Origin of the sequence: Bacillus sp. T3 (assembly GCF_033449965.1) — a bacterium.
Taxonomy (GTDB): domain Bacteria; phylum Bacillota; class Bacilli; order Bacillales; family Cytobacillaceae; genus Bacillus_BU.
On the sequence record NZ_CP137761.1, the window covers coordinates 1,499,458 to 1,557,128 of the forward strand.

Here is a 57,671-nt window from a genome sequence, read left to right on the forward strand (position 1 = left end):
AAATATGCTACAATAGGGAACGGATAATGGGAAAGGGGAGTAAGGACATGCAAATGACCATCACAGAAGCAGCAGAAAAGAAGCTAACTGAAAGAACAGCAGGGAAAACTGGCTACTTGAAGCTGGTTTATGATATAGAGGGATGCGGCTGCGCCGTAAGCGGTGTGCCGACTTTATGGTGGGTAGATGTTGTGGGGGCAGATGACATCGAACTCAAAACGCCGAATCGCTCCATTTATATGGAAAAACAAAAGCAAGTCTTTTTTGATGAAACGATGAGCCTTGATTTTCATGTGAACAGTAACTGTTTTCAGCTGAAAAGTCCAGGACAATACTTAAATGCACGTATGAGTTTAGTCGATAAAACAAAATAAATGTTAAAAAGGGCTACCGCCGAACGAGATTTGTTCAGGGGTAGCCCTTTTTGGATAGAATTTTTTAACCAAACAGCATATTTTTTAAAAAAATCTTCATTTTTGAATGAAAATAGAGTGTTTTTTTTAAGAAAAGCACTCATTTCTTAAAAAATGAGAGGAGGAGTCAGGAATATATGCACACTATATTACTGATATGCACGACTAATTGTGAATATGACCTATTTTTAAAAAGATATGCATCAAGTTTCAAAATATATGCACGACTTTTGCGATATATGCATCAAGTTTTAAAATTTATGCTCAAGCTGAACGTGATATGAACGTTTATAGTGCGATATGCACGAGTTGCAACGGATATGCACGAGTTTGCCCCCAGAAATGCACGAGTTCGTCTAAGTTTAAAGTCATAACAATAGGCTCGATGATCACAAATCACCCTCCTCACCCAAACACGCACTCCGTCAAAAATTCATCGATTGCCTTCTCATACTCCTCGCGATTCTCATTAAGAGACTGAGCATGATCCCCTTTTACCGCCAAAAACAGCTTCTTCGCGCCAATTTTCCGTTCATACAGAGCCTCTGTCATGGCTGGTAAAATGTACTTATCGTCCTGACTATGAATAAACAAAATTGGATTGCGAATTTTTTCAATGACCGATATCGGTGATACCTGCTTCACCGAGTATTTATCGCGCAGCCGCAAAAAGAAGTCACCAAGTGGCAGCACAACACGCGGCGGTAGCTTGACATCCTTTTTTATTTGATACTCAAGCAGCTCTTTAAAATCGGAAAATGGGCAATCAACGATATAAAAATCAGCCCCATCCTCGAGCATTCCGGCATAAAGTAGGGTCGTTGCGGCGCCCATCGACTCACCGTGAATGCCGAGTAACAGCTCTGAACCTTTTTCGGCTTTTAGCCAATCAACCACGGCTTTTAAATCAGATTTTTCATAATGGCCGTAGCTCGTCGTTTTGCCGCCCGATTCCCCGTGTCGACGGTGGTCGTAAATGACCGCATTGAAGCCACGTTCAAGAAACAAATTCATGTATTTCACAGAGTTCACTTTATTTTCGGTCACACCATGACAAATGATTACATAGCGGTTCGTATGATGCGGTTCCACCAAAATCGTTTTCAAGGAATAGCCAAATGGTGAAGGAATGGACACCTCACGTTTAGGTAAGTTTTCAAACGAAACTGGGTCATAGCGACCTGCACGCGTTTCCCGTTCGAGCACCAATTTTTCATCCTTCTTTTTCTTATACATAAGCATATTTGAAAAATAAACACCTACAGAAGATGCAACAAATAGAAACGATCCTAAAATCCCAAAAACCTTTTTCTTTTTCATGCCAAACCCTCCGAGCACAACCGTTTCCTCCATTTTAACATGTATATGCATGCACAAACAAAACGGGTGCCCGCTTAAAAAGGACACCCATTCACCACCTCATTATTGTTTTGCATTTTGCCGTTTCGTTGGATGGATGGCTTTTTCCACTTCCTCTGAGGCAATCACCGCACTTGTAGTATCGCTTGTCGGCTTCCCTTTTTGGCTGAAGCCCTTGTCTCGTTTTTGACTCATTAAAACATCCCCTTTCTGTTAATAAGATGGATGAAAGAAAGTCGCATTATGCATGAAGAAAGCGAGAACAGATGGTATAATAATGGAGAAATTTGCAGTGGAGGGTCTGGTGGCGATGAAAAAACAACATTCAAAAGCAAAACAAAAACCGAAAAAAGATGAAGCTGCTGTAACACTAGGAGATATGCTGAATATCGATTTAGTCAATCAGTTGAAAAATAAACAAAAGGAACTGAAGGAAGCACAAGAGCGCGAGCAAGAAGCTGAAGAGCAGCGCCAAAAAGAAGAACGAAAACGAAGAGAAAAAAACAAATCATTCGAAGAGCTCCTCAATGAAAGCTCAATGAGTTGGAAAGAATTTAAATAGACAGAAAATGCTAACGGATCCGCGGACATCAGTTCCTTTATTTTCACTAAAGTGTTATTTTGATAGGCTAAACGGACAACAGATTCGCTATTTGATAATAAATTAGCATGATTCAGTGGTTTTTATATAAATAGGGTATCCTGTGTCCACTTAAATCTAGAATAAGAAGTATTTTATCAAAATAAGGTCTTCTATGTCCGCTCACGTTTTGCAAAAGGAATCGGAGCCCGATACAGAAACGATTGATTCCTTAAAAAGGAAAACACCCCCAAGCTACCAATTAAAGTGCTTGGGGGTATCTCTTTATATAAACGCGAGAGAGACTTCCTTCGCGGCTAATACTTATTAGCGATGCTCTGCGTATCGATTTGCCTTCGTCAGCTCCCGAATTAGCATAACCTCTTCCTCACTTAATGGAGAACTACTAGCAGCCGCGGCATTTTCACGAACCTGCTCAACTGAGCTCGCCCCCGCAACAATGGAGGTTACGGCAGGATTTGCTAAATTAAATTGCATTGCGATTTCCGTAAAGGATCGATCAGATAGACGAGCAAGGTTTTCGCGTAACAGCGGCAATCGCTCAGAAAGCTCAGCAAACGAATAATCAAGATAGCCCTTTTCCTGCACACGAGCCGAGGCCTTCTTTAATAGCTGATTACTTAATAGCCCATTTGCCAAAGGACCACGAGTCACGACGCTGATTCCATTTTCCAACAGAAGCGGCATCGCTTCCTCTTCTGGTCGCCGATCCAGCATGCTATATTGCATCATCACTGAAACAATGTTTGATTTTGCGACGTATTCGCGAATCACATTCGGACGAATTGAGGAAATTCCATAGTATTTAATGTATCCTTCAGCTCTTAATTCTTCAAACGCTTCAATCGACTCGTCAATGCGATCGTCGAGGGTCCCTCCATGTAGCTGATACAAATCAATATAGTCTGTACCAAGTCGCTTCAGGCTCTGCTTTACGGCTTCTTTTATATAAGCCTTCGACGGATCCCAGCTCCAGCCATCCTGTGTATCGCGCCAGCGGTTGCCGACCTTAGTGGCAATAACCACCTTTTCACGAACAGATTTAAGGGCTTGTCCAACGATTTTTTCATTTGTGCCAAAATCATAAAGATCGGCGGTATCAAAATAATTGATGCCTGATTCAAGGGCCGCTTCAATGATCCCAAAGGCTGCTTTTTCCTCTTTACCAAGTGACATACAGCCTAAACCGAGTTGACTAACGTACAAATCGGAACGGCCTAATTGACGTTTCTCCATGTGCTCCACTCCATTCCTTACAGCGTACTCGTTCCTATTTTAGCGAATGGTAGAAGCTTTGCACAACTTTAAGAGAGTTATTGGGCATTCTATTATTTAAGTGTGAATCAATCCATCTCGCTCAGCTTCCTATTTGGCGACGTCTTCAACCCAATCATGAAGCAATTCATATTTACGGCGGTATTCTTTGATCTTTCTCTTAATTTCCCATGCTTTGCCAACGAGGACGAATCCTTTATCATGAACATAGATTTTCATTCGTTACTCCCCCAAAATTAAAGTATGGTAAAATGTATGAGTCTACCATATCGGAATAGAACAGGAGTGACGAAAAAAAATGAGTCGCCTTGAAGAAAAAACAATTAAAACAGAACACATCTTTACTGGAAGAATCATCAGTCTCCAGGTTGATGATGTTAAGCTGCCAGATGGAAAAACCGCAAAGCGCGAACTAATCAAGCACCCTGGAGCAGTTGCCGTGATTGCGGTAACAAACGAGAATAAAATCATAATGGTCGAGCAATTTCGCAAAGCGCTTGAGCGCAATTTAGTAGAGATACCAGCTGGGAAGCTAGAAAAAGGAGAAGAGCCTTTAACTTGTGCGGCAAGAGAATTAGAAGAAGAAACAGGTTATGTGTGCGAATCACTAGAGTTGGTCAATTCCTTCTATACATCCCCAGGTTTTGCCGATGAAATTGTCCACGTATACGAGGCACGCGGCCTGACGAAAGTAGAAAATCCGGCTGATCAAGACGAAGATGAATTCATCAATCTACTTGAGTTAACACTAGAGGAAGCACAGCAATATATTGAGCAACAAAAAATTTACGATGCGAAAACGATTTTTGCGGTGCAATATCTACAATTGAAAGAGGCGTTAACTCGCAAATGAACCACTACTATGTAGACCTACATATTCATATCGGCAGAACCTTTACCGGGAAAGCCGTGAAAATTACCGGGGCTAAGTCGTTAACCTTTTCGAATATTATAGAGCATGCTCGTAATGAAAAGGGCTTGAACATGATTGGCATTATTGATTGCCACTCCCCTGAGGTTATGATAGAAATGGAAAAATTAATGGAAGCAGGCGAACTGACAGAGCATACAGAGGGCGGATTAAGCTACGGGGGTCTAACCGTAATCCCAGGCTCAGAGCTGGAGGTTTACGATAAGAATTGCCAAGGTCCAATTCACTTGCTATGTTATTTTCCCACACTGCAAGCTATGAAGGATTTTTCAAGCTGGCTTTCAAGTCATTTGAAAAATATTAACCTTAGCTCGCAAAGAATTTATGTTAGTGGGAGAGAGTTGCAAAATAAAGTCAAGGAGCTTTCTGGCCTATTTATCCCAGCTCATGTATTTACCCCTTATAAAAGCTTGTATGGAAAAGGAGTCATTGAGTCTTTAACAGAGGTATTGGATCCTGACAAAATCGACGGAATCGAATTAGGACTAAGCTCTGATACGTCAATGGCTGATGCACTTGGGGAATTGCACAGATATTCATTTGTAACAAACTCCGACGCGCATTCTTTACCGAAAATTGCGAGAGAATACCAGGTAATCGCGATGCAAGAGCCAAGCTTTGCGGAACTGAAAAAGGCGTTGCACGTGGAAGAGGATCGTAGAATCATCGCCAATTACGGCTTAGATCCGCTCCTTGGCAAGTATCATCAAACGGTTTGCGCCACTTGCCAAGCCCAGTATGATTCAAATGAGGTTCAATGCCCACATTGCCACGATACAAAGATAGTAAAGGGCGTTGCCGACCGTATTTTGGAATTAAAAACAGCGGAGGGTTCGCCAGAGCATCGTCCACCGTATGTTCATCAAGTTCCATTAGAATTCATTCCAGGACTTGGGCCGAAGCTGTTGCGAAAATTATTGGATCATTTCGGCACGGAAATGGCGATTTTACATGAAGTACCCGCAGCGTCACTAAATCAAGTCATTCCAGAAAAAATAGCTGCCTTGATTATCAAGGCCCGACAAGGTGAACTAAATCTGTTAGCTGGTGGCGGCGGAAAATACGGCAAAATAACGGAATAAAATGAACAAAACAGTCTGTCCCTTTAAGGCAGACTATTTTTGTTTCTACTCGCACTCCTGAAAATTAATAGATTCCATGTCATAGAAATGATAGACGGGCATAGAATGTACTAATTAATTTTAGGAGGAAGTCAAAATGAAGAAGAGATTATACCAGAACATCGCGGCCAATCATTTTCGTGAATATTCCTCAGTCTATATTTTCGTGATTGTGCTATTTTTAATGGGAGTTATTTTTGGGGCAGTGGTAGTTAATAGCTTAAGTTTTTCACAAAAAGAGGATTTGTTCTATTATTTATCTCAATTTTTTGGCGGACTAACGAATGGAAAACAAGCGGAGGCTAATGATTTATTCTTGCAAAGCTTGTTGCATAATAGTAAATATATCGGCCTGATGTGGGTGTTAGGAATATCGATTGTTGGCTTGCCGGTGATTCTCATTTTATTATTTATCAAAGGAATGGTTGTCGGCTTTACGGTTGGTTTCTTAGTCAATCAAATGGGATGGGATGGATTTTTATTATCTTTTGTATCAGTCCTACCTCAAAACTTTATTATCATTCCTATTTTTATTATCATGGCCGTGATGACAATAACTTTTTCATTGCAGATGATTCGCAGGCAATTTATGAAGAAGATCAGCAGTCCGTTTATGCCAATGTTAACACGTTATTTTTTAACACTGGTTGGTGCCATTGTGCTTCTTACTGGGGCAGCAGCAATCGAGGCCTATTTATCCCAGGTCTTAATGAAAGCGATTATCGGCTCATTAAGTTATAAGTGATAATTATTACTATTTAAGAATAAATATTTTCTCTTATTTAGAATAATTGTTTTTGAAACTCGCTGTCCTTCTGTTATAATGAGATGGAAAGTGCGAGGGAGGGACTAACAGTATGGAAAGTAGAATTGAACGAATTAAAAAACAGCTGCATTCATCCAGCTATAAATTAACACCCCAGCGCGAAGCAACCGTTAGAGTTTTGTTAGAGCATGAAGAGGATCATTTAAGTGCGGAAGATGTTTACCTCCTCGTCAAAGAAAAATCGCCAGAGATCGGACTTGCTACTGTATATCGTACATTAGAATTACTGACTGAATTAAAAATTGTTGATAAAATAAATTTTGGTGATGGGGTATCTCGTTATGATTTACGTCAAGAGGGCGCCGCACATTTTCACCATCACTTAGTTTGTATAGAATGCGGAGCAGTAGATGAGATTCAAGAGGATTTGCTTGATGATGTTGAAGCGGAAGTGGAACGGAAATGGAATTTTAAAATCAAAGATCACCGTTTAACCTTTCATGGAATTTGCTATCGTTGCCAAGAAAAAGAAGCAAAGCAATTGGTCGAATAAAATATCATTTAAAAAGGTTGACTTCTTTAAGTTCCACAACTATCTCATAAAAAATGAGTGGTCACGCTGGATGATAAAATGAGTCATCCTTTTTTTATTTTTAGCTGTGTTAAAGAGCATTGTTGATATTTTAGCAATCTGTTGATTGGAGCGGAAGGTGCTCGACTCCTGCGGGAGCAGCGGGACAGGTGAGACCCCACAGGCGTAAAACGCCGAGGAGGCTCACCGCCCGCCCCGCGGAAAGCGAGCACCTGCAGCGGAAATCAACAGACAATTTAACAAAGCCATATTAAAAAACACTTTCCTAAAGTCAAAACAGCTAGGCTAGACAGGTATATTTCTTTCCCTATTTGGCATACCTTGTACTAGAAAGCATTGGCTGGAGGATGTAAAATGAAAGCATGGTTTAAGCTAGTTTTTCGATCAATCAAGGTGTTTATTTTATTCGTGGGCTGCACGATACTATTTTATTATGGCATGATGTGGGTTAATGAAGAATATCAAAATTATCATCGCTATGATGAGCCACAAGGCACTGCACTAAAGGTGTCAGCACCTGTAGAAGGTCAGAGTATGCCATGGCTAGATCGCCTAATATTGTTTTATTTAAATGGGGAGTAATGTCATTATGGAAGATCGACTTCGGGATTTTATCCACTTTTTAATTGTTGAAAAGGGATTGGCAAAAAATACAATTGTTTCATATGAACGGGATCTTCACAGCTATCTTAATTATCTTAAAACTGTTGAAGTTATAGCAGATTTAAATGAAGTCCAGCGTTTTCAAATTATTCGCTTTTTAGCTAAATTAAAGGATGATGGAAAATCGTCAAAAACGCTAGCGCGTCACATTGCATCGATTCGGGCGTTTCACCAATTTTTGTTAAGAGAGAAAGCGGTGGAGAATGATCCAACGGTTCATCTGGAAACTCCACAGCAAGAGCGCTCCTTGCCAAAGGTATTAAACATCCAGGAAGTAGAGAAATTATTGGATTCGCCACAGGCAAACGATCATTATGGAAAACGAGATAAAGCCATGATTGAGCTATTGTATGCAACTGGCATACGGGTGAGCGAATTAATTGGCTTGAATATAGGTGATGTTCATTTAACGATGGGTTTTGTGCGGTGTATGGGTAAAGGAAGTAAGGAAAGGATTATTCCGCTCGGAAGAACAGCAACCGCTGCACTGCAGGATTATTTAGATCATGGTCGACACATATTTTTAAAAAAACAAAAGGACGATGCATTGTTTTTAAATCATCTGGGCAAACGTCTAACACGACAAGGTTTTTGGAAAATCTTAAAACGGCTAAGTGCAGAAGCAGGCATCACAAAGGAATTAACACCACACACACTCAGACATTCTTTTGCGACTCATTTATTAGAGAATGGGGCAGACCTTCGTGCCGTTCAAGAAATGCTGGGGCACGCCGATATCTCGACTACTCAAATTTATACACATGTGACGAAAACAAGGTTAAAAGATGTGTATAGCCAATTTCACCCGCGAGCTTAGTAGATTACATATAAGAATAATAGTCAAAAAAAAAGCTGCAAAAATCGCAGCTTTTTCTTTGCCTTAAAAGGCATTATTATGACAATATAGTGATAAGGGTTAGTTGTCAGACTTCTGACGAATAAAGATGAGTATGATTTTATAAGAAGGGAATTCTAATTATTAATTATGCAGTTTAATCGAAAGAGGAGGAAACTGATGATGCATACATATAAGCGCGTGTTTCTCATCGTAATGGATTCAGTCGGGATTGGTGAAGCACCTGATGCCGAACGGTTTGGAGATAAGGGATCCAATACGCTCGGGCATATTGCCGAAAAAATGAACGGCCTCCATATGCCAAATATGGCGAAGCTTGGGCTCAGTCATATCGAAGAAATCAAAGGAATCGAAAAAGTAGAGAAGCCTGTAGCATTCTTTACGAAAATGCAAGAAGCATCCAACGGGAAAGATACGATGACAGGGCATTGGGAAATTATGGGTCTTAATATTGAAACGCCATTTAAAGTATTTCCTGATGGTTTCCCAGATGAATTGCTAAATGAACTAGAAGCAAGAACAGGCAAAAAAATTATTGGAAATAAACCAGCGAGCGGAACCGAAATTCTTGTTGAGCTCGGTGAAGAGCATATGAAAACGGGAGCATTAATTGTTTATACCTCTGCAGATTCCGTCTTGCAAATTGCTGCTCATGAAGAGATTATTCCGATCGAAGAGCAATATAAAATTTGTAAAATTGCACGAGAACTAACGTTAGACGAAAAATATATGGTGGGTCGGGTGATTGCTCGCCCATTTATTGGCGAGCCCGGCAACTTCCAACGGACCTCTAACCGTCATGATTACGCGTTAAAGCCATTCGGTCGCACCGTGATGAATGAATTGGCGGATTCTGGCTTTGATGTCGTTGCAATCGGCAAAATCTCTGATATTTACGATGGTGAGGGCGTAACAAAGTCTCTGAGAACAGTCTCAAATATGGATGGCATGGATAAATTAATTGAGTCATTTGATATGGATTTTACCGGCTTAAGCTTTGTGAATTTAGTCGATTTTGACGCATTATATGGTCATCGCCGTGACCCAATCGGTTATGGGAAAGCCCTTGAAGAATATGATGCACGCCTACCTGAGGTGTTCGAAAAAATGAAGGATGACGATTTAGTGATCATCACGGCCGATCATGGAAACGATCCTGTTCATCATGGTACAGACCATACAAGAGAATTTGTTCCATTACTTGTCTACTCGAAAAAAAATGAGCAAGGAAAAGAATTGCCACTTCGTCAGTCGTTTGCCGATATTGGGGCAACCATTGCGGAAAACTTCGAGGTAAAGGCACCGAACTTCGGAAAAAGCTTCTTAAATGAATTAACTTAGAATAGGGTGAAGAGGATGGATTTTACAAAAATTGAAACAGCGACTCGATTTTTGCAGGAAAAATACAAAAAGAAGCCGAAAGTTGGGCTGATTTTAGGCTCTGGATTAGGGATACTAGCAGATGAAATAGAGCAGCCTGTAAAAATCCCTTATGATACGATTCCGGATTTCCCTGTATCGACGGTAGAAGGACATGCTGGACAACTTGTTTTCGGTCAATTAAATGGAGTAGAAGTTGTCGCAATGCAGGGGCGTTTTCATTATTATGAAGGCTATAGCTTTGAAAAAGTAACATTTCCAGTCCGTGTGATGAAGCAATTAGGTGTAGAAAGCTTAATCGTAACCAATGCTGCTGGAGGGATTAATGAGGATTTTGAACCAGGGGATTTAATGCTTATTACGGATCATATAAATAATATGGGTTCAAATCCGCTTATTGGCAAAAACGATGCCAATCTAGGTCCACGTTTTCCAGATATGTCAGAAGCATATAGCCGTGTCCTGCGCGAAAATGCGAAACAAATTGCTCTAGAGCTAGGGATTCCGGTAAAAGAGGGTGTTTACGTCGGAAATACGGGGCCATCGTATGAAACTCCGGCAGAGGTGAAAATGCTCCGTATATTTGGTGGGGATGCGGTTGGAATGTCGACTGTTCCGGAAGTCATCGTCGCACGGCATGCTGAATTACAAGTATTAGGGATTTCTTGTATATCAAATATGGCGGCAGGAATTTTGGATCAGCCTCTATCTCATGATGAAGTAATCGAAACAACCGAAAAAGTCAAAAGTAACTTTCTAAAATATGTGAAGGCAATCGTAGCAACACTGAAGTAGGATGGTTTGATAGAGCTAATATTTAGAAAAGTGGGGATCGCCAAATGAGAATGGTTGATTTAATCGAGAAAAAGCGAGATGGTTTTGAGCTTTCAAATGAGGAAATTCATTTTATCATAAACGGCTACACCGCTGGTACGATTCCTGATTATCAGATGAGTGCTTTAACAATGGCAATTTACTTTCAGGGAATGACAGACAAAGAGCGGGCTAACCTAACGATGGCGATGGTGGAATCAGGGGACCAAATTGATTTGTCAGGCATACAAGGAATCAAGGTTGATAAACATTCCACAGGTGGCGTTGGGGATACCACCACCTTGGTTCTCGGCCCTCTTGTCGCTGCAGTTGGTGTTCCTGTTGCGAAAATGTCAGGACGTGGCTTAGGTCATACAGGAGGAACGATTGACAAGCTTGAGGCGGTCTCCGGGTTCCATGTGGAAATTAAAAATGAAGAATTTATCAATCTCGTTAATAAAAATAAATTAGCCGTCATTGGCCAAAGCGGGAATTTAACCCCAGCAGATAAAAAGCTGTATGCATTGCGCGATGTGACAGCAACCGTTAACAGTATTCCGCTCATCGCAAGCTCGATTATGAGTAAAAAAATCGCAGCTGGCGCCGATGCAATCGTCCTAGATGTAAAAACCGGTGCCGGTGCATTTATGAAATCTCTTGACGATTCTAGAGAGCTTGCAAAAACAATGGTCGGAATCGGGAACGATGTCGGACGAAAAACGATGGCGATTATTTCGGATATGAGCCAGCCGCTTGGATATGCGATTGGCAACGCGCTCGAGGTAAAAGAGGCAATCGATACACTGCGAGGCGAAGGACCTGAGGATTTAACAGAGCTTTGCTTGACCTTGGGCAGCTATATGGTTTATCTTGCTGAAAAAGCTGAATCATTAGACCAGGCACGAGAGCTTTTGAAAACCGCGATTGAAGATGGTTCTGCACTCGCGAAATTCAAGCAGTTTTTAGAATCACAGGGCGGGGATGGCTCGGTTGTAGATGATCCTGCTAAGCTTCCCCAAGCCGCTTATACGATTGAATTGCCAGCAAAAGAGGCTGGTTATATAGCTGAAATTGTGGCTGATGCAGTCGGAACAGCGGCCATGCTCCTCGGTGCTGGTCGGGCAACCAAAGAATCAGAAATTGATCTTGCTGTCGGTCTTGTGCTCCGTAAGAAAATTGGAGATAAAGTTGATGAAGGTGAATCAATCGTTACCATCTTCAGCAATTTTGAGAACGTTAATGCCGTAAAGGAAAAGCTCTACCAAAGTATCAAGCTATCACAGAGCCCAGTAAAGGCGCCAACGCTTATTTATGAACAAATAACAGAATGAACCAAAACCCACCAAGGCTGAAAAAAGTCTTGGTGGGTTTTTTTATGCAAACTAGCACAATTGTTATCAAGAAAATATTTCCTTCTATAGTAATTATTTGTATAAAAAGAGTTTTAATGGAAAAAATGAAACCTATCAAGAATGGGAGGTTTATGGTTATGAAACGTAACTTATCAATGGTAATAGCAATATTACTTAGTTTAACAGTGGTAATTCCGTCAGTTTCTGCACAAGAGCAACCGCAGCCAAAATCGGCAGAGCTGGTTGAAAATGCTAGGTCTGCCATTTTAATTGAACGTGATACAGGTTCAATTTTATACGAGAAAAATGGAAATGAAAAATTACCACCTGCAAGCATGACGAAAATCATGACCATGCTGTTGATTATGGAAGCTTTGGATCAAGGGAAGCTCGATTGGAAAGAAAAAATTAGAACAAGTGAATATGCAGCATCAATGGGAGGATCACAAATCTTCCTTGAACCAGGTGAAGAAATGACCACTGAAGAAATGTTAAAGGGAATTGCGATTGGTTCAGGTAATGATGCGAGTGTGGCAATGGCCGAGCGAATTGCCGGTTCTGAGACAGCGTTTGTTGATATGATGAACGAAAAAGCAAAAGAATTAGGGTTGAAAAATACACATTTTAATAATACTACAGGTCTTCCAACGGATGACCATTATAGTACAGCCCATGATATGGCAATGATGGCGAAGGAACTTTTAAAATATCAAGATATTACGAAGTTCACAGGAACGTATGAGGCATATTTAAGAGAAAATAGTGACAAGAAATTTTGGCTTGTTAATACAAATAAATTAGTCCGCTTTTATCCTGGAGTGGATGGACTTAAAACAGGTTTCACAGGTGAAGCAAAATACTGCTTAACAGCTACAGCCCAAAAGGATGGCATGCGAGTCATTGCTGTTGTATTTGGAGCGCCAACATCGAAGGAACGAAATGCACAAGTAACGAAAATGCTTGATTTTGCCTTTGCGCAATATAAAACCCATCCTATCTATAAACGTAATACAGCGATTGCTTTAGCTAAAGTTAGCAAGGGAAACAAGAAATCAGTTGGTGTTGTGACAAGTGAACCGATTTCAATCCTAACGAAAAAAGGCGAAAATGTTGCAGATGTTGAGAAAAAAATAGTCCTAAACAAACATATCAAAGCGCCGGTTAATAAGGGAGATCAGGTTGGAACCCTACAGCTAATAAGCAAAGGTAAAGTAATGTTGGAAAGTCCATTAGTAGCGAATGAGTCAATAAAAACAGCAACGTGGTGGGAATTGTATAAGCGGTCATTTGGTATGTTTTCCAAAATTAGCGATTAACTGTCGAACGGTCATTTATGACTACTACTTTTAGCGAAATCTCACTAGTTTTGTCCCTTAAGAAGGAAAAGGTTCTATCCACAGCGAAATGACTCACTATACCAATTAAGGAGGCATTGGATCGTGAGTCTAAACATTAATATGGTTGTAAAGCATGATGTACTATGCATTCGGTTAGATGGAGAATTAGACCACCACTCAGCAGAAGAACTGCGTGAACTTGCATCCAAAGCAATCGAGGAAAAAGACATTCGCCACATTGTGTTGAACCTTGAACAGCTGACATTTATGGATAGTTCTGGACTAGGGGTTATTTTAGGTAGGTACAAACAAATTAAACAGCTCCATGGTGAGATGGTCGTATGTGCGATTTCGCCAAGCATCAAGAGACTATTTGATATGTCAGGTTTATTTAAGATCATTCGGTTAGAGCAGACTGAAGAATTTGCTTTACAAAGATTGGGGGTTGCCTGACATATGAAAAATAAAATGGAGCTACAATTTAGTGCATTAAGTCAAAATGAATCCTTTGCCAGAGTTACAGTGGCAGCCTTTATTGCCCAGCTAGATCCGACAATGGACGAATTAACTGAAATCAAAACAGTGGTATCCGAAGCAGTAACGAATGCGATTATTCATGGCTACAATAATGACCCAGAGGGAATCGTTTATATTTCCGTTACACTTGAGGATGGTTTTGTTGAGATGAATATTAAAGATGAGGGAATCGGAATTGCTGATGTCGAGGAAGCGCGACAACCTCTATTTACAACAAAGCCTGAATTGGAAAGGTCCGGTATGGGTTTTACCATCATGGAAAACTTCATGGATGAGGTAGAGGTTTCCTCGCACACAGGCACTGGAACACAAGTTACGCTTAAGAAGCATTTATCCCAGAACAAAATGCTATGCAATTAAGGAGTCTTGCCTATGGATGTGGAGGTAAAAAATAATAGTAAGCAAATTTACCTAAAGGACCATGAAGTGAAAGAACTTATTAAACGCAGTCAAACCGGTGATCAAACCGCACGAGATTTGATCGTGGAAAAGAATCTGAGGCTTGTATGGTCTGTTGTCCAGCGCTTTCTTAATCGCGGCTATGAACCAGATGATCTTTTTCAGATTGGCTGTATTGGACTGTTAAAGTCTGTTGATAAATTTGATTTAACGTATGATGTCAAATTCTCTACTTATGCTGTTCCGATGATTATCGGGGAGATCCAGAGGTTTATTCGTGATGATGGAACAGTTAAGGTCAGTCGATCATTAAAGGAATTGGGTAATAAAATTCGTAAGGCAAAAGATGAGCTTTCAAAAACATTAGGAAGAATTCCAACGGTCAGTGAGCTTTCGGATTACTTGGAAATTTCTCCGGAGGATGTCATCTTAGCTCAAGAAGCAAGTCGAACACCGACATCAATTCATGAAACGGTATTTGAAAATGATGGGGATCCCATTACGCTATTGGATCAAATCGATGATGGAAATGAAGAAAAGTGGTTCGATAAAATTGCCTTAAAAGAAGCGATCCTAGAGCTGGATGACCGAGAAAGATTGATTGTTTACTTACGATATTATAAGGATCAAACACAATCTGAGGTGGCATCACGGCTTGGAATTTCCCAGGTTCAAGTGTCACGCCTAGAAAAAAAGATCCTCCAGCAAATGAAAGACCGTATGGATATTTAATCCATGCGGTTTTTTTTGTTTATAACCCCATAATTTGGACTTCATGAAAAAAATTCATGAAACTCATACTACCAATAAGAAATTATTGTATTTGGGAAGTGAATGGGATGGAAAAAACAATCTACATTCGCATGCGAAATCGAAGTCAGGTTCGTAAGGAAGAGGTTATTCAATTAAAGGATCTTGCATTAATCATTGCTGAGGAGCGTGTTTACAACCATCTGCAAACGCTGGAGATTTACCAGGTGAAAAATGAAGATCGAAATATTGTCATTATTGATGCAATGACGATCATTCGAAACGTAACGAATGTTTTTCCAGAATTCGAGGTTCAAATGATTGGACCATCACAAACCATTGTGGAGGTTGTTTATAAAAGAAGGAAATCCTCAGTCCCTGCATTTTTGTCCATTTGGTTTTTATTATTTTTTGGAGCAGCACTCACGATTATGAATTTTCATGAGGATGTCAGTATGCAGATTGTCCAGCAAAAGCTGTATACGATGGTTACCTGGAAAAAGGAAGTCAAGCCACTTCTTTTTCAAATTCCCTATTCGTTTGGATTAGGACTTGGAATGGTCCTCTTTTTCAATCATTTTTTTCGAAAAAGAATCAACGAAGAGCCAAGTCCTTTAGAAGTAGAGATGTTCAATTACCAGCAGGATATCGATCAATATGTCATTATGCATGAGAACAAAGAAAGCATGAAGAGTATCGATGATTATTAAAATTATTTTTATGGCTTTTCTAAGTCTGGCTGGTGGCTTAGCTGTTGGAGCAGGTTTTGTCGCATTTCTAACTGTATTAGGAATTATTCCAAGACTGACCCAATTGTCAAAAACAATGAAAATGATTCATTGGTATGAATGGGCGATTGTTTTAGGTGCAGTTGTTGGTACTTTAGCTAGCCTTAGGGAACCTATGATGGGTCTCTCTCCTCTTTTTACGATCCCACTTGGATTAACCGAAGGAGTATTTGTAGGCATGCTCGCAGCAGGATTAACAGAGGTCCTCAATGTGTTTCCCATTTTAGCGAAACGGATAGGAATCGAGGATCGGATTCAAATTTTAATGATGGCCATCGTTTTAGGAAAAATATTCGGATCATTATTTCATTGGATTTATTTTGTGAATTAAAGAAGGGGAAGAAAAGATGAGCGAAAAACGACGGGTAATTATCATTACTGATGGTGATGACTACGCTAGAAAATCAGTCGAAGGAGTTGCAGCAGAGGTTGGTGGTCGCTGTATTACGATGTCCCATGGTAACCCGTCTGTTTTAAGTGGTTTAGAGTTAGTGAAGTTAATAAAAAAAGCACCATACGATCCCGTTTTTGTAATGTTTGATGATAGCGGCTATGTCGGAGAAGGAGCAGGTGAATTAGCATTAAAATATGTTGCTACTCACGAGGATATTGAAGTATTAGGCGTTATTGCTGTTGCTGCAAAGACGAGACAGGCAGAATGGACAAAAGTAGATGTATGTATTGATCGAGAAGGTGTTCTAACCCCCTATGGTGTAGATAAAAATGGAATACCAGAGCTTGATATTGGCCGATTAAATGGTGACACCGTGTATTGTCTTGACCAGTTGGATGTTCCAATTATTGTCGGGATTGGAGACGTTGGAAAAATGGCGCAACATGACCATTTCGAAAGAGGGTCTCCTATTACCAAAAAAGCGGTAGACATTATTTTAGAAAGGAGTGGATACTATGGCAACCGAAATATTGAAAAAGGATGAAGCAAAGAAACATGAAGATACAAAGCAGAAGACGCCAATTCCGGAGTCACTTGAGAAGATTGAGAAATACTTTAAAGACAAAATTGGATTAGGTGATAGCTTTGATTTAGGAGTTAGAAAGCTTAAGGTGATTAAAAAAGATGTCCATCTCTATTATGTCAATGGGTTATGTGATACTCAATATATCATCGAGATAATGGAACAAATCATTCGGATTAATGAACATGAAAAGTTATCAACGAATATGTTCCAAATTGTTGAAAATCATCTAGTTCATCAATCTGTAAAGCCGATTGAAACGTTAGATGAGATGGTTGACCAAGTCTTATCTGGGTTAATGGTTGTTGTGATAGAAGGAGCAAATCAGGCCTTAACGGTGGATGTGCGAAGTTATCCTGGTCGCCAGCCACAGGAGCCAGATACCGAAAAGGTTGTTCGCGGTTCCAGGGATGGCTTTGTTGAAAATATTGTTGTTAATACAGCATTAACGAGAAGAAGAATACGAGATGAACGGTTGCGCTTTGAAATTATAAAAGTGGGAGAACGATCAAAAACAGATATTGCTGTAGCATATATAAAGGATGTAGCCGATACGGATCTTGTTTCAATCATAAAAAAAGAAATCCAGGCCATTAAAATAGATGGTCTTACCATGGCGGATAAAGCGGTTGAAGAATTTTTACTTAAGCAAGGATATAATCCATATCCACTTGTACGGTATACAGAAAGAGCAGATGTCGCTGCAACCCATTTATTAGAAGGACATGTTCTTATATATGTTGATACTTCTCCAAGTGTCATGATTACTCCGACTACGTATTTTCATCATATGCAGCATGCAGAAGAATTCAGGCAATCGCCGGCAGTCGGAACATTTGTTAGGTGGGTGCGATTTCTCGGTGTCATTCTCTCGTTGTTTCTTTTGCCATTATGGTTTCTTTTTGTGCTAGAACCTCATCTGTTGCCGGATAAATTGGCGTTTATTGGACCAAATGAGCATACAAATATTCCGATTGTCGTTCAGCTATTTCTTGCCGATGTGGGGCTTGAATTTTTAAGGCTAGCCGCAATCCATACACCCACTCCACTTTCAACAGCGATGGGGTTAATTGCTGCTGTATTAATCGGTCAAATAGCGATCGATGTAGGTTTGTTTGTTCCGGAAGTTATCCTTTATGCATCTCTTGCAACAATTGGAACGTTTACGACTCCAAGTTATGAATTAAGCATTGCGAATAAAATTGGAAGACTAATGTTATTAGTAGCAGTTGCCATTTTTCATGCCCCAGGCTTTGTAATTGGAGCCACACTTTATTTTCTTTTCTTATCTAGAATTCGTTCCTTGAACACACCATATCTATGGCCGTTTCTGCCATTTAATCCAAAGGCAGCATGGCAAATCATCATTCGTACAAGCGTGCCAGGAGACAAAATTCGTCCAAGCATTGTCCATCCGAAGAACCGCCATAAGCAGCCAGCTAACTCTTAGAAAATGATTTGCAGATGACAGATAATTATGATAAAGTTGGTTTAATTAAAATAACCACAGAAATAGACAGTATCTCTTGTAGAAACTGTCTATTTACTTATAGAGTTAACTTGCAAAACGGAGGGAAAAGGATGTATTTTCATGGAACCACGAAAATAAATGATAAAGGTCATTTGGCAATTGGCGGAGTAGACACCATTGATTTAGCCGAAAGATTCGGAACACCATTATATGTGTATGATGTGGCTTTAATCCGGGATCGTGCCCGCGGTTTTATCAAAACCTTTGAATTGCTTAATGTACCAGCACAAGTTGCCTATGCAAGTAAAGCTTTTTCAACTGTTGCCATGGTTCAATTAGCAAAAGAAGAAGGTCTATCTCTTGACGTTGTCTCAGGTGGAGAATTATATACAGCACTTCGCGCAGAATTTCCTCCAGAGAAAATCCATTTTCACGGAAATAATAAAAGTGATGATGAAATAAAAATGGCACTGGATGCTAATATTGGATGCTTTGTCGTAGATAATTTTTATGAATTAGAACGTTTAGCAGAAATTTGCAGCGACAAAAAAGTGAAAGCAAATATTCTATTAAGGGTAACACCTGGGATTGAAGCGCACACGCACGATTATATTTTAACTGGCCAAGAGGATTCAAAATTTGGCTTTGATTTACAAAATGGCCAGGCAGAAGAAGCGCTAATAAAAGGCTTACAATCCGATTCGCTTGAAGTACTGGGCATTCATTGTCATATTGGTTCGCAAATTTTTGAAACAACAGGCTTTATTTTAGCAGCACAGAAAATCTTTGAAAAATTACATGCATGGAATCAAACTCATCAGTACATTCCAAAAGTATTAAACCTAGGCGGAGGCTTTGGAATCCGTTATACGAATGAGGACGAGCCAATTCAACCGCACCAATACGTTGAACAAATTATTGCAGAAGTCAAGGAACAAGCTGAAAAGTTTAACATGACAATGCCAGAAATTTGGATTGAACCAGGGAGATCATTAGTTGGGGATGCAGGAACAACACTTTATAAAGTGGGTTCTCGTAAGGAAGTTCCAAATGTACGAAATTACTTAGCTGTTGATGGCGGAATGAGTGATAATATTCGTCCTGCCCTTTATCAAGCAAAATATGAAGCCGTATTAGCCAATCGTCCGTTAGCAGAAGCGGAGGAGACTGTTAGTATTGCAGGTAAGTGCTGTGAGTCAGGAGATATGCTTATTTGGGATTTGCCACTGCCAAAGGCTGGTGATCAGGATCTATTAGCTGTATTTTGCACAGGAGCGTATGGATATTCGATGGCAAATAACTATAATCGTATTCCACGTCCACCAGTTGTTTTTGTTGAAAATGAAGAAGCGACACTTGTTGTGAAAAGAGAGTCTTATGAGGATCTTGTAAGACTAGATTTACCTTTAAACGCTAAGGTAAGAATCTAACTTTAACAGTCTGATTAGTTATTTTCACTCTTTACAAAATATGTACGCAAGAGTATGATAATCAACAGTTTCATATTTCTAAGCCGCTTAATCCAAAAGGAACGGGGAACCCAATTTGTGAGTACTTGTGCTCACTTGGGGTGAATCATTAAAAGAGGAACTAGAGTTTCCTTGATAATGACGGGCTACTCTTTGGCCCGAATCCGACAGCTAACCTCGTAAGCGTTATGAGAGAGGAAGGTGACAACTGTTGAGACATTGTTTAAATATGTCCACAGGGGTATGTTTCATGCTACTGTGGACTTTTTTTGTTTAAATCATCAACTCCTTTATTGGGAAAGCTAATTTTAAAAATAGTTGATGGTGGGTGCAAAAATGTTTACTTCATTAAAAAGGCTTATTATTGGTCGGCCGTTAAAATCACATCAGCTTGGTGAGCAAAAGCTTAACAAGCTTAAAGCGCTGGCTATATTGTCTTCTGATGCTCTCTCATCAGTGGCGTATGGGACAGAGCAAATCCTTCTTGTATTAGTTACAGTGAGTACCGTTGCTTTTTGGTATTCATTACCGATTGCAGTTGGAGTGCTATTTCTTTTAACAGCCCTTATTTTATCGTATCGACAAATAATATTTTCATATCCTCACGGAGGTGGGGCTTATGTCGTATCAAAGGAAAATATTGGAGTAAATGCAGGCTTGATTGCAGGTGGCTCTTTACTAGTCGATTATATTTTGACGGTGGCGGTTAGTGTTTCGGCTGGAACGGATGCTATTACATCAGCGTTTCCAAGCTTACATGATCATACAGTTATTATTGCCATTATTTTAGTTATTTTTATTACCATTTTAAATTTACGAGGGGTAACAGAATCCGCCTCGGTTCTAGCGTATCCCGTCTATTTATTTGTCTTTGCTTTGATATTGACCATTGGTATAGGGGGATATAAGATTGCGACCTGACAGGTATCACCAGATTTACATGCGCCGATTGGTGCCCCTGTAGCTGGGATAACCCTATTTCTGTTGATCAGAGCTTTTGCGTCTGGTTGCTCTGCCTTAACAGGTGTTGAAGCGATATCCAATGCGATCCCGAATTTTAAGGATCCCGCTCCTAACAATGCAGCTAAAACATTAATTCTAATGGGCTCCCTCCTTGCGGTGCTATTCACTGGAATCACTTGCTTGGCTTATTACTATGGGATTACACCATCTCCTACAGAGACGGTTGTATCGCAAATTGCTGCCCAAACCTTTGGGCGGAATGTAATGTATTATTTTATCCAAGGAACAACAGCCCTTATCTTGGTATTAGCAGCCAATACAGGATACTCGGCGTTTCCGTTATTGGCGTATAGTTTATCGAAGGATAAATATTTGCCGAGAATGTTCACTAGTCGTGGAGATCGGTTAGGGTATTCGAATGGCATTATCACACTAGCTATTAGCTCCATCTTGCTCATTATTGCTTTTAAAGGACAAACAGAACAATTGATTCCATTGTATGCTGTCGGTGTTTTTATTCCGTTTACATTATCTCAATCTGGGATGATCCTTAAATGGTTCAGGGAAAAGCCGAAGGGCTGGATTGGTAAATTTATCATCAACTTTATCGGTGCATTAATTAGTTTTATCGTTATGATGATCTTTTTTATTACGAAATTTGCTCAGGTTTGGTCTGTTCTTATCTTTTTACCAATCATTGTTTATTGTTTCCATCAAATCAATAAGCATTTTGAATCCGTAGGGGAACAATTAAGACTAAAAGCAGGAGAAGAACCGATTAAGATTGAAGGCAATGTTATTATTGTCCCTGTTGCAGGGATCACACAAGTGGTTGAAAACTCGATTAGCTATGCAAAATCATTAACAGATCAGGTCATTGCAGTTTATGTTTCTTTTGACAGAGAAGATGAAAAATTGTTTGAACAAAAATGGAAAAACTGGCAGCCGGATGTCAGATTGGTTACTCTACATTCACATTATCGCAGTATTATTCAGCCGTTAACTAAATTTATTGACACTGTTGAGCATAAGGCAGCAGAATCAAACTATTGGGTTACAGTATTAATACCGCAGTTTATTCCGAAAAAAAGCTGGCACAACATTTTGCATAATCAATCAAGTCTGTTAATACGAGCTTATTTGTTATACAAACGTAAGGTTGTTATCGCTACCGTTCCCTATCATTTTATGAAATAGTTATTTATATTTTAAACAACGTGATGGGGAACCAAGGCTTTTTTATGTAAAAAAGCAAAGATTTATCCATGACATACAACTTTCAAAATTTTTCCAATTAATAAATGGAATAACGAATTTTTTTCGTGTAGAATAAAGTTTAAGAAATTTTGATTGAAGAAAAGCATTGAATTTTGTATGATGATAACAATGATGTTCGTTTGCAACAAATATCAATGATTACATATAATGACAACGTAATGGAAGTTTGTCGTTACTTGTATTATGGTCTGGACATGTTTATATATTAATGAGGGATACAGTATGTTAATTCGTTATAAAAAAACATTTGAGAAAATTGCAATGGGTCTATTGTCATTCATGCCAGCTGAGAAGGATTTGAAAAAGTTACAGCAGACAATGAAACAGTATGAGTTGGATGAACAGTGGCAGCTTTTCCTTTGGAAAGAAGAAGACATTATTGGGTTGATTGGAATTTTCAATGAACAGAATTGTTTGGTCATTCAGCACATTTCAGTAAACCCATCCCACCGACACCATGGTATCGGAAAAGAAATGGTGTCAGCTTTAATGGAAATGTATCCTGGAAAAGGGATATTGCCAAATGAAACGACAGCACCATTCATCGAAAAATGTAAACAGTGCTGATATAGTGAAGGCAGGAGCTAAACTAAATTCCTGCCTTCTTTTTTATTCCGATTAAGTATGGCCTTTTCCCGCTCCTGAAAAACTTCAGTACGATCTCTGAGCGTATGACGATGCAGAAGCTCACGTTTTGCAAAATCACTACTTTTACCCCACATGAATCCTTTTTCAGTCGAAATGTCCTGGCATTGTTTTAAAAGGCTCTTATCCACTATTGGTAGATTAAAGCTAGAGTAAGGTACGTCAGATTGAATCTCTAGTAGGCGATTTGATAAAAATGAAAGCATTTGGACCATATCGATCCCAAGCTCAACAGAACAATGTTTATTATCCTGGAAAATGGAAATAGCTTTTGCTAATGTTTTAAAAGCCCCGTTCAAATTGTTTCGGCGATAATGGTAATTGGATACTGCAACTAATATAAGGCCAACCCATATAGAGGTTTTCCCCTCGTTAGCCAGTTCTTTCCAATATTCCTCTAAAATTTCATGACATTCGAAATAGTCTCGGTCACCATGAAAGTGAACTAAAAATTGTATATAAGGTTCTGGATACATATTTTCTCTCCCATTCTAGAATAAAAACAGTTTAGCATAAACCTTCGTTTAGATGAAAATAAGAGGACCCAGCTTTGGGCTGGGTCTGCATGTTTTTTAATGGATGGTGCATTGTCATACACTTATTATTAGAACCAGGAAGCACCAACAATAATTAATAAAATAAACAGAACGACGATTAAAGCAAAACCTCCGCCATAACGATAGCCATCTGACATAGTAATTCCTCCTCATTTCGAGTTTATGCTGATTACAATCCCATCATATGTAGCATATTTAGAAGGTGTTTGGGCGTTTGTCATTAATTTGTTAACAAAAATCTAAAGCTTTAATTTTCTATTGGATAAAGAATCAGCATCCTCTATACTAGAAATAGTGTTTTTGTGTTGTTATGAAGAAGTTTAATTGAAAGAGACCTTGGTGATTGAAATGCAATATAATGTTAAGATTGATGCCTTTGAAGGGCCACTTGATCTACTGCTTCATCTTATTAATCGGTTAGAGATCGATATTTATGATATACCCGTCTCGGAAATTACAGAACAGTACCTACTGTATATTCACACAATGAAAGAACTGCAATTAGATGTGGCAAGTGAATTTTTAGTCATGGCCGCGACATTGCTTGCTATTAAGAGCAAGATGCTCCTGCCGAAACATGAGGAAGAGCTGCATGATGAAGAGTATGAAATGGAGATGGAAGAGGATCCTCGCGATGAATTAGTCGAAAGACTGATTGAATATCGTAAGTTTAAAGAGGCTGCTCAAGATTTAAAATACTTAGAGGAAGAGCGGAGCTTAATTTTTACGAAAGCTCCAAGTGATCTATCTGAAATTGCAAGTACGGTTAAGCCGGAAACGAAGGATCTAAATGTATCTTTATACGATATGCTCGGGGCTTTTCAAAAGTTATTGAGAAGGAAAAAATTGCAAAAGCCTTTACCGACTAAAATTACAAAACAAGAAATACCGATTCAAACAAGGATGAATGAAATACTATCTGAACTCAAAACATTTACAGGCCGTAAGAGCTTTTTTGATCTTTTTCCCTATCGTGAACGAGGGCATATAGTGGTTACATTTTTGGCCATATTAGAATTGATGAAGCGCAAAGAAATTCACGTGGAGCAGGAAAAGAACTTTTCTGATATATTTGTTTCTGCGACGGTGGAGGAGTGAAGTTGATTGGATAAAAACAAGATGAAGGGAATTGTTGAAAGTCTTCTATTTGCAGCAGGTGATGAAGGGCTCACTGCGAAGCAATTGGCTGAAGTGCTCGAGGTAATGGAACCAGAAGCACTTGGGCTTTTAGAGGAAATGAAACATGAATACAACAAAGATAAAAAAAGAGGCATATCCGTTATTCAGCTCGCTGGAACATTTCAGTTAGCAACAAAAAAGTCCAACGCTGAGTACTTAAAAAAACTGGTCGAAGCACCTGGTACAAGCCATCTTTCACAAGCTGCACTTGAAACTTTAGCAATTATTGCCTATAAGCAGCCGATAACACGGATTGAAATTGAGGAGATCCGTGGAGTTAAAACAGAACGTCCACTGCAAACCTTAGTTGCAAAGGCATTAATCAAAGAAGTTGGGAGAGCAGAAGGAACCTGGTCGGGCTATACTTTATGGCACAACGAAAGAGTTTTTGGATTATTTCGGTTTACGAAACATAAAAGAATTACCACCACTTCCAGACAAGTTTGAGGAAGAATTTGTACAAGAGGAAGCTGATTTATTTTTCGAAAAATTCCAAGAAGCCATTGATTCGTAACTTTTCTGACACATTTTATTTTTGAGTATGGTAAAATAAGATTATAATTTAATTATTTTTGCCAAAAGTTTCAAAAATTTAATTGCTACTGTGTATTCGTTCGGAGGAGGGAGCAATTTGCTTGTAAAACAATGCAAAGGCTATGAGTTGGAAAAAGAAAAATCGAATACTTCTGAAGATTTCTTCAATCGAAGTGAAGTGGTATATGTTGAAAATGGGAAAGAAAAAACGTTGCATGTTTTATATGTTCGTTATTTCGATGAGCAAATCAGTGAATTTACTCCATATAACAATAATCCCATTTTTAGTACTGGTTCACGCGATATTAGCTTTAAAGATATTGTTGCGCTTGCTTGTTTATTAAGAAATCCTGACCTACATCAACGAAAGCGAATTTACATAAATACCTTAAGGGAGTTTGCTTCGTATTTTGAAGGAATCGACTTTGAAAAATTGCCTGAGATTTTTCAAGCTTTAGAAGTAAAACAAGGATATGAAATACAATCTCCGTTTGAATTTATTGTTCAATCATAATAGCAAACAACTTAATGGGGGGAAACTTGGATGGGAAATACGATAGTGAAAGCTCAAATTGAAGATGTAAAGTACTTTCTAACAAAGTCAGGTACGGAGCTAGAGGAATTTTTAAACGAAAATACTCTTACAGGTTTATTAGAGCAAAAACCTGGTAATCCAGTATATTATAAACTTTTATTATCAACAATCAGAAAGCTGTTGGTATATTGTGAAGAAAGCTTAGACTCTTGTAATGTGATTTTACATACTGAGACCTTTCCAAAAGCAGCAGCTGAAAAAACATTGTACCGAATCTATCACCAGTGTATAGAAGAGTTCTTTTCACCAAAGAGTGATGTTTGGTTTGAGGATAGTCGCTCTGCTTATACCTGGAAGAATTCAATCAAGCTACGCCATGAGGCTCCTGAAAGCATGACAAAGCTACTTGCAGGACTCGAAAGTGAGTTCCAAAGAGTGCGTGAAGAGCTTCAGTATTATGAAACAGATTACCGTACAAAAATGATGCAATCAAAATAACGATTGAAGGGTGGCCAAAGGGTCACTCTTTTTTTGTTTCGATATTGGTTTTTAAGATTTTATGCTTTTCATTGTCATTTCTTCTTTTGTCATTCATACGTTTAATATGATGGTAAACAATGGGAGGTAGACAATGACAAAGTTTGAGAACTATGTAAAAGATGTAATGGGCTGGAATCGGCAGTTAATGAATTATTTAGAATCTGAACAAATTGAAAAGGATGAAGTCATTTGGCAAAAGCTTGATCGATTTACGAAGGTTTTGGAGGGATTGGATGGTACACCAACTGATCAACAGCTGTTAAACATTCAAGAACAAGTCGAAATGCTTAATGAAGAAATGGAACATTATTTTGCAGAGAGGCAGCAATTAGGGAATGTTTGGATGAAGGAGCCTGCCGTACCTCTCGGAGGACACTCATTGCCACCATTACCATATGGTTATGATGCACTTGAACCAATTATTTCTAAGGAAATAATGGAGCTCCATCATGATAAGCATCATCAATCTTATGTTGATGGACTAAATAAGGCTGAAAAAATGTTAAAAAAAGCGCGGGAGTCACATGATTTTTCATTAGTTAAGCATTGGTCAAGAGAGTTGTCGTTTCATGGTTCCGGGCACTATTTACACACTATATTTTGGAATAATATGAAACCGGCGGGTGGAGGACAGCCAACAGGAAAACTATTAGCCAAGATTCAATCCTATTTTGGCAGCTTTGATGCCTTTAAAAAACATTTCTCAGAGGCAGCTAAAGAGGTAGAAGGCGGTGGGTGGGCACTATTAGTTTGGTCACCAAGGTCACGCCATTTAGAGGTGTTGCAAGCTGAAAAACATAATAATCTTACCCAATGGGATACGATTCCACTGCTTGTCCTTGATGTTTGGGAGCATGCTTATTATTTACAGTATAAAAATAATCGTGCTGATTATATAAAAAATTGGTGGTCGATTGTGAATTGGAAGGACGTTGAGAAACGATTTGAAGAGGCCATCCAATTAAAATGGCGGCCTTATTAATAGAATAGAAGAACTCAAGCACACATTGAACTGCCCCCTGTCAAGTAGACAGTGGAAATAATAAAAATGATTTAAGCGGCTTTAGCTCTATATTCCATAGGGCTAAGGCCGTTTAATCGTTTTTGGTATCTCTCATGATTATAGAAATGGATGTATTCATCTATCGCAAGAGAAAGTTCCTCAAATGTTTTATATTTATGTAAATAATACTTCTCACATTTCAGTGTTCCCCAAAAAGATTCCATTGGTCCATTATCAATACAGCGACCAACTCGTGACATACTTTGTATCATCTTAGCCGCATCTATCTTACGTTTAAATCCTTTGGAGGTGTATTGGAAACCACGGTCACTATGGATAAGTGGATGTTCCCCAATTAATAGAACTTTAGCTTGGTCAAGCGTCTTAAATACAAGTTGATTGTTATTGGAATGTCCTAGAACATAACTTACTATTGATCCATCACAAAGATCACGAATCGCACTTAAATAGGCCTTCTTTGAATGGCCATACTTAAATTCTGTAACATCCGTAACCCATTTTTGATTTGGTTTTTCCGCAGTAAATTCCAGGTTTAGTATATTTTCTGCTACATGTTGTGGTGTAGAGCGTTTATATTGTTTTTTCTTGATTCGAATAACAGAGCGTAAGTCAGCCACTTTCATTAGCCGATAGATTCTTTTATGATTCAGTTTCTCATTAAACTTTCTATTCATGTGAAGCATCATTTGGCGATAACCGAAGGTGCCATCAACTTTTTCGTGGAGAATTTTCATTTCTTTGATAATTTCTTCATTTTGTATTGCTCTTGGAGAAGGAGGATGATTAAGCCATTTATAGTATGCGGATCGTGCTATTCCCGCGATTTCACAAAGTAAACTAATACTTAAAGTCTCTTTCTTGTTAAGCTCCTGAATGGCGATATACTTATCCTCAAATCGGATTTGACTTATTTTCGCCTCCTTTCGATCTCCTCTAACTTTTTTAAGAATAAATTCTCTGCACGTAACCGTTCATTTTCTCTTTCTAACTTTTTCATCTGAAGTTGGAAAAGCTCTACTGGAGTTAGTTCTGTTTCTTCTTTCTTCCTTCCGCGCTTATCTTTAAGTGCTTCATCGCCACCAGCTTCATACTTTTTAACCCACAGATACACTTGTTGATAAGAGACCTCGTAAGTCTCAGACGTGTATTGATAATCTTTTCCGTTCCCTAAGCAATCAAGCACAATTTGTACTCGTTCATCCCAAGTAGTTTTTCTCCCTTTAGTCATAGAGCTCGTCCTTCCTTGTGACGTATCTTTTATTTCACTATGACTATTATACTTTCTAATCCATTTTCTGAGGACAGAGGAATCTGATATATCATACATTCTAGCTACTTCACGAATAGAATATTTACCAGACAAACAATCTTTAATCGCGGCCAGCTTTAATTCTTTTGAATACTTTTTCCAGGTAGTGGACTCCTTTAGACCTTCCAATCCATATTTATCATACTTGTGTTTCCATTCCATAATTGTTGTAGGGTACACGTTGTATATTGACCCTAATTCATTCATTGAACAATGCTCTTCTAAAGCCATTACTATCTCGTATTTCTCTTCTGCAGAGTAAGATCTTTTCGACATAAAAAAACTCCCCTATAAATAGCCAGATTTTTATTTTTTAATCTGTCTACCTAAAGGGGAGCATATCACATCTTGTGTGCTTTTTTGATTCTTAAAAGGAGAGTTTAGCCAAATGACTACTGAAAATTGCAGTGGCACAATATGAGGAAAGCACTTAGGTTCTTGTCATAATGACTTATCCAGTGCATACACTTGTACAAACCCTAAAAGGAGACGAGGTTTCCCAGATGAAAAGGATTTCTAAATTTATACTCTTTTTCTTTATGATTTCTACCATTGCAATATATATGACCCCTGTGGCTGAAGCCTCTGGATCAGTAAGTGCAAAAAGCGCAGTTATAATTGAGCAAAGTTCTGGTCGGATTTTGTATCAAAAGAATGCTTTCGAAGTTAGCAGGATTGCCAGTATTACCAAAATTATGACGGCTATCTTAGCGATAGAATCAGGGAAAATGAATGATATGGTGAAGGTAAGTGAACGGGCAGTACGAACTGAAGGATCCTCAATATATTTAAAACCTGGCGAGAAGATTAAACTCGAGGATCTTGTATATGGTTTAATGCTTAGGTCTGGTAATGATGCAGCTGTTGCGATTGCTGAACATGTTGGTGGGAGTTTAGAGGGGTTTGTATTTTTAATGAACAAAAAAGCAGAGCAAATCGGCATGACTAAAACACTTTTTGCAAACCCTCATGGCTTAGATGATTCAAAAGATCATTACTCCACTGCCTATGATATGGCGATTCTAACGAAATACGCGATGATGAATCCTACATATGGCAAGATTTCGGGTACGAAGGTTCATCGTGCAGCAAATCCAAATGAAAAATGGGACAGGGTGTGGAGAAACAAAAATCGATTGCTTACTGAAAAATATAAATACACCACTGGCGGTAAAACTGGCTATACTAAAATGGCAAAAAGAACACTTGTAACGACGGCAACAAAAGGGGATTTAGATCTTATTGCCGTTACGTTAAACGCAAGTGATGATTGGAATGATCACATTTGGATGTACGAGAATGCATTTAAGAACTATGATTTAACCGAAATCATAAGTCCTGGGATGATTAAATCAATAAAAAATAAGGTTTATAAAAAGAAGGTTTACGTAAAATCTGCAGTAGAATACCCATTAACTACAAATGAAGAAAGTGAAATTCGAGTCCAGTATAAAATGATTAAGCCAAAGGCTGGATGGAGTAATCAACAGAATATTCCTAATGTAGTTGGTCAGGCAATTGTTTATTTAGGGGATAAAGAGATCGAACAAATTCCAATCTATTATCGAAATAAACAAGAAAAGGAAGAGTCATTTTGGGATCAATTTAAAAGTGTATTACAGATGATTGCAGGTGCAAATTCCAATGGTTAATTACATTTGGGTTGGAATGACTGTCATTGGACTTCTATTTGCTCTAGTCAATGGAACAATGAATGAAGTTAATGAAGCAATATTTAATGGGGCTAAAGAAGCAGTTACACTCTGTATAGGATTAATTAGTATCCTCGTTTTCTGGTTAGGAATGATGCGGATTGCCGAAGAGTCGGGTCTCCTTGCAAAGTTAGCAAAATTATTCAGACCACTTATTGTCCGATTATTTCCAGAGGTACCGCCAAATCACCCTGCGATGGGATATATTTTATCAAATATGATGGCGAATATGTTTGGGCTAGGAAATGCAGCAACCCCACTTGGAATTAAAGCAATGGAGCAATTAAAAACCTTAAACGGTAACAAAAGTAATGCAAGTCGCTCGATGATCACTTTTCTTGCGATTAATACTGCCAGTATTACGATAATTCCAACAACAGTTATTGCAATAAGAATGAATTATCATTCGGATTCACCAACCGAAATTGTCGGACCAACATTAATCACGACCTTGCTTTCTGCAATTGCTGCCATTATTATCGACCGCTATTTCTACTTACGAAGAAGTCGAAAAGGAAGAGAATAACATGGAAATGATTTCGTTGATTTCTCTCTGGCTCATTCCTCTTTTAATTGGGACAATATTAATATATGGAACGATTAAAAAAATCCCTACCTATGAGACGTTTGTTGAAGGTGGAAAAGAAGGGATTAAAATTGCGGTTTCCATCATTCCTTATTTAGTAGGAATGCTAGTGGCTATTTCAATTTTTCGCGCTTCCAGGTGCACTTGATTATTTGATGAGGCTAATAGGTCCTTGGGTTAAAGCAATTGGCGTGCCCCAAGAAATTATTCCGCTCGCAATCATTCGACCTATTTCAGGGACCGCGGCGTTAGGGATGACAAGCGATCTAATCGCAACCTATGGACCTGATTCCTTTGTGGGACGGTTGGCCTCTGTCTTGCAGGGAAGCACAGATACAACCTTTTATGTATTAACTGTCTATTTTGGCGCGGTAGGAGTTAAAAAAATGGGCGATGCCCTTAAAGTTGGTCTATGGGCAGACTTAGTAGGAATCATCATCTCGATTGTCGTTGTAGCCCTAGTCTTTGGGATGAACAACTAATATTATGTTAGTCTTGGCCATCGCCAGGTCTAGATTAGTCTGAGCTAATCAAATATATGTTATTGAACGGACACAGAGGTCCTTATTTTGATAAAATAACCTTTTTGCTGTCCTTAAGAGGACACAGGATACCCTATTCATATAAAAAACACTGAATCATCCCAAATAATGATCAGATAGCGAACCTGATGTCCTCTTAGCCTAACAAAACAGCACTTTTTGTGAAATTAACGGAACAGATGTCCGCTACCTAAAAGTTTTTCTATGTGAAGCTCAATATTGAATTTACCCACTCTGTTGATTGGAGTGGAAGGCGCGAAGACTCCTGCGGGAGCAGTGGGACAGGTGAGACCCCGCAGGAGCAATAGCGACGAGGAGGCTCACCGCCCGCCCGCGGAAAGCGAAGCGCCTGGAACGGAAATCAACAGACCCCCATTAACGTTCCAAATAAAATCTCAATTTTCATTGATTTTTGTTGCAGTCTCAAACTCACATGCTATGTGGGTTCTTTTTTTGGTTTTTTAATAGTTCCTATTGTTGTTTTCGACAAGGATAAACATATTTTCTTTTTCTTCTACAGAAAAAAGCTTGCTTACTTTGAAATTTGACGAACTTATGTCATAATTCATAAGAATAGAATCGATTTTTTAGGATATCGATTTAAATATTATTTGAGGTGGCATTTCATGGAACGCTTGCAAAAAGTTATTGCCCATGCAGGAATTGCATCTAGGAGAAAGGCAGAACAAATCATCTTAGATGGAAAAGTAACTGTAAATGGAAAAGTAGTAAAAGAGCTCGGCGTAAAGGTCACAAGCAACGACCGTGTCGAGGTCGAAGGGATCCCGCTTGAAAGGGAAGTTCCTGTCTATTATCTTTTCTATAAACCAAGAGGAGTTATCTCCAGTGTATCTGATGACAAAGGTAGAAAGGTTGTTACAGATTATCTGCCTGAGATCAAGCAAAGAGTCTACCCAATTGGCCGTCTTGATTATGATACATCTGGCTTATTACTATTAACGAACGATGGGGAATTTGCAAATTTACTTATGCATCCTAGCAATGAAATTGATAAGGTTTATGTAGCGAAAACAAAGGGTATTCCTACCAAGGAAAACCTTAAAAAGTTGCAAAAAGGGATTGTCCTTGAGGATGGTAAAACGGCACCAGCTAAGGTGAAAATGCTTTCTTTTGATAAAAAGAAGCAGACTTCAGTGATAGAAATTTCCATTCATGAAGGGAGGAATCGACAGGTAAGAAGAATGCTAGAAGCGATTGGCTGTCCTGTTATGAAATTAAAGCGAGAGCAGTATGGATTTTTAACTTTAGCAGGTCTCTCAGCCGGTGACCTTCGAGAACTTACACCACATGAAGTCAAGCAAATTAGAGTTATGGCAACAAAATAAAAATTCACAAAAATGTCACAAATGCCATTTCGTTAGCACTGTACTTATGTTGTAAAGTGCTATAATTTAGAGAATGTTGTTATAATTTAGAAAATATTGCTTTTGTACGAAAAAGGGGGAGTACAGATGAAAAAGCAGCGGTTGGTTATTCGAACAGTAATCTTGCTTGTCTTGGGAGCGGCGATTGCTTACACATTATATGCGAATTTTACTAAAGACGATGATAAAACAGTCGAAATTGGTAAACAGGCTCCTGACTTTGCCTTGGTTGATCTAAAGGGTGAAAAGCATCAACTTTCAGATTACAGAGGTCAGGGTGTGTTCTTGAATTTCTGGGGAACATGGTGTAAGCCGTGTGAAAAAGAAATGCCCTACATAAATAATCAATATCTTCAATTTAAAGATCAGGGTGTTCAAGTACTTTCCGTTAATGTTGGGGAGTCAAATTTGGCGGTACAGAAATTTGCCGATCAATTCAAACTTGAATTTCCAATTGTCATTGATAAAGATGGTCAGGTTATGAATGCATATAATGTGGATCCGCTGCCAGTTACATTTCTTATTGACAAAGATGGGAATGTTGTTAAAACGTATACTGGGGAGTTAACGGAAGCAATGGTCAAGGATTTTATGGAAAAGATTAAACCGTAAAATGTGGGGAGAAATTAACATGAATGAAGTAAAGTGCGAATGTGGTCACGTCAATCCGCACGGTACCATTCTTTGTGAAGCATGTGGGAAGGTACTTGTGGAAGAGGAGAATAATGAATTAATAGTAGATATGCGCTATGAGGGAAGCGCGCGGCGTTCACAGACGTATAACAAAACCATCATTGATAAAATTTGGAACTTTTTTTCTTCAGTTAAAGTTGGTATTTGGATCATCGTCCTAACCTTAATTGCATCAGGTATTGGAACGATTTTTCCGCAAGAAATGTATATTCCGCCAAATTTGCCAGCAGCTGAATATTACGAAGACCAGTACGGTATCCTTGGAAAGTGGTACTATTTATTAGGTTTTCACAATCTGTTTAGTTCATGGTGGTATCTATTACTCATTGCATCTCTTGGTGTTTCATTGGTTATCTGCAGTCTTGATCGTGTAGTACCACTGTACAGAGCCTTAAAAACACAACGAGTTACGCGTAATGAAGGTTTTTTAAAACGTCAACGACTGTTTGGTACAAGCAAATTCGATCCAAATGAACAAACTTTAGAAAAGATTCAGGAAAACTTGAGGAAAAAACGATATCGCGTACGTGAGGAAGCTGGGAATATTCTTGCTGAAAAAGGCCGGCTTTCAAGATGGGGTCCATATGTTAATCATGTAGGGCTAATCATTTTCTTAATCGGGGGTATGTTAAGATTTGTCCCGGGAATGTATATCGACAAAGTGTTATGGGTTCGTGAAGGTGAAACAAAGGTTATTCCGGAAACAGATGGTCAATATTATTTGAAAAATAATAAATTCATTAAGGAAACCTATGAAAAAGGAAAAGAAGATGAAGTGTTCAACGCAGCGATTGATAAGAGTGCAGGGATGGCCAAAAACTTTCAATCCAATGTTACGCTTTATAAAAAACAAGATAGCAGTGTAGCTGGTGAAAACCATGAGTTAAAAAAGGTGAAAGATTACCAGATTCGTGTTAATCATCCGTTAAAATTCGAAAAATTCGCACTCTATCAGGTCGACTTTAAAATGGGTGAATTAAACAAAATGTCGTTTAAATTAACCAATAAAGCGACCAATGCGGAATTTGGTAACATAACTATTGATTTGTATAATCCGAAACAGACCTATGATCTTGGGAATGGGTACGAAGTTGAAGTTCTTAGCTATTTTCCTGATTTTGAGTTTGGAGAGAATGGGGATCCAACGACGAAATCAAGAATTCCAAATAATCCTGCATTCGTATTTAACATGAAAACACCTGATAAACCGGAGGGTGAAACAAGCTTTGTTGCAATTAGGCAAACGATTGAACCATTTGGTGATAATGAATACAAAATGAAGTTTAATGGAATTGAAACAAAAAATGTATCAGCGCTAACAGTTCGTAAAGACTTAACCATTTGGGTTCTTATTCTAGGTGGTCTTGTTTTCATGATCGGTGTTGTTCAAGGTGCATATTGGAATCACCGTCGCATTTGGTTACAAAGGATTAACGGTGAGATTTGGGTAGCTGCCCATACAAATAAAAACTGGTTCGGGCTAAAACGTGAAATTGGATCAATCCTAAAAGATACCGGGATTAATGAACCAAAGGATCAATCAGAAAAAGAACAAGAAAAATAAGGATGGAGAACAAAGGATAAGGGGGAAAGATTTGTGGTTAATGCAAGTGCAAATCTGCTTTTTGCTGCATTTATTTTATATTTAGTAGCCACAGTATTTTTTGGGGGTTCAATTAAGCAAAAAAAGGGGTCAAATCAGCAGGAAAAACCAAATAATTGGGCGAAAATAGGTATTGTGATTACAATCATTGGTTTTGTGGCTCAATTAGGATATTTTATACTTAGATGGATTGCAGGCGGGCATGCTCCTGTTAGCAACCTATTTGAATTTACAACATTCTTTGGAATGGCGTTAGTGGGAGCCTTTATCGTTATTTATTTTGTCTATAAGACTCCACTATTAGGGTTATTTACTTTACCTGTTGCACTTTTATTAATTGCCTACGCAAGTATGTTTTCGCGTGAAATAACACCATTAATACCATCTTTACAAAGTAACTGGCTCCATATCCATGTTACAACTGCAGCGCTTGGTCAAGCCATATTAGCGATAAGCTTTGCTGCAGGAGTTATTTATTTAGTCAAATCGGTTGATCAATCAAAAAGAAGTAAAAGCACTTTCTGGCTGGAAGTTGTCCTATATGGAATGGTAAGCACAGTTGGTTTTGTGGTGGTTTCGTCAGTTTTTGGCGTACTTGACTATGAAGCGAGCTTTACTTGGGTCGATAAAAATGATGCCCCAGCTGAGATTACCTATGAAATCCCTGCGCTTACGGGACCTCATAAAGGCGAGTTGGTTACAAAGGACGCATTTGAGCCATTGGTAGAAATGCCTGCAATAATCAACGCCAAAAAATTAAATACGGTAATTTGGTCTTTAGGTGTTGGACTAATCCTTTATGGTCTCATTCGGTTAATCTTGAGAAACGAATTTCTGCTGCTTTGCAGCCGTTAACTAAAAATATTAATCTTGATTTAGTTGACGAAATTGGTTATCGCTCTGTTCTTGTTGGATTCCCTGTATTTACGCTTGGAGCCTTAGTATTTGCGATGATTTGGGCTCAAATCGCATGGACAAGATTTTGGGGTTGGGACCCGAAGGAAGTATGGGCGCTTATTACCTGGCTGTTTTATGCTGCGTTCTTACATTTACGATTATCAAAAGGTTGGCACGGAGAAAAATCTGCATGGCTAGCTGTAGTTGGTTTCTTTATTATTATGTTTAATCTGATTGTCGTAAATCTAGTTATTGCTGGATTACATTCCTATGCGTAATCTTAATCATTACAATTGATGCTTAGAGTAGATTCTAACAATCGCAATATCAAACTTCTTAAGGACGATCAGCTCGGGATGTTGTATGCTTAGAATCTGCTCTTTTTGTTACATAATAGGCTTTAAATTTTTACGGTTGTTTAATTATTAGTAGTTTGACAAACAATAAACATAACTATTCTATTCATAAAAGATCCTTATTGCACAATTTGGAAATTATTGTGTTCACAATAATGTAAGAAAATTCACAGTAAATTCGACACCTATTCTGTAAAATATCTGCGAGGGGGACTAAATTCATGGACAAAGACGTAAAGATTTTAGTAGTTGATGATGAAGAAAGAATTCGCCGCTTATTAAAAATGTACCTAGAGCGGGAAGAATACATAATTGATGAAGCCGAGGATGGTAATGAAGCCCTCGCTAAAGCAATTGCAAATGACTATGATGTTATTCTGCTTGATTTAATGATGCCAGGTAAAGACGGGATTGAAGTATGTCGTGAGCTACGTGACAAAAAGTCAACTCCTGTTATCATGCTGACAGCAAAAGGTGAAGAAGTTAACAGAGTTCAAGGGTTTGAAGTTGGAACGGATGATTATATCGTCAAGCCATTTAGCCCTCGCGAGGTTGTTCTACGTGTTAAGGCCTTATTGCGGCGTTCATCTCAAACAAGTTATTTGCAAACTGAAACTACAACAAAAGATGTAATCGTTTTTCCTCATTTAACCATTGATAATGATGCCCATCGTGTAACTGCAGATGGCAAAGAAGTCAGTTTGACTCCTAAGGAATATGAATTGTTGTATTTTCTTGCAAAATCACCAGATAAAGTATTCGACCGTGAGCAATTGTTAAAAGAAGTATGGCATTATGAATTTTTTGGAGACTTACGAACAGTTGACACCCATGTAAAACGACTTCGCGAAAAGTTAAATAAAGTTTCAGAACAAGCTGCGAGAATGATTGTAACAGTATGGGGAGTTGGCTATAAGTTCGAGGTCATCAATGAATGATGTTCTGGCGTAGTGTAGTCGGTAAACTGTGGTTTACTATTCTTTTCCTTGTTTCATTTGTATTGTTCATTCTCACAGTGATGCAGCTTGAATTCTTTGATAATTATCATATAGACCAAACCAAAAACGGGTTGGAAAAGACTGCGATTCAAATTTCAAATATTTTGGAGAAACATGATGAGATTGGTCAGGAACTAGGTCTGGATATTGCTATGGAATTAGTGGATAAGAACTCAAGTGCAGTCGTCATCTACGATGCAAACCATTATTACTACTCTCCAAATACGGAGCCTTCTGATAAACTGTCGATATCATTTATTTTGAAGGACAAAGATTTTTCAAAAGTGTTTAACGAGGAAACCATCGTTAAACAAATTTCGTCAGTAGAAAATAATTCAAAGAGTAATGTGGATGGCTCACAAATACTAGTAATAGGTGTTCCTTTTCTAACTAAAACTGGAGAGAACGGCGCTGTTTTCATTTATCAACCATTAGAAGTAATGCAAGAGACTACTCAGACAACAACGAAATTTATTTTGTTGGCTGCAGGAGTTGCAATCATTTTAACAACGATCTTTGCTTTCTTCTTATCTACACGAATTACAGCTCCACTCAGAAAAATGCGTGAAGCAGCATTCGAGGTAGCTAGGGGAAAGTTTGATACAAAGGTACCAATCCTTTCTCACGATGAAATTGGTGAGTTAGCTACAGCTTTTAATCAGATGGGTAGACAATTAAAGTTTAATATGAATGCCCTAAGCCAAGAAAAAGAGCAGCTAGCTAGTATTTTAAGCAGTATGGCCGACGGGGTTATAACCTTTAATCGGGATGGGACTATTCTTATTACCAATCCTCCTGCAGAACTGTTTTTGCAGAATTGGTATTATGATCAAAATGAATCAAGTTCCAATATTGAAGCCGTGCCATCAGAGGTAATGGAGTTATTTCAATTGGCAGTTAATACCGAGCAAGAACAGATTGGAGAGGTTTCCGTCCAAGGACTTTCTTGGGTTATTATTGTCAGTCCGTTATATAACAATAAATTCATCCGTGGAGCCGTGGCGGTTATCCGTGATATGACAGAGGAAAGAAGACTTGATAAGCTCCGTCAGGATTTTATTGCCAATGTTTCTCATGAACTTAGGACACCGATATCAATGATGCAGGGTTACAGTGAAGCAATCGTAGATGATATTGCGGGGACAGATGAAGAAAAGAAAGATTTTGCAAGAGTCATTTATGATGAATCATTAAGAATGGGGAGACTGGTTAATGAATTGTTAGACCTTGCGAGAATGGAAGCAGGTCATATTCAATTAAGTGTTGAACCGATAGAATTTCAACCATATATTAATAGAATCATTCGGAAGTTCCAAGGGTTAGCAAAAGAAAAAGGTATCACCTTAAACGTTGAAATGAAAAATGAGGCGGAACTGATTATGATTGATCCAGATCGGTTTGAACAGGTGTTAACCAATTTAATTGATAACGGTATTCGACATACCCCCAGCGGTGGCACCGTTTCTGTAATGGAGAAAAGTGATGAACGTGGCCATTTTGTTGAAGTTATTGATACAGGATCCGGAATACCTGATGAGGATATCCCTTTTGTTTTTGAGCGTTTTTACAAGGCTGATAAGGCAAGAACAAGAGGTCGCTCTGGTACGGGCTTAGGATTAGCCATTGCTAAGAATATTATTAATGCCCATAAGGGTCAAATAACCGTTCAGAGTAAGCAAGGACGTGGAACGACATTTTCAGTTTTTCTCCCGCGAAATAATGATTAACTTGAGGTTTTATGCCGATTGTTCTTGATACACGAGAAACAATTCATGAAATAATATGAACCTATCCTAATTGGGATAGGTTTTTTTAGTGGATTTTTAAGGGGAAATGTCGAAAAATTTCTTCCATTTTTTTTATTAACACCCTATAGTAAAGGATGAAACTTTTTATCATTATTTGCCGACTAATAAAATGAACGGGGAGGGAAGTATTGAATGGACTCCGTTTTTGTAGATTTATATACAAAATATCATCATGATGTGTTCCAGTTTCTTTTTTACATGGTAAGAAGTCGTGAACAGGCAGAGGATCTTGTTCAGGAGGTTTATATAAGGGTTTATAAATCCTATCATCGGTTTGAAGGCAAAAGCAGTGAAAAAACCTGGCTTTTTTCGATTGCTCGGAATGTAGCCATTGATCATTTCCGTAAGCAAAAGGGCTGGAAACAGAGAATAATTGAAACGTTTGAAGGTACTACATTTCAACTAAAGGATGAGCATCCCATTCCTGAGGAAATAGCTTTGCAAAAGGAGGAGCTTCAACTTATGTACCGTTGTCTTGATCTTTGTACAATCGATCAACGAATGGTCTTAGTGATGCGCTATATTCATGATCTCTCGATTGCTGAAACAGCCAAAGTTTTAAATTGGTCAGAAGGAAAAGTAAAAACGACGCAGCATCGTGCCTTAAAAGCATTGAAAAAATATATGGTAGATGTAGAAGTAAAGGAGGGATTCGTGCGTGAATAAGTCCAATTGGAATGAAGAACAACTTAAAGAGCTTTTACGTACGATGCCAAAAATAAAGGACAATCGAAATCCCGAATACATCTATGAACATATATCGAAAAAGCGAAATAAGCGAAAAGAAAAAGGAACCTGGTTGGTGCCAGGATTTGCAAGTTTAGTTGCGATTATTCTATTTGTTTTATTCAACGCAAATTTTGTTAAATATGAAGATAAACGTGAAAATGAATTAAGCCTACAATCAAATGCAACCGACGACCACGCTGAAGTAAGCATGAAAACGGAACAGATATCCCCAGAACGAGCTGAACAGACTACTCAGAATGAACCAGCCAATAAAACCAATCTATCTGAGCAAACGACGAAGTCAACAGAACAATTTGAATTGATGACGGCAAGTGAAACACCTAAAACAGCGGTATATTCAGACGATCTTCAAGGCAAAGAGGTCATTACTTATGGGCTATCTGTTAAAAATAAAGATAATATTGTTCCGGTCAGTTTGATCGTCAATAAAGAGCAATCAAAAAGCTGGTTTGATCAGTATCTGGAAAACATGCCGAGAATAACGGAGGAAACGTGGGGGGGAAGTGAGTATTATCCCTTAAATGGAACACTATCGTTTGACCTAGAACAAAAAGCAATTAATCTAGATTTGCCGATTGACCATCAATACGGCGTAACAGAGTCAGAAGGATCCCGACTTTTTAATTCTTTAATAACAGCGTTTCGTGGGCGAAGTGATGTAGACAAAATTACCTTCTCAACGGCACATCATCCAGGTGTCTCTTTTGAGAAAAAAATAGTAAAACAAATTGATCTTACGTCAGAGCGAATAAACCGCAAGCCATATTTTCTCCTCTATCAAGAAAAGAATGCACAACCGCTATTTGTACCAGCGAATGAATCGGCTACAACGATTGATGATGCATTAACAATGATGCAAAATGAGGTCCCAATACAAGGGTTAGCCCCATCTATACCAAAGGAATTACGATTTGAAAAAATTTCTATAGCCAACGGTTATTTAACAGTATATATAAGTAATCGAACTGATGTTCCGCAGTCAGCTGAAATGAATTATGCGATTGAAGCCATATTATTGTCTGCAAAGGAATTTGGATTTTCGACGGTCGAATTCAAACATGCAAAAACTGAAAAGGTTGGATCGTTCCCATTTAATAAGCCGATAGAGGTACCAATCGCAGCAAATAAATATGAAATGGAGTAACTAGAGGTTGGCTTTAGCCAATCTCTTTTTGTATTTTACATGCATAAAAAAACAATTCTCCTCCAAATAATAACAAGGTGTTTAAAAAAGTAAGTTCATTGAACACTAGAGGCAATGGGGAAAAATAGTAAGGAGGATCAGAATGCAAGGGATAAGGAAATTGCTGTGGATAGCCGGAAAACTGATGCTATCGAGCAGCTTGTTTTTATTTGGAGGAAAACATTCAGAGGCAGCGCAAGGTCAAACAATAAGAGGACAAACAGTGAATTGGATTTGGCCATCTAATGGGGTTATTACTGATGTATTTGGGACTAGAAAAGGGGTACATAAAGGCATCGATATTGCAGGAGGAGCAGGTTCACCGATCTTTGCAGTGGATGATGGTGTTGTAAGTAAGTCATATTACTCAGACACATATGGGAATGTTGTGTTTATCAAACATAAAAATCTATTTGAAACCGTGTATGCCCATTTAAAATCTCGTAATGTAACAGAAGGTGCAATGGTTAAACAAGGTGATATGATTGGGAAAATGGGGAATACTGGTGATTCATCAGGGGTCCATTTGCATTTTGAAATCCATCAAAATGAATGGACGTATGACAAACAAAATGCGATTGATCCAATCCTTGCGTTTGGTGATGTTAAAGTGGGCAATACAGTTGCTGCGAATGTGTCAAATGCCCTTGAAGTTTCGGGTTCAACACATGGAGAAATTCAAGTGGGCACAAATCCACAAGCGAAACAGCCGGTAGGTTTGGACCAAAGCAGGGTTCATGTTGTCCAAGCAGGAGATACGCTTTCGGCGATTGCAAAACAGTATGGTACTACAGTTAACGCACTATCTGTAACCAATCATCTACATAACGATAAAATTGTGCAGAATCAACGGCTTTCAATTGATTCTCCAAATAATCATCGATATGTTGTGCAACAGGGAGATACGTTAACTTCTATATCTCATAAAACAAAAACTTCAATCGAAAACCTAAAAAGCTGGAACCAACTAACCTCAGATATTATCATCCCAAAGCAGGTATTAGTGGTTCAATAATAACCGTAAAAATAGCCCTGTTATATCATTTAGGTGATAAACAGGGCTGTGTTTGCTAATTAAAGTGTAATTCGTCGTGCGTTGACAATATCGCCATTGTTCAACAGATTATTTATTAGGTCGTCTGTTAGCGGTTTATCAGACGATAATACCATTACAGCTTCTCCGCCAGCTTCTTTTCGACCAACCTGCATGGTGGCGATGTTCACTTCATGGTCGCCTAAAATCTTACCTACGCGACCGATGACTCCAGGACGATCCATATGCTTAATAACTAGTAAATTTCCTTCAGGTAGGAAGTCAATATTAAAGCCATTTAAATTCACGATTCTCGGTCCGTAATGTTCAATGTAAGTTCCTCTTACAATAAAGTCTTGGTTATCACCTTTAACCGTTACAGACACACTATTACCATAACCAAAGGTATTGGTTCCTAGTTTTTCTCCAACTGTTATTCCGCGCTCCTTGGCAATCAGAAGAGCGTTGATTTCGTTTACGGCTACGTCGACACGATTTGTAAAGAAGCCTGAAAGAATCGCTTTCGTTAAATAGGAAATTTCTAAATCATTAACCGTTCCGGCATAGGTAACGGAGATTTCATTTACACCTTCTTTCACACACTGTGAAATGGTAGAACCTAACTGCTTGCATAAATGGTGGAATGGTTGTATTTTTTGGAAAATATCCTTTGACATGGATGGTAGATTAATAGCATTGGCAACAGGTTTATCCTCTAAAAATAAGCGAACCTCTTTTGCGACCTGAATTGCTACATTGAGCTGTGCTTCATTTGTTGATGCACCTAAATGTGGTGTGAAAATAATATTATCAAATTTGAATAATGGATGCTCTCCAGGAGGCTCCGTTACAAATACATCTAATGCGGCTCCTGCAACATGACCATTGCCGAGATAAGTGGCCAATGCGTTTTCATCGATAATACCACCACGTGCGCAATTCAGAAGATAAACGCCCTTTTTTGTTTTCGCTAATGTCTTTTCGTTGAGTAGTCCCTTCGTTTCAGGGGTAAGTGGAGTATGTACTGTTATGATATCGGCGCTCTCTAATACTTCTTCTAATGTACAGGATGCAACCCCAAGCTGAGTGGCACGTTCTTTAGTTAGAAATGGATCAAAGACGTTTACGGACATTCCAAATACTCTGGCTCGTTTAGCTATTTCAGAACCAATTCTTCCCATGCCAACGATACCTAATGTTTTGCCATATAATTCGGTACCAACAAAGTCATTGCGTTTCCATTCCAATTTTTTCACGGATTCATAAGCTTGCGGAATTTTTCTCATTAAAGATGCCATCATTGCAAACGTATGCTCCGCAGTTGAAATCGTGTTCCCATCAGGGGCGTTGATGACCATAATTCCTCTTCTAGTAGCTGCTTGAATATCAATATTGTCTACTCCCACACCTGCGCGGCCAACAATTTTTAAATTCGGCATTTTATCCATTAATTCTTCTGTAACTTTAGTAGCACTTCGAACTAATAATGCATCAATTTGATTAAGTTGGACATCAGGATCTGTAGCTTTTTTTTGGATAATATTTGCATCAGCCATGTCTAACAAGGGCTGTAATCCAACTTCGTTAATAGCATCGGAAACCAATATTTGGTACATATTTTTCATCTACCTTCCGTTTAGTATAGGAGCAATTTTCAGATATTTTACTAAAATAATGATAGTGTGTCAATTTGCCTTAGAAGAGCTTAAAAAGTGCAAAATGTGGTTGGTGAGTATATTCCTGGGGATTCAAAAATCAATTACATAGAAAAACCTCTTCGAATAGTGAAGAGGTTTCTCAGCGAGTTAGATCCTATTATTCAAACTTTGTAGCGTCTCCATCGAATGCTTCGTCAGCAACTTTAATAGAATCAGTTGGACAGCCTTCAAATGCATCCATCATGTCATCAATTAGGACTTCTGGAATTTCAACGATACCTTGGTTATCGTCAAGAGTTACGAATGCAATACCTTCATCATCATAATCGTAGATATCTGGTGCTGCAGCTCCACATGCACCACAAGCGATGCAAGTTTCTTTGTCAACAATAGTGTATTTCGCCATGAAAAAAAACCTCCCAATTAGTTCAACAAAAATTTAAAGATCTTCCATATGTAATGGAAAGCGTTCCCTACTCTATTTTAAAACTGTGAGACCAACTTTTCAATAGGAAAATAAATTAGAATACGGATTCATCAAGAATGCACCTGTGTTTGATCAAAGGTTTAACCATCTATCCCTTTTCATGTTAAAATAAACATAATTATACTTTACATTACATTTTCCTGAAATACTAACGGTCTACTTTATTCAATCGAATTCAAAGGGGAAGGAATGTTTGTGACTTATCTCGAAACCGTCATTCTCTATTGTTTAAATCAAATTGATAATGAAAGAAGTATTTCTTCCGTTTTTCATCTTCTAAATGGAAAGAAATCCTCGCAAACCATTCAAGATGCTCATTTCTTTAAACTGGAACATCTTTTTCAAACATTCCCATTTTTAGGACGAGATGACTTTAAGAGTAAAATTTTATTATGCAGTCAAATGGATTGGGTGTCTGAAACATCCGACCAGCATTATCATGTAACAACTGAAGGAAAGGCTGTATTAGCCAAAGAAATGGTAGAAAAACCGCTCCCGGCTTTTTTGAATGGCTGGAAGTACCATTCGTTAACCTCTGTTTTTTGGGAAAGACTGTCCTTATTAGTTCAGGTATGCTCGAACCTAATCCATCATCATACAGAATATTTTCCTATTCAACGTAAGTCGGATGTACAGATTTGGGTAAAATTGTTCTTGCAGCAAAAGACGAAAGATCGACAAGCGTTAGCTTCCGAGCTTTACAATGAAATCATTTCCTGTTTGGATTCAGAGCCGACACTTGACCCTTCCATCCTAGTCATTCGGTTTACTGGGCACAAAAGATTTGGATTAACTGGCGTACAAGCGGCACATGAATTAAATTACGAGCCAAGTTATTATCATCTGCAATTTCTAAATATCATTCATTATATGATCGATGAGATTCACCAAAGACCTACAAAATATCCATTACTTAAATCGATCATGTCTGACTTAAGTCAGCCTTCGTCCTTTACGATTTCCACTAGTAAAACCTATCATTTTATAAAACAAGGATTTAACTTAAATGAAATCGCAAATATAAGGAAATTAAAAAGAAGTACAGTCGAGGATCACCTCGTCGAAATTGCATTAATGGATAAAACGTTCGATATCTCCAACTTGGTCCCAATGGAAAAACAAAAAATGATAATGGATGCAGCAGAACAGTCTCCTTCAAAGCAATTGAAGTTAATTCGCGAATGGACCGATGGAGCGAGTTACTTTGAAATTAGGCTTGTTTTAGCGAAATACGGTGATTCGAAATGGAATTGATCTCGACATTAAAAAAACACTTTCAATATGAGGCCTTTAGGGAAGGACAAGAGGACGTTATTCGTTCCGTGCTCGATGGGAACGACACGTTAGCGATGCTGCCGACGGGTACTGGAAAATCCTTGTGTTACCAACTTCCAGGCTATTTCGTACAGGGCAAGATCCTCATTGTCTCTCCTTTATTATCACTAATGCAAGACCAAGTGGAACAAATGAAGATGAAAGGGGAAAAAAGGGTTATTGCCATTAATTCCTTTTTAACTCCAGCTCAAAAAAAAGCAGCCTTATCAAATCTAGGTCATTACAAATTTATTTTTATATCACCGGAAATGTTAGGGTTAGAATCAATTTTGAATACTTTAAAACAACACTCGATTTCATTATTTGTTATCGATGAAGCCCACTGTATCTCGCAATGGGGCTATGATTTTCGACCGAACTATTTAAAACTAGGCACTATTCGGAAAATAATTGGAAATCCAGTGACGCTAGCTCTAACAGCAACTGCAACAAAAGAGGTTAGACAGGATATTAAAGCTTCACTTGAACTGAATGCCTGTAATGAAATTATTTACTCAGTCAATCGCCCAAATATTGCATTTAAGATCGAACGGCTATCGGACCATTCTGAAAAAGGAACTCGAGTCGCACAGCTAGTGCAACAGTTACAGGGGCCAGGAATTATTTATTTCTCCAGTAAAAGGTTAGCAGAAGCTACTGCGGAGTTTTTACAAACCAACGGGAACTTAAATGTGATGGCTTATCATGGCGGAATGGAGCAGGAGCAACGAATCTTAATTCAACAACAGTTTCTTAATAATCAACTTGATGTTATTTGTGCAACTAGCGCATTTGGTATGGGGGTAAATAAAGACAACATTCGTTTTATTATTCACTATCATATGCCTTTACAAATGGAATCCTATTTACAGGAAATCGGCCGAGCTGGAAGAGATGGGAAGAAAAGCATTGCGATTCTCCTTTATGTAGCTGGAGATGAAGGGCTTGCTTTCAATTTGGCTGAAGCAGAGCTACCATCCAAAGAGCAAATTGAGTTTTTTGCTAATATGGCTAAATCTAGTCCAATCGGTAGTGCTGCAAATTCACGAAATGAGTTGAAACAATACGCGGGATTTACTGACAACCAATGGCGAATCATCACTGATTTTCTTGAGCAATCTGCCTTGAAAAAGGTCGAAGAGGAAACTTCTTTCACGACCTTACTAGCATACGTCGAGGAACGGCTCGCAATTAAACGTGGAAACATCCTGTCAATGTCCCAATTTATTCAGTCTGAAGAATGCCGAAGGAAAATGGTTCTTCGCTATTTCGAAGAACCATGCGATTTAATCCATATGGAGTATTGTTGTGATTGTTGTGGATTAGATTTATCCAACTTTTACAAATCCGTTTCATCAAAAAATAAAACAATAGACCAAGTATTTGATTGGAAACAATATTTGTCCCAAATTTTACTAAAATAAGTGAGAAAAAACTATGAAAAATCGGTATACTGAATTGATAAAGGACTTATCAGATAAAGAGTTATTATTCCATTTATACTTAACACAATTGATTCTGCTGGCTATTTCTTTTGTGCTTGGAATCATTTTGTTTGATCATCGCTCGACCTTTTTTAGCTTATTTAACTGGAAAGACGATAACATTTTGACTATTGGGGGAGGAGTAGCCCTCATTGTTGTCGTGATTGATACGCTGTTAACGAAAGTACTGCCTGAACGGTTTTATTTTGACGGTGGTTTAAACGAACGAATTTTTCAGAGGAGAAATGTGTTTCACATTGCTTTCATTGCAGGTTTAGTAGCAATTAGTGAAGAAATCCTTTTTCGAGGAGTCATTCAAACACATGTTGGTTTGATCATTTCGAGCATCCTCTTTGCTGTGATTCATTATCGTTATTTGTTTAATTGGTTTTTATTTATCAATATTATTTTACTTAGTTTCTTAATTGGGTATGTTTATGAACTAACCGACAACTTAGCCGTAACGATTTTCATGCACTTCCTTATTGATTTTCTTTTAGGGCTAATGATTCGATTGAAACATGACAAATTAGAGAGAACAGGAAGAGATATTCATGAATAGAGAAGATCCTTATCGTCAACAAACGGAGAGTACTAGAAGAAGAATAGGACGGGCTACAATTAGTAGTTCAACAAATGGGGAGAAATCTGAATCAACGAGCTTGCCACCTCGAAGTGAAGTGCACCATCAAAAGCGTACGAAAAACAAAACGAAAAGTGAGAAACAAAGCTTTCCGCTGATTCGTCTGCAGGTTGTCTTTTTTATCCTTTTGCCGATTATTATTTTTGCTATTTATACATACAGAGATAATCTTTTCCCGAATTCTACAAAGACAGGAATGGAAGAAAAGAGTGGGTATGAAACAATCTCCATTGAAGATTCGAATGCCGTAGACAAGAAAAATTCGCAAAAAGCTGAAAGTAAAGAGTCTGACGAAAATGGTCAACAGACTTCTGCAGAAGACAAGAGTGAAGCAGTTTCTGACCCAGCAGCAGATCAAACAACTTCAGAACCAACGACTGAATCATCAGCAGGAGGAGTAAGTGGAACAGCGACTGTTTCAGAAACTCCCGATACACCCGTAGTTTCGAATGCACCAGCTAATAATACGAAAGATAATTCACAGGAAATCAAGCTTCATACGGTCCAGAAGGGTGAGACACTGTATCGAATCGCGATGAAATATTATCAATCAAAGTCTGGTGTCGATATCATCAAAAAAGCAAATAACTTAAAGAGTGATAGCATCAGTGTGGGACAAACACTTAAAATCCCAATTTAATAAAATTTCGGAAACCATTTAGGGCTTAATCTAAATGGTTTTTTTCATTCGATTGTAGGTGAAATCGATCATATTGTGTTGGACAAGATCATACAATGACTATGGATATAGGAGGGATGAGACAGTGAATGATTCAATCCTGCAGCTTGATGAAAAAACAGATCCTGCAACAAAACAAATGTTAGTAAATGTAGTTAAACGAAAAAAGAAATATGAACAATATAAAGCGAAGCATCTTTTGGTTATGTCCTGTACATTATTTTTGACGTTTTGTTATTTAATCTATCTCTATTTTTCTATTGTAACTCCTTATTCATATTCTTTTGCTGCCATGTTCTCTGCTTATGTTAACAACAGCTTGAATTTATATTTCCTTATTCTCACCCTAGGAACATATGGGTTAATGAATCTCCTTCATGGAAAAAGGGAAAAGGCAGAAAAGGAGTTTCATGCTTTACGATGCGAAATCATCGATAAAAGTAAGGACCTGTGGAAAAAAGAAGAATCTTGGTCAAACCGCCATCTAGTCTTTGAGATGATGAAACAAAATTATGACATTAATTTATATCATGAAAATAAATAAGGCTACCATTTCCATTCCATCAACTAGTTTTTCAGCAATGATGGAATGGAAGGTTAGCCCTTTGCTTCTATAATTTTAAAAAAACTGTTTTTTTCCTTGTTCTTCCTTTAGGATTTCAACGGCTTCTCTAAATCTTTGGGAGTGAATGATTTCTCTCTCTCTCAGAAATCTCAAACCATCATTCAGGTCAGGATCGTCACTCATATTTATGATCCACTGATAGGTAGCTCTAGCTTTTTCCTCGGCCGCGATATCTTCGTATAAATCTGCAATCGGATCACCTTTTGCTTGGATATACGTTGCTGTCCACGGAACTCCACCAGCATTGTGGTAAAATAAGGCACTGTCATGATTAGCATAATGAGCATCGAGACCTGCCGCAATCATCTGAGCAGGAGTAGCATCTTTCGTAAGTTTGTATATCATCGTCGCGATCATTTCTAAATGGGCAAACTCTTCAGTACCGATATCAGTTAATAAACCAATAACTTTATCCGGTATGGTATACCGTTGGTTTAAGTAGCGAAGAGCCGCAGCTAATTCACCATCTGCACCGCCATACTGTTCCACCAGAAACTTTGCTAGCTTTGGATTACAAGTACTAACCCTTACTGGATATTGCAGTTTTTTTTCATATATCCACATATGGCCATTTCCCTCCTTATAAAAAAATTCAACAACGAGCCGCGCTTCCGCTTTTAAACTTATCCAGCTGCAGCGGCTTGCCCCTCGAGGTCATAAGCCAATCCGGCCAGAAGGTTAAAGAACAACCTTCCGTTCCGGCTCGTCTTATGCTTGTCGGGGCAGAACGAGCCGCTTCCGCTTTTAAACCTGCCAGGGCCAGGGTGGGTCGTTCCAGTTCCATGGATAGCCAGAGTAGCTGTTGCCATATTGCTGCATTGGACCATATTGGCTTTCAATCAATTTTTTTAGTCTTTTTCTCTCTTTTGCGCAGTGGTTAAATTGATTAATCGCTTCAGAGTCCTGTGGGTGTGTATCTAAATAAAGAGTTAGCTCTACTAGGACAAAATCGACAGCCTGCAGCTGTTCCAGTAATTGATAATATTCTGGTGGTAGCTGTTTCATTGTGGTTTATTCTCCTTTGCTCGTTCATATGGACCGTACCAAGGATCATAAAATGGCTTCCACAAGGTTCCTGCTCTCAAAGCTTCATGAGGTGAAAATTGCGGTAAATTTAGTGGCTGGAACCCCATATACAGATTTGGTGGAGTAGAAAAAGTTTTTACTTTAATGGGAGGACAAGGGTCAAATGGGCTTGCATATGGGTGCCATTTTTTCATAGGTGTTGACATCATAGACCTCCTTTTAATAGTAAGCTGAAATAAAACTCAGTGATAATTGTAGTAATAAAGGAAAATTGAGACATTTAATTGTATGCATGTCATTTACTAAACATGAGCAAGAAAATGGCCACAGTATTTTTCGAGGAAAAGTTCAGGTGAGGATAAGGAGTAACTTTTTTACGTTTGTTGAAGTAATATATGGATGACTTTGTTGTTTTTCTGCTTTTCCATCATTTGTGATATGATTTCATTAAATTATCGCAAGATGTAAGCGAACTAGGAGGGAACATGATTTTCATAATTATATTACTGTTGTGTGGGGTTTTTACCCTTTTATATATGTTAAAAGAAGCATTCTTTAATCAGGTTTGTTATCACAACCTATCCTTTTCTGAACTGCCAGCAAGCTTTAGTGAGATGAAGATTTTTTTTATTTCTGATATTCATCGGCGAAAAATATCAAAAAGGATTATTAAGGAAGTAGCTGGAAAAGCAGAAATGGTCATTATTGGTGGAGATTTAGCTGAAAAAAAAGTCCCGTTACAAAGAATTAAAGAAAATCTTGAAGAATTAAAAAAAATCGGCACTGTATATTTTGTTTGGGGAAACAATGATTACGAGGTCGATAACGATCTTCTAACTAATCTTTTCAATGATTTAGGGATCCATGTGTTATTGAATAAAGTGGTGCATTGGGAGTCAATTGAAGGCGATTTATTTCATTTGATTGGTATCGATGATTATGTTGAAGGAAATGTACAATTAGAACCCGTTGTGAAACAAACGAAAAAACATGGTTTTCGGTTATTGGTCAGCCATAACCCGGAAATTATCCACGATATCCTACCTGAACATGAAATCCACCTAGTTTTATCTGGTCATACTCATGGTGGTCAAATTCGAATTTTCGGTTTTGGACCTTATGAAAAAGGAGGAATAAAGAAGATCGGCAAGACGACCGTTTTTGTCAGCAATGGCTATGGTACCACCGCAGTGCCATTTAGGCTTGGAGCAAAAGCTGAGACCCATTTGATTTCAATCATTGCAAGGAAAACTTAAACCCTTGTAAAACAAAGCACCATCTAATGATAATTACATACATTAACATAAGAGCTTTTGTTCACGGCAGGGGGCTTACGTCATGCGCTTGGAAAGATTGACTTACAATAAAATCAAATTTTTTCTTACAACAGATGATTTGTATGATCGAGGCTTATCTAAGGAGGATATTTGGATTGACTCTTTAAAATGGAACCAGCTGTTCCATGATATGCTCGAGGAAGCCAATGAGGAGTTCGGAGTGGAGATACAAGGAACAATAGCAGTTGAAATCTTCTCTCTTCAAGCTCAAGGAATGGTTATGATTTTAACGCTCGAGGAATCAGACCAAGAAGAGGAATCGCTTGAGGATGTTTTCATTGAAATGCAAGTAACAATAGAAGGCTGTGAAGAAGTTTTATTTGAGTTTAGTACGATTGAAGAAGTAATCCAATTGTCAAAGCGTTTTATGACTATGGATCGAAGTGATGGAAGTCTCTATTCAATGAATGATAAATATTACCTCCATTTCGAAGGTATTGAAGCAGCAGATAAGAATAAATTAATCTCTGTATTGGCGGAGTATGGGGACCCTTCTCTCCTCAGTATTCACCGATTAATCGAATACGGAAATTTGATTATTAAACAAAATGCAATTGAAACGATTGTGAAATATTTTTAATCTGAGGCAATATGCCTCTTTTTTTGTTTTTTGATTAGGGAAACATAAAGGGGAAAATCGCTTTTTTGTTGAATATAAAAGTATTGTAAATGCTTTTGATTTAACGATTAGCTACAGACCATATTGTTGCATAAATCGTGTTAAAGTGTATACTATGTCATGAAAAGTGGGTACCAGCGTAAAAGTTATTTTTAGGAGGTTATTTAATGGTAGCCGAGAAAGGTCCTGAAAGTAGAGAAACAGGAGAGAAACATGATGTACTTAAATCAACACAAACTGTCATTCATAACGCATTAGAAAAACTTGGTTATCCAAATGAAGTATATGAACTTTTGAAAGAGCCGATGAGAATGATGACGGTAAAAATACCGATTCGCATGGATGATGGCTCTGTAAAAATATTTACTGGATACCGTGCCCAGCATAATGACTCAGTCGGTCCTACAAAAGGGGGCATTCGGTTTCATCCACATGTCACAGAAAAAGAAGTGAAAGCACTTTCGATTTGGATGAGTTTAAAATGTGGTATTGTAGACCTTCCTTATGGTGGAGGGAAGGGTGGAATTGTTTGTGATCCCCGTGATATGTCTTTCCGTGAATTAGAGCGGTTGAGCAGAGGGTATGTCAGAGCAATTAGCCAAATTGTTGGTCCAACAAAAGATATCCCTGCACCAGATGTTTTTACCAATTCTCAAATCATGGCTTGGATGATGGATGAATACAGTCGGATAGATGAATTTAATTCTCCGGGGTTTATAACTGGAAAGCCGCTCGTATTAGGTGGGTCACATGGTAGGGAATCAGCCACTGCTAAAGGGGTGACGATTTGTATCCGAGAAGCGGCTAAAAAGAAAGGAATCGAACTAAAAGGAGCTCGAGTCGTTGTACAAGGCTTCGGAAATGCTGGGAGCTATTTATCAAAATTCATGCATGATGCTGGTGCAAAGGTCATCGGTATATCAGATGCCTATGGTGCTTTGCATGACCCAGATGGATTAGATATTGATTATTTACTAGACCGACGAGATAGCTTTGGTACAGTAACAAAATTATTTAACAATACAATTACCAATAAGGAATTATTGGAATTAGATTGCGATATTCTCGTTCCAGCGGCAATTGAAAATCAAATTACCGATGAGAATGCAGATAAAATAAAAGCAAGTATCGTTGTGGAAGCTGCAAATGGTCCTACAACCCTAGAAGCCACACAGATTTTGTCAGATCGAAACATTCTGCTAGTCCCGGATGTACTAGCCTCTGCAGGTGGAGTCACCGTTTCCTATTTTGAATGGGTCCAAAATAATCAAGGCTATTATTGGACGGAAGAGGAAGTGGAAGAAAAGCTTGAAAAGGTTATGGTTAAATCTTTTAATAATATTTATGATACAGCTAAAACGAGACGAGTTGATATGCGTTTAGCTGCCTATATGGTCGGAGTAAGAAAAATGGCCGAAGCAAGCAGATTCCAGGGATGGATTTAACGAAAAGCGGAAGCGGCTCGTTCAGCCCCGACAAGCATAAGACGAGCTGGCCGGAAGGTCGCACTTTGACCTTTTGGCCAGATTGGCTTATGACCTCGAGGGGCTAGCCACTGGAGCTGGACAAAACGAAAAGCGAAAGCGGCTCGTTTTTAGAGAAATAAGTCTCCTTCATTGAATATTTGTAAAAAATCTCCTATCATAAATAGGAGATTTTTTATTGAAACAATCAGGGATGTTATAAAGGAGCGTGTTGCACCTATGCAACAAGAAAAAGTGATTATTATTGGGGCAGGGCCTTGTGGATTGGCGGCGGCCATTGCATTACAAAATATTGGCATCAATCCGCTGGTAATTGAAAAGGGGAATATTGTAAATTCAATATACCGTTATCCTACCCATCAGACATTCTTTAGTACGAGTGAAAAGCTTGAAATTGGAGAAGTTCCGTTTGTTACGGAGGACTATAAGCCAAGAAGAAATCAAGCATTATCCTATTATCGTGAAGTAGTCAAAAGGAAAGAATTAAGAATAAACTCATTTGAGAAGGTATTATCGATTTCAAAAATCGACAAACATTCCTTTAGTGTGCAGACAGATCTTGAGGAATACTCTGCTTCAAATGTAATCATCGCTACAGGGTATTATGATCATCCAAACTATATGAATGTTAAAGGAGAAGAGCTTCCAAAAGTATTTCATTATTTTAAAGAGGCTCATCCTTATTTTGATAAAAATGTATTAGTGGTTGGAGGAAAGAATTCAAGTGTAGATGCAGCGATCGAACTGGTCAAAGCTGGTGCTAAGGTGACAGTAGTTTACCGTGGAAACGAGTTTTCACCAAGTATTAAACCATGGATTTTGCCGGAATTTGAATCACTTATCCGAAGTGGGAAAATTACGATGGAGTTCAATTCTCACATCAAGGAAATTACAGCGGATACCGTTGTTTATCAGACTGATTCCGAAGTAAAAAAAGTAAAAAATGATTTTGTATTTGCCATGACAGGCTACCATCCTGATCACAGCTTTCTAGAGCAAATTGGAATTCAAATTGATCGAGAAACAGGACGCCCTTTTCATAACTTAGAAACGATGGAAACCAATATCGAAGGGATCTATATTGCAGGTGTCATTGCAGCAGGTAATAATGCGAATGAAATTTTTATTGAAAATGGTCGTTTCCATGGTCAACTTATAGCAAATTCTATTTTAAGAAAGCAAAATATGTAAAACCGCAAGATTCATATCAATCCTAGAGAAATTTGGATGGATAAAATAAACAAAGAAGTCATTCTCATTCTTGTTCATCCGTGTTACGATGGAGGAAATTGATTGAAATGAGGATTCTCATGCTAGGTATATTATCTGCTGGGGTCGCTCCTGGTATTGCATTACTAAGTTATTTCTATCTTAAGGATCAATATGGATCAGAACCCATTCCGATTGTCTTAAAGACCTTTTTATTCGGTGCCATCATGGTTTTTCCGATCGCTTTCATCCAATATATTTTCAAAGTAGAAGATATCGGGCAAATGGGAGTCATAAACGCATTTGCATTAACAGGATTTTTAGAGGAATTTTTTAAATGGTTTATCTTAATTTATACTGTTTATCAGCATGTAGCCTTTGATGAGCCCTACGATGGGATTGTTTACGGTGCATCTGTTTCATTAGGATTTGCTACGGCTGAGAACCTTGTGTTCTTATTAGAAAATGGTATGGAACATGCATTAGGGCGTGCAATCTTGCCTGTACCAAGTCATGCTTTATTCGGTGTAATCATGGGCTTTTATATTGGTAAGGGTAAGTTCACTACGCTTGGAAAGCGGAAATGGTTAGCTCTATCCCTGATTATCCCATTCCTGTTGCATGGGATATATGATTATATTTTATTAAATTTCCAGCAATGGATTATCATGATTCTTCCCTTTATGATTTTTTTATGGTGGCTAGGTTTAAGGAAAGTTAAAAAAGCACGTGCATTAAGCACCATTCACTTTCAAAATGAATTTCATTTAAAGAAGGCAGGAATGACAACAAAATAATATGTAACAAGGATTGGTCCACTGGATCAATCTTTTTTTTGTGGGAAAAATCCGCTTTGAACGAAGGAAATAGATTTTTTTGCATAAAAACCCAGCCTCTACGAAAAATAGATGTAAGAAAATGATATTCATTTGGGGGTAAACTTCAATGAGGATTAAGTGGTTTCCGATAAAATGCACAGTATTTGTTTTGTTATTGATTCAGTTTGTACTATTTAGTCATTTAGAAAGAAAAGCGGTTGCTTTTACCAATCAGGTAATTCAGCAGGGAGCTACCTGGGAAGATGTGGTTGAATTACAGTCGAGATTGCAATACATTGGCTTTTATAATGGGAAAATTGATGGTGTTTTTGATTGGAAGACCTATTGGGCGTTAAGAAATTTTCAATACGAATTTGGCTTGCCAATTGATGGTTTAGCAGGAGCAAAGACGAAAGCGAAACTGGTAAGAGCCTCAAAATATGATAAACGCTTTGTTAATAAACAAATTGATAAGGGCCATAAATTTACCCATTACGGTGGGGTGGATTTAAACAAACAGACTACACCTGCTAAGCCAAAGACACCTACAAAACCTAAAGTAGCTGCAAATCCAAAGGCAAAACAATCACCAACAAAGACTCAGCCGAAAGCAAAGCAACCTGTAAAACAGCAAGCACAAACACCTGCAAAAAATCAAATAAAAGCAAAGCAACCTGTTAAGCAGAAGGCACAAACACCTGCTAAGCAGATTGCAAAAGCACCAGCAGCATCCAAGCCAAAGGTACAGTCTAAGCCCAAAGCTCAGCAAAATAAGCAACCAGCAAAAGCAACAGCTGCCAATACACCAAATGGCTTCTCACAAAATGATATCAAACTATTGTCAAACGCTGTTTATGGTGAATCTAGAGGCGAGCCTTATATTGGGCAAGTAGCTGTAGCCGCAGTCATATTAAATCGAATCAATTCTGCAAGCTTTCCGAATACCGTTTCTGGGGTTATTTTTGAACCGGGTGCGTTTACAGCTGTAGCAGATGGTCAGATATGGTTAACGCCAAATGAGAACGCGAAAAAAGCAGTCCTCGATGCGATTAACGGTTATGATCCAACTGGTGAAGCAATTTATTATTTTAACCCAGATACAGCAACAAACGGATGGATTTGGTCAAGACCACAAATTAAGAAAATAGGGAAACACATATTCTGTAAATAAAGAGGTGATAGTCTTGCTTAGAGGAATATTTATCACTGTACTAACTCTTGGTATTGCCGGGACCGCTTATTGGGGATATCAGGAGCATCGAGAAAAAAATGCGATTCTGTTAAATGCAGAAAATAGTTACCAACGCGCTTTCCATGAACTCGCTTATAACGTAGATTTATTGCACGATAAAATTGGGACTACTTTAGCCATGAATTCAAGGAATTCTCTATCCCCTGCGCTTGCAGAGGTTTGGCGCTTAACGTCACAGGCACATAATAATGTGGGACAACTGCCGTTAACCCTTTTACCTTTTAATAAAACAGAAGAATTCTTGGCCAAAATAGGTGATTTTAGTTATCAGACGGCCATTAGAGATTTAGATAAGGAACCATTAAATGAAAAAGAATATGCCGCATTACAAGGCTTGTATGCACAATCTGCTGATATTCAAAATGAACTTCGGCAGGTGCAACACCTTGTATTGAAAAATAATTTGCGGTGGATGGATGTTGAGATGGCGTTAGCAACCGGTAAAGAGGGGGCAGATAACACCATCATAGATGGGTTTAAAACAGTTGAAAAGACCGTTTCGGGTTATTCTGAAACCGATTTTGGACCAGCTTACATCAATATGGAAAAAAAGGATGAAAATTATAAAAATCTTAAGGGGAAAATTGTTTCTAAACAAGAGGCTATTTCAACGGCAAAAAAATATGCAGGGCTAGGAAATGATGTCAAGGTTCAGGTGGAAACTAGTGGAAAGGGTTCCGATTATGGCTTTTATAGTGTGTCTCTCTTAGATAAACAGAATCAGCAAGAGGCAAATATGGATGTGACGAAAAAAGGCGGCTACCCAATCTGGTTTATTTTAAATAGAGACATCAAAGCTCAGAAAATAAGTCTAAATGATGCATCAAATAAAGCCATTAATTTTTTAAAGCAAAATGGATTTGAGAATTTAGATTTATTTGAAAGTGCCCAGTATGATAATCTCGGTGTGTTTACTTTTGTTGGTAGTGAGAATAATATTCGGGTTTATCCTGATGCAATACGAGTAAAAGTAGCCTTGGATAATGGACAGTTACTCGGTTTTTCTGCAAATGATTATTTAAAATCACACCAAACTAGAGTAATTCCAAACCCGAAAATTACTGCTGATGAAGCTA

At 38.3% G+C, this 57,671-nt stretch carries 58 protein-coding genes, 5 pseudogenes and 1 riboswitch (1 of these 64 running past the window's edge); of the genes and pseudogenes, 51 read left to right on the forward strand and 12 right to left on the reverse strand.

Annotated features, from left to right (window positions below; genetic code table 11):
• Positions 1 to 47: 47 nt before the first annotated feature.
• Positions 48 to 374, forward strand: a complete 327-nt coding sequence (locus RGF10_RS07715) for an iron-sulfur cluster biosynthesis family protein (RefSeq protein WP_318508500.1) — start codon at positions 48 to 50, stop codon at positions 372 to 374.
• Positions 375 to 818: 444 nt separating this feature from the next.
• On the opposite strand, the gene RGF10_RS07720 is transcribed toward RGF10_RS07715, so the two are convergent.
• Together RGF10_RS07720 and RGF10_RS07725 are read right to left on the reverse strand one after the other, a co-directional pair.
• Entirely contained in the window at positions 819 to 1,733 is a 915-nt protein-coding gene (locus tag RGF10_RS07720; protein ID WP_318508501.1) for an alpha/beta hydrolase, read from the reverse strand.
• A gap of 102 nt (positions 1,734 to 1,835) precedes the next feature.
• Positions 1,836 to 1,967, reverse strand: coding sequence for a hypothetical protein (locus tag RGF10_RS07725; protein ID WP_318508502.1), 132 nt, complete (start codon positions 1,965 to 1,967; stop codon positions 1,836 to 1,838).
• 115 nt (positions 1,968 to 2,082) lie between these two features.
• Between RGF10_RS07725 and RGF10_RS07730 the strand changes: the two genes are divergently transcribed.
• A complete protein-coding gene (locus RGF10_RS07730) occupies positions 2,083 to 2,334 on the forward strand; it encodes a YqkE family protein (protein ID WP_318509366.1) in 252 nt (83 codons plus the stop codon).
• A gap of 345 nt (positions 2,335 to 2,679) precedes the next feature.
• On the opposite strand, the gene RGF10_RS07735 is transcribed toward RGF10_RS07730, so the two are convergent.
• The gene (locus RGF10_RS07735) at positions 2,680 to 3,609 is read right to left on the reverse strand and encodes an aldo/keto reductase (protein WP_318508503.1); all 930 of its coding nucleotides are present in this window, start codon (positions 3,607 to 3,609) and stop codon (positions 2,680 to 2,682) included.
• Between the two features lie 129 nt (positions 3,610 to 3,738).
• On the reverse strand, positions 3,739 to 3,867 hold the full coding sequence (gene mciZ, locus RGF10_RS07740; RefSeq protein ID WP_318508504.1) for a Z-ring formation inhibitor MciZ: 129 nt from the start codon (positions 3,865 to 3,867) through the stop codon (positions 3,739 to 3,741).
• A 79-nt stretch (positions 3,868 to 3,946) separates the two neighbouring features.
• Here mciZ and RGF10_RS07745 point away from each other — a divergent pair, with 79 nt between their 5' ends.
• The 20 genes and pseudogenes from RGF10_RS07745 (at position 3,947) to RGF10_RS07840 (ending at position 22,658) form a co-directional block, all read left to right on the forward strand.
• Entirely contained in the window at positions 3,947 to 4,501 is a 555-nt protein-coding gene (locus RGF10_RS07745; protein WP_318508505.1) for an NUDIX hydrolase, read from the forward strand.
• Positions 4,498 to 5,661, forward strand: coding sequence for an endonuclease Q family protein (locus tag RGF10_RS07750; protein WP_318508506.1), 1,164 nt, complete (start codon positions 4,498 to 4,500; stop codon positions 5,659 to 5,661). Before RGF10_RS07745 ends, RGF10_RS07750 begins: the two co-directional genes overlap by 4 nt.
• Positions 5,662 to 5,797: 136 nt before the next feature.
• Entirely contained in the window at positions 5,798 to 6,445 is a 648-nt protein-coding gene (spoIIM, locus tag RGF10_RS07755) for a stage II sporulation protein M (RefSeq protein ID WP_318508507.1), read from the forward strand.
• Positions 6,446 to 6,557: 112 nt separating this feature from the next.
• Positions 6,558 to 7,019, forward strand: a complete 462-nt coding sequence (locus RGF10_RS07760; protein ID WP_318508508.1) for a ferric iron uptake transcriptional regulator — start codon at positions 6,558 to 6,560, stop codon at positions 7,017 to 7,019.
• 393 nt (positions 7,020 to 7,412) lie between these two features.
• Positions 7,413 to 7,640 carry a YqzK family protein gene (locus RGF10_RS07765; protein ID WP_318508509.1) on the forward strand — a complete coding sequence of 76 codons (228 nt, stop codon included), beginning with the start codon at positions 7,413 to 7,415 and terminating at the stop codon, positions 7,638 to 7,640.
• A gap of 7 nt (positions 7,641 to 7,647) precedes the next feature.
• A complete protein-coding gene (gene xerD / locus RGF10_RS07770; protein ID WP_318508510.1) occupies positions 7,648 to 8,538 on the forward strand; it encodes a site-specific tyrosine recombinase XerD in 891 nt (296 codons plus the stop codon).
• Positions 8,539 to 8,736: 198 nt separating this feature from the next.
• A complete protein-coding gene (deoB, locus tag RGF10_RS07775; RefSeq protein ID WP_318508511.1) occupies positions 8,737 to 9,918 on the forward strand; it encodes a phosphopentomutase in 1,182 nt (393 codons plus the stop codon).
• A 15-nt stretch (positions 9,919 to 9,933) separates the two neighbouring features.
• Positions 9,934 to 10,752 carry a purine-nucleoside phosphorylase gene (locus tag RGF10_RS07780; RefSeq protein WP_318508512.1) on the forward strand — a complete coding sequence of 273 codons (819 nt, stop codon included), beginning with the start codon at positions 9,934 to 9,936 and terminating at the stop codon, positions 10,750 to 10,752.
• Positions 10,753 to 10,796: 44 nt separating this feature from the next.
• On the forward strand, positions 10,797 to 12,101 hold the full coding sequence (locus tag RGF10_RS07785) for a pyrimidine-nucleoside phosphorylase (RefSeq protein WP_318508513.1): 1,305 nt from the start codon (positions 10,797 to 10,799) through the stop codon (positions 12,099 to 12,101).
• Positions 12,102 to 12,259: 158 nt separating this feature from the next.
• A complete protein-coding gene (locus RGF10_RS07790) occupies positions 12,260 to 13,438 on the forward strand; it encodes a D-alanyl-D-alanine carboxypeptidase family protein (RefSeq protein ID WP_318508514.1) in 1,179 nt (392 codons plus the stop codon).
• A 123-nt stretch (positions 13,439 to 13,561) separates the two neighbouring features.
• The gene (spoIIAA, locus tag RGF10_RS07795) at positions 13,562 to 13,912 is read left to right on the forward strand and encodes an anti-sigma F factor antagonist (protein ID WP_318508515.1); all 351 of its coding nucleotides are present in this window, start codon (positions 13,562 to 13,564) and stop codon (positions 13,910 to 13,912) included.
• A 3-nt stretch (positions 13,913 to 13,915) separates the two neighbouring features.
• Positions 13,916 to 14,356, forward strand: coding sequence for an anti-sigma F factor (spoIIAB, locus tag RGF10_RS07800; protein WP_318508516.1), 441 nt, complete (start codon positions 13,916 to 13,918; stop codon positions 14,354 to 14,356).
• 12 nt (positions 14,357 to 14,368) lie between these two features.
• On the forward strand, positions 14,369 to 15,127 hold the full coding sequence (gene sigF / locus RGF10_RS07805; RefSeq protein ID WP_318508517.1) for an RNA polymerase sporulation sigma factor SigF: 759 nt from the start codon (positions 14,369 to 14,371) through the stop codon (positions 15,125 to 15,127).
• A gap of 107 nt (positions 15,128 to 15,234) precedes the next feature.
• Entirely contained in the window at positions 15,235 to 15,855 is a 621-nt protein-coding gene (locus RGF10_RS07810) for a stage V sporulation protein AA (protein ID WP_318508518.1), read from the forward strand.
• Positions 15,845 to 16,264, forward strand: coding sequence for a stage V sporulation protein AB (locus RGF10_RS07815; protein ID WP_318508519.1), 420 nt, complete (start codon positions 15,845 to 15,847; stop codon positions 16,262 to 16,264). Before RGF10_RS07810 ends, RGF10_RS07815 begins: the two co-directional genes overlap by 11 nt.
• Positions 16,265 to 16,280: 16 nt before the next feature.
• On the forward strand, positions 16,281 to 16,871 hold the full coding sequence (locus RGF10_RS07820; protein ID WP_318508520.1) for a stage V sporulation protein SpoVABEA: 591 nt from the start codon (positions 16,281 to 16,283) through the stop codon (positions 16,869 to 16,871).
• Positions 16,843 to 18,360: a spore germination protein gene (locus tag RGF10_RS07825; RefSeq protein ID WP_318508521.1), complete on the forward strand. Its 1,518-nt coding sequence runs from the start codon at positions 16,843 to 16,845 to the stop codon at positions 18,358 to 18,360. The genes RGF10_RS07820 and RGF10_RS07825 overlap by 29 nt, the downstream gene beginning before the upstream one ends.
• A 131-nt stretch (positions 18,361 to 18,491) precedes the next feature.
• On the forward strand, positions 18,492 to 19,811 hold the full coding sequence (gene lysA / locus RGF10_RS07830) for a diaminopimelate decarboxylase (RefSeq protein WP_318508522.1): 1,320 nt from the start codon (positions 18,492 to 18,494) through the stop codon (positions 19,809 to 19,811).
• Positions 19,812 to 19,885: 74 nt separating this feature from the next.
• A riboswitch (cyclic di-AMP (ydaO/yuaA leader) is annotated at positions 19,886 to 20,052 on the forward strand.
• Positions 20,053 to 20,186: 134 nt separating this feature from the next.
• A pseudogene (locus RGF10_RS07835) lies at positions 20,187 to 22,010 on the forward strand (APC family permease).
• A 303-nt stretch (positions 22,011 to 22,313) separates the two neighbouring features.
• Positions 22,314 to 22,658, forward strand: a complete 345-nt coding sequence (locus RGF10_RS07840; protein WP_318508523.1) for a GNAT family N-acetyltransferase — start codon at positions 22,314 to 22,316, stop codon at positions 22,656 to 22,658.
• 17 nt (positions 22,659 to 22,675) lie between these two features.
• Here the strand turns inward: RGF10_RS07840 and RGF10_RS07845 are convergent, their stop codons facing one another.
• Both RGF10_RS07845 and RGF10_RS07850 read right to left on the reverse strand, forming a co-directional pair.
• Positions 22,676 to 23,212 (reverse strand): DUF309 domain-containing protein, encoded by a 537-nt coding sequence (locus RGF10_RS07845; RefSeq protein WP_318508524.1) that lies wholly within the window; start codon positions 23,210 to 23,212, stop codon positions 22,676 to 22,678.
• Positions 23,213 to 23,340: 128 nt separating this feature from the next.
• Positions 23,341 to 23,421 (reverse strand): annotated as a pseudogene (locus RGF10_RS07850) (YjcZ family sporulation protein); the annotation flags it as partial.
• Between the two features lie 220 nt (positions 23,422 to 23,641).
• Between RGF10_RS07850 and RGF10_RS07855 the strand changes: the two are divergent.
• The 5 genes and pseudogenes from RGF10_RS07855 to RGF10_RS07875 all read left to right on the forward strand — a co-directional run bounded on the left by RGF10_RS07855 (position 23,642) and on the right by RGF10_RS07875 (position 27,063).
• The gene (locus tag RGF10_RS07855; protein WP_318509368.1) at positions 23,642 to 24,391 is read left to right on the forward strand and encodes a segregation/condensation protein A; all 750 of its coding nucleotides are present in this window, start codon (positions 23,642 to 23,644) and stop codon (positions 24,389 to 24,391) included.
• 21 nt (positions 24,392 to 24,412) lie between these two features.
• Positions 24,413 to 24,986: pseudogene (gene scpB / locus RGF10_RS07860) on the forward strand (SMC-Scp complex subunit ScpB).
• Between the two features lie 117 nt (positions 24,987 to 25,103).
• Positions 25,104 to 25,520, forward strand: coding sequence for a hypothetical protein (locus RGF10_RS07865; protein WP_318508525.1), 417 nt, complete (start codon positions 25,104 to 25,106; stop codon positions 25,518 to 25,520).
• Between the two features lie 30 nt (positions 25,521 to 25,550).
• Positions 25,551 to 26,039, forward strand: a complete 489-nt coding sequence (locus tag RGF10_RS07870) for a YpuI family protein (protein ID WP_318508526.1) — start codon at positions 25,551 to 25,553, stop codon at positions 26,037 to 26,039.
• Positions 26,040 to 26,172: 133 nt separating this feature from the next.
• Positions 26,173 to 27,063, forward strand: coding sequence for a superoxide dismutase (locus RGF10_RS07875; protein WP_318508527.1), 891 nt, complete (start codon positions 26,173 to 26,175; stop codon positions 27,061 to 27,063).
• 71 nt (positions 27,064 to 27,134) lie between these two features.
• Here RGF10_RS07875 and RGF10_RS07880 read toward each other — a convergent pair.
• Positions 27,135 to 28,690 (reverse strand): IS3 family transposase gene (locus tag RGF10_RS07880; protein WP_318508528.1). Its coding sequence is split into 2 segments (ribosomal slippage): positions 27,135 to 28,051 and positions 28,051 to 28,690, totalling 1,557 coding nucleotides; the frame shifts between segments, so codons are not numbered across the junction.
• A 227-nt stretch (positions 28,691 to 28,917) separates the two neighbouring features.
• Between RGF10_RS07880 and RGF10_RS07885 the strand changes: the two genes are divergently transcribed.
• The 12 genes and pseudogenes from RGF10_RS07885 (at position 28,918) to RGF10_RS07940 (ending at position 41,942) form a co-directional block, all read left to right on the forward strand.
• Complete coding sequence (locus RGF10_RS07885) at positions 28,918 to 30,066, forward strand: D-alanyl-D-alanine carboxypeptidase family protein (RefSeq protein ID WP_318508529.1); 1,149 nt, start codon at positions 28,918 to 28,920, stop codon at positions 30,064 to 30,066.
• A complete protein-coding gene (locus RGF10_RS07890) occupies positions 30,059 to 30,652 on the forward strand; it encodes a nucleoside recognition domain-containing protein (protein ID WP_318508530.1) in 594 nt (197 codons plus the stop codon). The genes RGF10_RS07885 and RGF10_RS07890 overlap by 8 nt, the downstream gene beginning before the upstream one ends.
• Position 30,653: 1 nt before the next feature.
• Positions 30,654 to 31,194: pseudogene (locus RGF10_RS07895) on the forward strand (spore maturation protein).
• A 686-nt stretch (positions 31,195 to 31,880) separates the two neighbouring features.
• Positions 31,881 to 32,600, forward strand: coding sequence for a pseudouridine synthase (locus tag RGF10_RS07900; RefSeq protein WP_318508531.1), 720 nt, complete (start codon positions 31,881 to 31,883; stop codon positions 32,598 to 32,600).
• 126 nt (positions 32,601 to 32,726) lie between these two features.
• Positions 32,727 to 33,251, forward strand: a complete 525-nt coding sequence (gene resA / locus RGF10_RS07905; RefSeq protein ID WP_318508532.1) for a thiol-disulfide oxidoreductase ResA — start codon at positions 32,727 to 32,729, stop codon at positions 33,249 to 33,251.
• Between the two features lie 19 nt (positions 33,252 to 33,270).
• The gene (locus tag RGF10_RS07910; protein ID WP_318508533.1) at positions 33,271 to 34,896 is read left to right on the forward strand and encodes a cytochrome c biogenesis protein ResB; all 1,626 of its coding nucleotides are present in this window, start codon (positions 33,271 to 33,273) and stop codon (positions 34,894 to 34,896) included.
• A gap of 33 nt (positions 34,897 to 34,929) precedes the next feature.
• Positions 34,930 to 36,110 (forward strand): annotated as a pseudogene (gene ccsB / locus RGF10_RS07915) (c-type cytochrome biogenesis protein CcsB).
• A 299-nt stretch (positions 36,111 to 36,409) separates the two neighbouring features.
• Positions 36,410 to 37,126 carry a response regulator gene (locus RGF10_RS07920; protein WP_147533830.1) on the forward strand — a complete coding sequence of 239 codons (717 nt, stop codon included), beginning with the start codon at positions 36,410 to 36,412 and terminating at the stop codon, positions 37,124 to 37,126.
• Positions 37,123 to 38,913, forward strand: a complete 1,791-nt coding sequence (locus tag RGF10_RS07925) for an ATP-binding protein (protein ID WP_318508534.1) — start codon at positions 37,123 to 37,125, stop codon at positions 38,911 to 38,913. Before RGF10_RS07920 ends, RGF10_RS07925 begins: the two co-directional genes overlap by 4 nt.
• Before the next feature lie 213 nt (positions 38,914 to 39,126).
• Complete coding sequence (gene sigX / locus RGF10_RS07930; RefSeq protein WP_318508535.1) at positions 39,127 to 39,660, forward strand: RNA polymerase sigma factor SigX; 534 nt, start codon at positions 39,127 to 39,129, stop codon at positions 39,658 to 39,660.
• Entirely contained in the window at positions 39,653 to 40,888 is a 1,236-nt protein-coding gene (locus RGF10_RS07935) for a hypothetical protein (RefSeq protein WP_318508536.1), read from the forward strand. The genes sigX and RGF10_RS07935 overlap by 8 nt, the downstream gene beginning before the upstream one ends.
• 142 nt (positions 40,889 to 41,030) lie before the next feature.
• Entirely contained in the window at positions 41,031 to 41,942 is a 912-nt protein-coding gene (locus RGF10_RS07940) for a peptidoglycan DD-metalloendopeptidase family protein (RefSeq protein ID WP_318508537.1), read from the forward strand.
• Between the two features lie 59 nt (positions 41,943 to 42,001).
• Here the strand turns inward: RGF10_RS07940 and serA are convergent, their stop codons facing one another.
• The gene (serA, locus tag RGF10_RS07945; protein ID WP_318508538.1) at positions 42,002 to 43,576 is read right to left on the reverse strand and encodes a phosphoglycerate dehydrogenase; all 1,575 of its coding nucleotides are present in this window, start codon (positions 43,574 to 43,576) and stop codon (positions 42,002 to 42,004) included.
• Positions 43,577 to 43,775: 199 nt separating this feature from the next.
• Positions 43,776 to 44,024: a ferredoxin gene (locus RGF10_RS07950; RefSeq protein WP_318508539.1), complete on the reverse strand. Its 249-nt coding sequence runs from the start codon at positions 44,022 to 44,024 to the stop codon at positions 43,776 to 43,778.
• A 270-nt stretch (positions 44,025 to 44,294) separates the two neighbouring features.
• Between RGF10_RS07950 and RGF10_RS07955 the strand changes: the two genes are divergently transcribed.
• The 5 genes from RGF10_RS07955 (at position 44,295) to RGF10_RS07975 (ending at position 48,769) form a co-directional block, all read left to right on the forward strand.
• Positions 44,295 to 45,359: a YpbB family protein gene (locus RGF10_RS07955; protein ID WP_318508540.1), complete on the forward strand. Its 1,065-nt coding sequence runs from the start codon at positions 44,295 to 44,297 to the stop codon at positions 45,357 to 45,359.
• On the forward strand, positions 45,350 to 46,843 hold the full coding sequence (locus RGF10_RS07960; protein ID WP_318508541.1) for a RecQ family ATP-dependent DNA helicase: 1,494 nt from the start codon (positions 45,350 to 45,352) through the stop codon (positions 46,841 to 46,843). Before RGF10_RS07955 ends, RGF10_RS07960 begins: the two co-directional genes overlap by 10 nt.
• Before the next feature lie 13 nt (positions 46,844 to 46,856).
• Complete coding sequence (locus RGF10_RS07965; RefSeq protein WP_318508542.1) at positions 46,857 to 47,465, forward strand: CPBP family intramembrane glutamic endopeptidase; 609 nt, start codon at positions 46,857 to 46,859, stop codon at positions 47,463 to 47,465.
• Positions 47,458 to 48,186, forward strand: coding sequence for a LysM peptidoglycan-binding domain-containing protein (locus RGF10_RS07970; protein ID WP_318508543.1), 729 nt, complete (start codon positions 47,458 to 47,460; stop codon positions 48,184 to 48,186). The genes RGF10_RS07965 and RGF10_RS07970 overlap by 8 nt, the downstream gene beginning before the upstream one ends.
• Before the next feature lie 124 nt (positions 48,187 to 48,310).
• A complete protein-coding gene (locus RGF10_RS07975) occupies positions 48,311 to 48,769 on the forward strand; it encodes a YpbF family protein (RefSeq protein WP_318508544.1) in 459 nt (152 codons plus the stop codon).
• Between the two features lie 75 nt (positions 48,770 to 48,844).
• Here the strand turns inward: RGF10_RS07975 and RGF10_RS07980 are convergent, their stop codons facing one another.
• The 3 genes from RGF10_RS07980 to RGF10_RS07990 form a co-directional block, all read right to left on the reverse strand.
• A complete protein-coding gene (locus RGF10_RS07980; protein ID WP_318508545.1) occupies positions 48,845 to 49,414 on the reverse strand; it encodes a manganese catalase family protein in 570 nt (189 codons plus the stop codon).
• 180 nt (positions 49,415 to 49,594) lie between these two features.
• Positions 49,595 to 49,855 (reverse strand): spore coat protein CotJB, encoded by a 261-nt coding sequence (locus RGF10_RS07985; protein ID WP_318508546.1) that lies wholly within the window; start codon positions 49,853 to 49,855, stop codon positions 49,595 to 49,597.
• Complete coding sequence (locus tag RGF10_RS07990; RefSeq protein ID WP_318509370.1) at positions 49,852 to 50,082, reverse strand: spore coat associated protein CotJA; 231 nt, start codon at positions 50,080 to 50,082, stop codon at positions 49,852 to 49,854. The genes RGF10_RS07985 and RGF10_RS07990 overlap by 4 nt, the downstream gene beginning before the upstream one ends.
• Positions 50,083 to 50,361: 279 nt before the next feature.
• Between RGF10_RS07990 and RGF10_RS07995 the strand changes: the two genes are divergently transcribed.
• The 7 genes from RGF10_RS07995 to ypeB form a co-directional block, all read left to right on the forward strand.
• On the forward strand, positions 50,362 to 51,132 hold the full coding sequence (locus RGF10_RS07995) for a metallophosphoesterase (RefSeq protein WP_318508547.1): 771 nt from the start codon (positions 50,362 to 50,364) through the stop codon (positions 51,130 to 51,132).
• An 82-nt stretch (positions 51,133 to 51,214) separates the two neighbouring features.
• Positions 51,215 to 51,793: a genetic competence negative regulator gene (locus RGF10_RS08000; protein ID WP_318508548.1), complete on the forward strand. Its 579-nt coding sequence runs from the start codon at positions 51,215 to 51,217 to the stop codon at positions 51,791 to 51,793.
• 206 nt (positions 51,794 to 51,999) lie between these two features.
• Positions 52,000 to 53,277 (forward strand): Glu/Leu/Phe/Val family dehydrogenase, encoded by a 1,278-nt coding sequence (locus RGF10_RS08005; protein ID WP_318508549.1) that lies wholly within the window; start codon positions 52,000 to 52,002, stop codon positions 53,275 to 53,277.
• Between the two features lie 258 nt (positions 53,278 to 53,535).
• Positions 53,536 to 54,507 (forward strand): YpdA family putative bacillithiol disulfide reductase, encoded by a 972-nt coding sequence (locus tag RGF10_RS08010; RefSeq protein WP_318508550.1) that lies wholly within the window; start codon positions 53,536 to 53,538, stop codon positions 54,505 to 54,507.
• Positions 54,508 to 54,626: 119 nt separating this feature from the next.
• Entirely contained in the window at positions 54,627 to 55,322 is a 696-nt protein-coding gene (gene prsW / locus RGF10_RS08015; protein WP_318508551.1) for a glutamic-type intramembrane protease PrsW, read from the forward strand.
• 148 nt (positions 55,323 to 55,470) lie between these two features.
• Positions 55,471 to 56,514: a spore cortex-lytic enzyme gene (gene sleB / locus RGF10_RS08020; RefSeq protein ID WP_318508552.1), complete on the forward strand. Its 1,044-nt coding sequence runs from the start codon at positions 55,471 to 55,473 to the stop codon at positions 56,512 to 56,514.
• A gap of 13 nt (positions 56,515 to 56,527) precedes the next feature.
• Positions 56,528 to 57,671: the 5' portion of a germination protein YpeB gene (gene ypeB, locus RGF10_RS08025; protein ID WP_318508553.1), read on the forward strand. The gene runs 206 nt beyond the window's last position; the window shows 1,144 of its 1,350 coding nt (coding positions 1-1,144); its start codon is at positions 56,528 to 56,530; the stop codon falls past the right edge of the window.

Bases quoted from the DNA above. Each gene is read 5' to 3' on its own strand.
- RGF10_RS07920 (WP_147533830.1), top strand. From the start codon at position 36,410: ATGGACAAAGACGTAAAGATTTTAGTAGTTGATGATGAAGAAAGAATT.
- spoIIAB (WP_318508516.1), top strand. From the start codon at position 13,916: ATGAAAAATAAAATGGAGCTACAATTTAGTGCATTAAGTCAAAATGAA.
- RGF10_RS08000 (WP_318508548.1), top strand. From the start codon at position 51,215: ATGCGCTTGGAAAGATTGACTTACAATAAAATCAAATTTTTTCTTACA.
- RGF10_RS07970 (WP_318508543.1), top strand. From the start codon at position 47,458: ATGAATAGAGAAGATCCTTATCGTCAACAAACGGAGAGTACTAGAAGA.
- xerD (WP_318508510.1), top strand. From the start codon at position 7,648: ATGGAAGATCGACTTCGGGATTTTATCCACTTTTTAATTGTTGAAAAG.
- RGF10_RS07940 (WP_318508537.1), top strand. From the start codon at position 41,031: ATGCAAGGGATAAGGAAATTGCTGTGGATAGCCGGAAAACTGATGCTA.
- RGF10_RS07765 (WP_318508509.1), top strand. From the start codon at position 7,413: ATGAAAGCATGGTTTAAGCTAGTTTTTCGATCAATCAAGGTGTTTATT.
- resA (WP_318508532.1), top strand. From the start codon at position 32,727: ATGAAAAAGCAGCGGTTGGTTATTCGAACAGTAATCTTGCTTGTCTTG.
- RGF10_RS07745 (WP_318508505.1), top strand. From the start codon at position 3,947: ATGAGTCGCCTTGAAGAAAAAACAATTAAAACAGAACACATCTTTACT.
- RGF10_RS07955 (WP_318508540.1), top strand. From the start codon at position 44,295: ATGTTTGTGACTTATCTCGAAACCGTCATTCTCTATTGTTTAAATCAA.
- RGF10_RS07870 (WP_318508526.1), top strand. From the start codon at position 25,551: ATGGGAAATACGATAGTGAAAGCTCAAATTGAAGATGTAAAGTACTTT.
- RGF10_RS07965 (WP_318508542.1), top strand. From the start codon at position 46,857: ATGAAAAATCGGTATACTGAATTGATAAAGGACTTATCAGATAAAGAG.
- RGF10_RS07735 (WP_318508503.1), bottom strand. From the start codon at position 3,609: ATGGAGAAACGTCAATTAGGCCGTTCCGATTTGTACGTTAGTCAACTC.
- RGF10_RS07810 (WP_318508518.1), top strand. From the start codon at position 15,235: ATGGAAAAAACAATCTACATTCGCATGCGAAATCGAAGTCAGGTTCGT.
- RGF10_RS08010 (WP_318508550.1), top strand. From the start codon at position 53,536: ATGCAACAAGAAAAAGTGATTATTATTGGGGCAGGGCCTTGTGGATTG.
- serA (WP_318508538.1), bottom strand. From the start codon at position 43,576: ATGTACCAAATATTGGTTTCCGATGCTATTAACGAAGTTGGATTACAG.
- RGF10_RS07925 (WP_318508534.1), top strand. From the start codon at position 37,123: ATGATGTTCTGGCGTAGTGTAGTCGGTAAACTGTGGTTTACTATTCTT.
- RGF10_RS07790 (WP_318508514.1), top strand. From the start codon at position 12,260: ATGAAACGTAACTTATCAATGGTAATAGCAATATTACTTAGTTTAACA.
- RGF10_RS07730 (WP_318509366.1), top strand. From the start codon at position 2,083: ATGAAAAAACAACATTCAAAAGCAAAACAAAAACCGAAAAAAGATGAA.
- RGF10_RS07845 (WP_318508524.1), bottom strand. From the start codon at position 23,212: ATGTATCCAGAACCTTATATACAATTTTTAGTTCACTTTCATGGTGAC.
- RGF10_RS08005 (WP_318508549.1), top strand. From the start codon at position 52,000: ATGGTAGCCGAGAAAGGTCCTGAAAGTAGAGAAACAGGAGAGAAACAT.
- RGF10_RS07815 (WP_318508519.1), top strand. From the start codon at position 15,845: ATGATTATTAAAATTATTTTTATGGCTTTTCTAAGTCTGGCTGGTGGC.
- RGF10_RS07840 (WP_318508523.1), top strand. From the start codon at position 22,314: ATGTTAATTCGTTATAAAAAAACATTTGAGAAAATTGCAATGGGTCTA.
- sigX (WP_318508535.1), top strand. From the start codon at position 39,127: ATGGACTCCGTTTTTGTAGATTTATATACAAAATATCATCATGATGTG.
- RGF10_RS07995 (WP_318508547.1), top strand. From the start codon at position 50,362: ATGATTTTCATAATTATATTACTGTTGTGTGGGGTTTTTACCCTTTTA.
- RGF10_RS07875 (WP_318508527.1), top strand. From the start codon at position 26,173: ATGACAAAGTTTGAGAACTATGTAAAAGATGTAATGGGCTGGAATCGG.
- deoB (WP_318508511.1), top strand. From the start codon at position 8,737: ATGATGCATACATATAAGCGCGTGTTTCTCATCGTAATGGATTCAGTC.
- sleB (WP_318508552.1), top strand. From the start codon at position 55,471: ATGAGGATTAAGTGGTTTCCGATAAAATGCACAGTATTTGTTTTGTTA.
- lysA (WP_318508522.1), top strand. From the start codon at position 18,492: ATGTATTTTCATGGAACCACGAAAATAAATGATAAAGGTCATTTGGCA.
- RGF10_RS07715 (WP_318508500.1), top strand. From the start codon at position 48: ATGCAAATGACCATCACAGAAGCAGCAGAAAAGAAGCTAACTGAAAGA.
- prsW (WP_318508551.1), top strand. From the start codon at position 54,627: ATGCTAGGTATATTATCTGCTGGGGTCGCTCCTGGTATTGCATTACTA.
- spoIIM (WP_318508507.1), top strand. From the start codon at position 5,798: ATGAAGAAGAGATTATACCAGAACATCGCGGCCAATCATTTTCGTGAA.
- sigF (WP_318508517.1), top strand. From the start codon at position 14,369: ATGGATGTGGAGGTAAAAAATAATAGTAAGCAAATTTACCTAAAGGAC.
- RGF10_RS07780 (WP_318508512.1), top strand. From the start codon at position 9,934: ATGGATTTTACAAAAATTGAAACAGCGACTCGATTTTTGCAGGAAAAA.
- RGF10_RS07820 (WP_318508520.1), top strand. From the start codon at position 16,281: ATGAGCGAAAAACGACGGGTAATTATCATTACTGATGGTGATGACTAC.
- RGF10_RS07910 (WP_318508533.1), top strand. From the start codon at position 33,271: ATGAATGAAGTAAAGTGCGAATGTGGTCACGTCAATCCGCACGGTACC.
- RGF10_RS07825 (WP_318508521.1), top strand. From the start codon at position 16,843: ATGGCAACCGAAATATTGAAAAAGGATGAAGCAAAGAAACATGAAGAT.
- RGF10_RS07885 (WP_318508529.1), top strand. From the start codon at position 28,918: ATGAAAAGGATTTCTAAATTTATACTCTTTTTCTTTATGATTTCTACC.
- RGF10_RS07720 (WP_318508501.1), bottom strand. From the start codon at position 1,733: ATGAAAAAGAAAAAGGTTTTTGGGATTTTAGGATCGTTTCTATTTGTT.
- mciZ (WP_318508504.1), bottom strand. From the start codon at position 3,867: ATGAAAATCTATGTTCATGATAAAGGATTCGTCCTCGTTGGCAAAGCA.
- RGF10_RS07960 (WP_318508541.1), top strand. From the start codon at position 45,350: ATGGAATTGATCTCGACATTAAAAAAACACTTTCAATATGAGGCCTTT.
- RGF10_RS07985 (WP_318508546.1), bottom strand. From the start codon at position 49,855: ATGAAACAGCTACCACCAGAATATTATCAATTACTGGAACAGCTGCAG.
- RGF10_RS07900 (WP_318508531.1), top strand. From the start codon at position 31,881: ATGGAACGCTTGCAAAAAGTTATTGCCCATGCAGGAATTGCATCTAGG.
- RGF10_RS07990 (WP_318509370.1), bottom strand. From the start codon at position 50,082: ATGTCAACACCTATGAAAAAATGGCACCCATATGCAAGCCCATTTGAC.
- RGF10_RS07980 (WP_318508545.1), bottom strand. From the start codon at position 49,414: ATGTGGATATATGAAAAAAAACTGCAATATCCAGTAAGGGTTAGTACT.
- RGF10_RS07950 (WP_318508539.1), bottom strand. From the start codon at position 44,024: ATGGCGAAATACACTATTGTTGACAAAGAAACTTGCATCGCTTGTGGT.
- RGF10_RS07760 (WP_318508508.1), top strand. From the start codon at position 6,558: ATGGAAAGTAGAATTGAACGAATTAAAAAACAGCTGCATTCATCCAGC.
- RGF10_RS07750 (WP_318508506.1), top strand. From the start codon at position 4,498: ATGAACCACTACTATGTAGACCTACATATTCATATCGGCAGAACCTTT.
- RGF10_RS07725 (WP_318508502.1), bottom strand. From the start codon at position 1,967: ATGAGTCAAAAACGAGACAAGGGCTTCAGCCAAAAAGGGAAGCCGACA.
- RGF10_RS07890 (WP_318508530.1), top strand. From the start codon at position 30,059: ATGGTTAATTACATTTGGGTTGGAATGACTGTCATTGGACTTCTATTT.
- RGF10_RS07785 (WP_318508513.1), top strand. From the start codon at position 10,797: ATGAGAATGGTTGATTTAATCGAGAAAAAGCGAGATGGTTTTGAGCTT.
- RGF10_RS07855 (WP_318509368.1), top strand. From the start codon at position 23,642: ATGCAATATAATGTTAAGATTGATGCCTTTGAAGGGCCACTTGATCTA.